Origin of the sequence: Sulfurovum sp. UBA12169, from assembly GCA_002742845.1 — a bacterium.
Classification (GTDB): domain Bacteria; phylum Campylobacterota; class Campylobacteria; order Campylobacterales; family Sulfurovaceae; genus Sulfurovum.
Genome location: DLUH01000005.1, coordinates 678224 through 735894 on the forward strand (window position 1 = coordinate 678224; position 57671 = coordinate 735894).

Annotated in this window: 63 protein-coding genes, 1 tRNA gene and 1 riboswitch (2 of these 65 running past the window's edge); of the genes, 55 read left to right on the forward strand and 9 right to left on the reverse strand. The window is 42.0% G+C overall.

Translation table 11 applies throughout. The annotated features are described in order from the left end of the window. From CFH81_08455 to CFH81_08530, 16 genes are all read left to right on the forward strand, one after another. A protein-coding gene (locus CFH81_08455; GenBank protein DAB40219.1) for a leucine--tRNA ligase crosses the window boundary here: on the forward strand, nt 1-611 show its final stretch. It extends 1837 nt beyond the left edge of the window; the window shows 611 of its 2448 coding nt (coding positions 1838-2448); its start codon lies off the left edge, out of view; the stop codon is at nt 609-611. 71 nt (nt 612-682) lie between these two features. Then, nucleotides 683-1240 (forward strand): hypothetical protein, encoded by a 558-nt coding sequence (locus CFH81_08460; GenBank protein ID DAB40220.1) that lies wholly within the window; start codon nt 683-685, stop codon nt 1238-1240. Further along, nucleotides 1200-2417, forward strand: coding sequence for a bifunctional folylpolyglutamate synthase/dihydrofolate synthase (locus CFH81_08465; GenBank protein ID DAB40464.1), 1218 nt, complete (start codon nt 1200-1202; stop codon nt 2415-2417). The genes CFH81_08460 and CFH81_08465 overlap by 41 nt, the downstream gene beginning before the upstream one ends. Continuing rightward, nucleotides 2404-5382 (forward strand): transcription-repair coupling factor, encoded by a 2979-nt coding sequence (gene mfd / locus CFH81_08470; protein ID DAB40221.1) that lies wholly within the window; start codon nt 2404-2406, stop codon nt 5380-5382. The genes CFH81_08465 and mfd overlap by 14 nt, the downstream gene beginning before the upstream one ends. Before the next feature lie 228 nt (nt 5383-5610). After that, nucleotides 5611-5686, forward strand: a riboswitch (cyclic di-GMP riboswitch). Between the two features lie 50 nt (nt 5687-5736). Continuing rightward, nucleotides 5737-6243, forward strand: coding sequence for a hypothetical protein (locus CFH81_08475; GenBank protein DAB40222.1), 507 nt, complete (start codon nt 5737-5739; stop codon nt 6241-6243). Between the two features lie 12 nt (nt 6244-6255). Further along, nucleotides 6256-8463 carry a hypothetical protein gene (locus CFH81_08480; GenBank protein DAB40223.1) on the forward strand — a complete coding sequence of 736 codons (2208 nt, stop codon included), beginning with the start codon at nt 6256-6258 and terminating at the stop codon, nt 8461-8463. A gap of 244 nt (nt 8464-8707) precedes the next feature. Next, a complete protein-coding gene (locus CFH81_08485) occupies nt 8708-10024 on the forward strand; it encodes a hypothetical protein (GenBank protein ID DAB40224.1) in 1317 nt (438 codons plus the stop codon). Further along, nucleotides 10024-12138 carry a type I secretion system permease/ATPase gene (locus tag CFH81_08490; protein DAB40225.1) on the forward strand — a complete coding sequence of 705 codons (2115 nt, stop codon included), beginning with the start codon at nt 10024-10026 and terminating at the stop codon, nt 12136-12138. The genes CFH81_08485 and CFH81_08490 overlap by 1 nt, the downstream gene beginning before the upstream one ends. Then, complete coding sequence (locus CFH81_08495; protein DAB40226.1) at nt 12138-13307, forward strand: secretion protein; 1170 nt, start codon at nt 12138-12140, stop codon at nt 13305-13307. Before CFH81_08490 ends, CFH81_08495 begins: the two co-directional genes overlap by 1 nt. 441 nt (nt 13308-13748) lie before the next feature. After that, nucleotides 13749-14696: an ATPase gene (locus tag CFH81_08500; GenBank protein DAB40227.1), complete on the forward strand. Its 948-nt coding sequence runs from the start codon at nt 13749-13751 to the stop codon at nt 14694-14696. Nucleotides 14697-14762: 66 nt separating this feature from the next. Next, nucleotides 14763-15596, forward strand: coding sequence for a DUF58 domain-containing protein (locus tag CFH81_08505; GenBank protein DAB40228.1), 834 nt, complete (start codon nt 14763-14765; stop codon nt 15594-15596). 134 nt (nt 15597-15730) lie between these two features. Then, on the forward strand, nt 15731-16153 hold the full coding sequence (locus CFH81_08510) for a hypothetical protein (GenBank protein ID DAB40465.1): 423 nt from the start codon (nt 15731-15733) through the stop codon (nt 16151-16153). Next, entirely contained in the window at nt 16140-17057 is a 918-nt protein-coding gene (locus CFH81_08515) for a VWA domain-containing protein (GenBank protein DAB40229.1), read from the forward strand. Before CFH81_08510 ends, CFH81_08515 begins: the two co-directional genes overlap by 14 nt. Continuing rightward, nucleotides 17058-18065, forward strand: coding sequence for a VWA domain-containing protein (locus tag CFH81_08520; protein DAB40230.1), 1008 nt, complete (start codon nt 17058-17060; stop codon nt 18063-18065). It begins immediately after the preceding gene. Beyond that, nucleotides 18062-18910 (forward strand): hypothetical protein, encoded by an 849-nt coding sequence (locus CFH81_08525; protein ID DAB40231.1) that lies wholly within the window; start codon nt 18062-18064, stop codon nt 18908-18910. Before CFH81_08520 ends, CFH81_08525 begins: the two co-directional genes overlap by 4 nt. Beyond that, entirely contained in the window at nt 18894-20390 is a 1497-nt protein-coding gene (locus CFH81_08530; GenBank protein ID DAB40232.1) for a hypothetical protein, read from the forward strand. The genes CFH81_08525 and CFH81_08530 overlap by 17 nt, the downstream gene beginning before the upstream one ends. Nucleotides 20391-20413: 23 nt before the next feature. Here the strand turns inward: CFH81_08530 and CFH81_08535 are convergent, their stop codons facing one another. Next, a complete protein-coding gene (locus tag CFH81_08535; protein DAB40233.1) occupies nt 20414-21256 on the reverse strand; it encodes a prephenate dehydrogenase in 843 nt (280 codons plus the stop codon). 106 nt (nt 21257-21362) lie between these two features. On the opposite strand from CFH81_08535, the gene bamA reads away from it, so the two are divergent. After that, the gene (gene bamA / locus CFH81_08540; GenBank protein ID DAB40234.1) at nt 21363-23663 is read left to right on the forward strand and encodes an outer membrane protein assembly factor BamA; all 2301 of its coding nucleotides are present in this window, start codon (nt 21363-21365) and stop codon (nt 23661-23663) included. Between the two features lie 230 nt (nt 23664-23893). On the opposite strand, the gene CFH81_08545 is transcribed toward bamA, so the two are convergent. From CFH81_08545 to CFH81_08565, 5 genes are all read right to left on the reverse strand, one after another. Continuing rightward, entirely contained in the window at nt 23894-25420 is a 1527-nt protein-coding gene (locus CFH81_08545; GenBank protein DAB40235.1) for a guanosine polyphosphate pyrophosphohydrolase, read from the reverse strand. Nucleotides 25421-25428: 8 nt separating this feature from the next. Next, entirely contained in the window at nt 25429-25680 is a 252-nt protein-coding gene (locus CFH81_08550; protein DAB40236.1) for a ferredoxin, read from the reverse strand. 150 nt (nt 25681-25830) lie between these two features. Continuing rightward, on the reverse strand, nt 25831-26505 hold the full coding sequence (locus CFH81_08555; GenBank protein ID DAB40237.1) for a DNA-binding response regulator: 675 nt from the start codon (nt 26503-26505) through the stop codon (nt 25831-25833). Nucleotides 26506-26589: 84 nt separating this feature from the next. Next, nucleotides 26590-26928 carry a dihydroneopterin aldolase gene (locus tag CFH81_08560; protein DAB40238.1) on the reverse strand — a complete coding sequence of 113 codons (339 nt, stop codon included), beginning with the start codon at nt 26926-26928 and terminating at the stop codon, nt 26590-26592. Between the two features lie 2 nt (nt 26929-26930). After that, complete coding sequence (locus CFH81_08565; protein ID DAB40239.1) at nt 26931-27554, reverse strand: acyl-phosphate--glycerol-3-phosphate O-acyltransferase; 624 nt, start codon at nt 27552-27554, stop codon at nt 26931-26933. Nucleotides 27555-27753: 199 nt separating this feature from the next. On the opposite strand from CFH81_08565, the gene CFH81_08570 reads away from it, so the two are divergent. The 14 genes from CFH81_08570 (at nt 27754) to CFH81_08635 (ending at nt 41115) form a co-directional block, all read left to right on the forward strand. Then, nucleotides 27754-28749, forward strand: a complete 996-nt coding sequence (locus CFH81_08570) for a quinolinate synthase (protein DAB40240.1) — start codon at nt 27754-27756, stop codon at nt 28747-28749. Nucleotides 28750-28753: 4 nt separating this feature from the next. Beyond that, nucleotides 28754-29572, forward strand: coding sequence for a nicotinate-nucleotide diphosphorylase (carboxylating) (locus tag CFH81_08575; GenBank protein DAB40241.1), 819 nt, complete (start codon nt 28754-28756; stop codon nt 29570-29572). A gap of 35 nt (nt 29573-29607) precedes the next feature. Beyond that, nucleotides 29608-30564 (forward strand): phosphoesterase, encoded by a 957-nt coding sequence (locus tag CFH81_08580; GenBank protein DAB40466.1) that lies wholly within the window; start codon nt 29608-29610, stop codon nt 30562-30564. Further along, a complete protein-coding gene (locus CFH81_08585) occupies nt 30536-31930 on the forward strand; it encodes a peptidase M24 (protein ID DAB40242.1) in 1395 nt (464 codons plus the stop codon). The genes CFH81_08580 and CFH81_08585 overlap by 29 nt, the downstream gene beginning before the upstream one ends. Nucleotides 31931-32052: 122 nt before the next feature. Further along, nucleotides 32053-32937 carry a UDP-3-O-[3-hydroxymyristoyl] N-acetylglucosamine deacetylase gene (locus tag CFH81_08590; protein ID DAB40243.1) on the forward strand — a complete coding sequence of 295 codons (885 nt, stop codon included), beginning with the start codon at nt 32053-32055 and terminating at the stop codon, nt 32935-32937. A 17-nt stretch (nt 32938-32954) separates the two neighbouring features. Beyond that, nucleotides 32955-33419, forward strand: coding sequence for a hypothetical protein (locus CFH81_08595; protein DAB40244.1), 465 nt, complete (start codon nt 32955-32957; stop codon nt 33417-33419). A 75-nt stretch (nt 33420-33494) separates the two neighbouring features. Next, on the forward strand, nt 33495-34376 hold the full coding sequence (locus tag CFH81_08600; protein DAB40245.1) for a homoserine kinase: 882 nt from the start codon (nt 33495-33497) through the stop codon (nt 34374-34376). Nucleotides 34377-34411: 35 nt separating this feature from the next. After that, the gene (locus CFH81_08605; protein ID DAB40246.1) at nt 34412-34654 is read left to right on the forward strand and encodes a hypothetical protein; all 243 of its coding nucleotides are present in this window, start codon (nt 34412-34414) and stop codon (nt 34652-34654) included. Further along, the gene (locus CFH81_08610) at nt 34647-37286 is read left to right on the forward strand and encodes a translation initiation factor IF-2 (protein ID DAB40247.1); all 2640 of its coding nucleotides are present in this window, start codon (nt 34647-34649) and stop codon (nt 37284-37286) included. Before CFH81_08605 ends, CFH81_08610 begins: the two co-directional genes overlap by 8 nt. Then, nucleotides 37283-37669 (forward strand): ribosome-binding factor A, encoded by a 387-nt coding sequence (locus tag CFH81_08615; protein DAB40248.1) that lies wholly within the window; start codon nt 37283-37285, stop codon nt 37667-37669. The genes CFH81_08610 and CFH81_08615 overlap by 4 nt, the downstream gene beginning before the upstream one ends. Continuing rightward, nucleotides 37659-38093 (forward strand): ribosome maturation factor RimP, encoded by a 435-nt coding sequence (locus CFH81_08620; protein DAB40249.1) that lies wholly within the window; start codon nt 37659-37661, stop codon nt 38091-38093. Before CFH81_08615 ends, CFH81_08620 begins: the two co-directional genes overlap by 11 nt. A 41-nt stretch (nt 38094-38134) precedes the next feature. Further along, nucleotides 38135-39127 carry a riboflavin biosynthesis protein RibD gene (gene ribD, locus CFH81_08625; GenBank protein ID DAB40250.1) on the forward strand — a complete coding sequence of 331 codons (993 nt, stop codon included), beginning with the start codon at nt 38135-38137 and terminating at the stop codon, nt 39125-39127. Continuing rightward, the gene (locus tag CFH81_08630; GenBank protein DAB40251.1) at nt 39120-39842 is read left to right on the forward strand and encodes a bifunctional demethylmenaquinone methyltransferase/2-methoxy-6-polyprenyl-1,4-benzoquinol methylase UbiE; all 723 of its coding nucleotides are present in this window, start codon (nt 39120-39122) and stop codon (nt 39840-39842) included. Before ribD ends, CFH81_08630 begins: the two co-directional genes overlap by 8 nt. A gap of 22 nt (nt 39843-39864) precedes the next feature. Continuing rightward, nucleotides 39865-41115 (forward strand): exodeoxyribonuclease VII large subunit, encoded by a 1251-nt coding sequence (locus CFH81_08635; protein ID DAB40467.1) that lies wholly within the window; start codon nt 39865-39867, stop codon nt 41113-41115. Between the two features lie 99 nt (nt 41116-41214). Here CFH81_08635 and groL read toward each other — a convergent pair whose 3' ends face one another. After that, nucleotides 41215-42843: a chaperonin GroEL gene (groL, locus tag CFH81_08640; GenBank protein DAB40252.1), complete on the reverse strand. Its 1629-nt coding sequence runs from the start codon at nt 42841-42843 to the stop codon at nt 41215-41217. A 33-nt stretch (nt 42844-42876) separates the two neighbouring features. Next, a complete protein-coding gene (locus tag CFH81_08645) occupies nt 42877-43143 on the reverse strand; it encodes a co-chaperone GroES (protein DAB40253.1) in 267 nt (88 codons plus the stop codon). A gap of 211 nt (nt 43144-43354) precedes the next feature. Here CFH81_08645 and CFH81_08650 point away from each other — a divergent pair. The 9 genes from CFH81_08650 to CFH81_08690 all read left to right on the forward strand — a co-directional run bounded on the left by CFH81_08650 (nt 43355) and on the right by CFH81_08690 (nt 48438). After that, nucleotides 43355-43431, forward strand: a tRNA-Met gene (locus CFH81_08650). A 429-nt stretch (nt 43432-43860) separates the two neighbouring features. After that, entirely contained in the window at nt 43861-44256 is a 396-nt protein-coding gene (locus tag CFH81_08655) for a hypothetical protein (protein DAB40254.1), read from the forward strand. Nucleotides 44257-44296: 40 nt separating this feature from the next. After that, the gene (locus CFH81_08660; protein ID DAB40255.1) at nt 44297-44605 is read left to right on the forward strand and encodes a hypothetical protein; all 309 of its coding nucleotides are present in this window, start codon (nt 44297-44299) and stop codon (nt 44603-44605) included. Beyond that, nucleotides 44596-46188 (forward strand): DNA primase, encoded by a 1593-nt coding sequence (dnaG, locus tag CFH81_08665; GenBank protein DAB40256.1) that lies wholly within the window; start codon nt 44596-44598, stop codon nt 46186-46188. Before CFH81_08660 ends, dnaG begins: the two co-directional genes overlap by 10 nt. A 32-nt stretch (nt 46189-46220) precedes the next feature. Then, nucleotides 46221-46472: a hypothetical protein gene (locus tag CFH81_08670; protein DAB40257.1), complete on the forward strand. Its 252-nt coding sequence runs from the start codon at nt 46221-46223 to the stop codon at nt 46470-46472. An 18-nt stretch (nt 46473-46490) separates the two neighbouring features. Further along, nucleotides 46491-47009 (forward strand): hypothetical protein, encoded by a 519-nt coding sequence (locus CFH81_08675; protein DAB40258.1) that lies wholly within the window; start codon nt 46491-46493, stop codon nt 47007-47009. 16 nt (nt 47010-47025) lie between these two features. Next, nucleotides 47026-47274: a transcriptional regulator gene (locus CFH81_08680; GenBank protein DAB40259.1), complete on the forward strand. Its 249-nt coding sequence runs from the start codon at nt 47026-47028 to the stop codon at nt 47272-47274. A 246-nt stretch (nt 47275-47520) separates the two neighbouring features. After that, nucleotides 47521-48246: a hypothetical protein gene (locus tag CFH81_08685; GenBank protein ID DAB40260.1), complete on the forward strand. Its 726-nt coding sequence runs from the start codon at nt 47521-47523 to the stop codon at nt 48244-48246. Between the two features lie 9 nt (nt 48247-48255). Next, nucleotides 48256-48438: a hypothetical protein gene (locus tag CFH81_08690; GenBank protein DAB40261.1), complete on the forward strand. Its 183-nt coding sequence runs from the start codon at nt 48256-48258 to the stop codon at nt 48436-48438. Nucleotides 48439-48609: 171 nt separating this feature from the next. Here the strand turns inward: CFH81_08690 and CFH81_08695 are convergent, their stop codons facing one another. After that, complete coding sequence (locus tag CFH81_08695) at nt 48610-48861, reverse strand: hypothetical protein (GenBank protein ID DAB40262.1); 252 nt, start codon at nt 48859-48861, stop codon at nt 48610-48612. A 182-nt stretch (nt 48862-49043) separates the two neighbouring features. Here CFH81_08695 and CFH81_08700 point away from each other — a divergent pair, with 182 nt between their 5' ends. The 15 genes from CFH81_08700 to CFH81_08770 form a co-directional block, all read left to right on the forward strand. Continuing rightward, entirely contained in the window at nt 49044-49286 is a 243-nt protein-coding gene (locus CFH81_08700; protein DAB40263.1) for a hypothetical protein, read from the forward strand. A gap of 94 nt (nt 49287-49380) precedes the next feature. Next, nucleotides 49381-49605: a hypothetical protein gene (locus CFH81_08705; GenBank protein ID DAB40264.1), complete on the forward strand. Its 225-nt coding sequence runs from the start codon at nt 49381-49383 to the stop codon at nt 49603-49605. Beyond that, on the forward strand, nt 49602-50558 hold the full coding sequence (locus CFH81_08710; GenBank protein ID DAB40265.1) for a hypothetical protein: 957 nt from the start codon (nt 49602-49604) through the stop codon (nt 50556-50558). Before CFH81_08705 ends, CFH81_08710 begins: the two co-directional genes overlap by 4 nt. After that, nucleotides 50555-50953: a hypothetical protein gene (locus tag CFH81_08715; protein DAB40266.1), complete on the forward strand. Its 399-nt coding sequence runs from the start codon at nt 50555-50557 to the stop codon at nt 50951-50953. Before CFH81_08710 ends, CFH81_08715 begins: the two co-directional genes overlap by 4 nt. Nucleotides 50954-51145: 192 nt before the next feature. Then, complete coding sequence (locus tag CFH81_08720; protein ID DAB40267.1) at nt 51146-51589, forward strand: hypothetical protein; 444 nt, start codon at nt 51146-51148, stop codon at nt 51587-51589. A gap of 160 nt (nt 51590-51749) precedes the next feature. Further along, nucleotides 51750-51971, forward strand: a complete 222-nt coding sequence (locus CFH81_08725; GenBank protein ID DAB40268.1) for a hypothetical protein — start codon at nt 51750-51752, stop codon at nt 51969-51971. A gap of 163 nt (nt 51972-52134) precedes the next feature. Continuing rightward, a complete protein-coding gene (locus CFH81_08730; GenBank protein ID DAB40269.1) occupies nt 52135-52329 on the forward strand; it encodes a hypothetical protein in 195 nt (64 codons plus the stop codon). Further along, a complete protein-coding gene (locus tag CFH81_08735) occupies nt 52298-52525 on the forward strand; it encodes a hypothetical protein (protein ID DAB40270.1) in 228 nt (75 codons plus the stop codon). The genes CFH81_08730 and CFH81_08735 overlap by 32 nt, the downstream gene beginning before the upstream one ends. Then, on the forward strand, nt 52522-52923 hold the full coding sequence (locus CFH81_08740) for a hypothetical protein (GenBank protein DAB40271.1): 402 nt from the start codon (nt 52522-52524) through the stop codon (nt 52921-52923). The genes CFH81_08735 and CFH81_08740 overlap by 4 nt, the downstream gene beginning before the upstream one ends. After that, nucleotides 52923-53291, forward strand: coding sequence for a hypothetical protein (locus tag CFH81_08745; GenBank protein DAB40272.1), 369 nt, complete (start codon nt 52923-52925; stop codon nt 53289-53291). Before CFH81_08740 ends, CFH81_08745 begins: the two co-directional genes overlap by 1 nt. Before the next feature lie 22 nt (nt 53292-53313). Beyond that, on the forward strand, nt 53314-53772 hold the full coding sequence (locus CFH81_08750) for a single-stranded DNA-binding protein (GenBank protein ID DAB40273.1): 459 nt from the start codon (nt 53314-53316) through the stop codon (nt 53770-53772). Between the two features lie 20 nt (nt 53773-53792). Beyond that, on the forward strand, nt 53793-55151 hold the full coding sequence (locus CFH81_08755) for a hypothetical protein (GenBank protein DAB40274.1): 1359 nt from the start codon (nt 53793-53795) through the stop codon (nt 55149-55151). A gap of 11 nt (nt 55152-55162) precedes the next feature. Further along, on the forward strand, nt 55163-56746 hold the full coding sequence (locus tag CFH81_08760; GenBank protein DAB40275.1) for a hypothetical protein: 1584 nt from the start codon (nt 55163-55165) through the stop codon (nt 56744-56746). A gap of 16 nt (nt 56747-56762) precedes the next feature. Next, nucleotides 56763-57374, forward strand: a complete 612-nt coding sequence (locus CFH81_08765) for a hypothetical protein (GenBank protein ID DAB40276.1) — start codon at nt 56763-56765, stop codon at nt 57372-57374. After that, nucleotides 57371-57671 carry the 5' portion of a hypothetical protein gene (locus tag CFH81_08770; protein ID DAB40277.1) on the forward strand. It continues 131 nt past the right edge of the window, so 301 of the gene's 432 nt are visible here — the first part of the coding sequence; the start codon lies at nt 57371-57373; the stop codon falls past the right edge of the window. The genes CFH81_08765 and CFH81_08770 overlap by 4 nt, the downstream gene beginning before the upstream one ends.

Genomic DNA, 57671 nt, shown 5'->3' on the forward strand with positions numbered 1-57671 from the left:
CTCCCCAAAAAGAACTTGAATGGAATGATTCTGCGGTGGAGGGTGCATTTAGGTTTATCAAAAAACTTTATGACAGAAAAGAAAAAGTTACACATAATGCGCTTCGGGACATAGATCAAAAGGCCCTGGGAAAGGAAACTAAAGCCGCAAGAGCAAAAGTATATGAAGCTTTACAAAAATCTACGGATGTCTATGAAAAAACGTTTGCATTCAACACCCTTATTGCGGCATGCATGGAAGCACTTAATGCGCTGGACAAACAAGACAATGCGGAGGTGTGGAGTGAAGGAATGTATATTATGCTTAATCTTTTGGAGCCGATCATTCCGCATGTTGCAACAGAGTTAAGCGATGTTTTGTTTGATCGCAAAAATCTCCAGTCCATTCTTGAAGTTAAAAGCGAGGTTTTTGTGCAGGATGTGATCGTGTATGTCGTGATGATCGGAGGTAAAAAGCGTACCGAGATTGAAGCGGATCCAAATATGGGCCAAGAAGAGATTCTCTCTTTGGCTAAAGAGGCCGGCAGCAAATGGCTCGAGGGAATGAGTATCATCAAAGAAGTTGTGGTTCCGGGCAAGCTGGTGAATCTTGCTGTGAAGCCGGCTTCTTAGTGAATAAATAATAATAAATAGTGAATGTATGCGGCATGGTGGCCGCTTTTATAAAAAAGGAGAGTGCGAGAATGGAAATCAAAGGTTTTTTGCTAAAATACAAACCAAAACTTTTCACTTTTCACTTTTCGCTTTTCGCTCTGTTGCTGCTTATAGCAGTAACGGGTTGCGGTTATAAACCTTCTTCTCATGCGATAGAAAATATATTTTCCGACACCGTGTATGTGGAAGTATATGTTGACAGGGCCGAGCCGGAAAATGCACCGTTTATTAAAGATGAAATGAATCGGATGGTCTATACGCGCTTTAAGGGTAAAATAGTATCTAAAAAGCAAGCCCAAAGCCAGATTATTGTTTCGTATGCCGGAACGACATTTACTCCTTTGGCCTACAAAAACGGATATGTAACGCGTTATCGTGCCGATGTTCGTGTCACTTTTGATATGATTACCAAGCAAGGCAAACTTAAAAAGACTATTACTGCGATACAAGAAGGAGATATCCAAGCCAGCTCCCTTCTCTCCTCTACGCTGAGAATCCAAGCGATTCGCAGAGGACTGGAAAAAGCTATGAATGAGTTTTTGGCTTATGCAAGCGCCAAAGGAACGAAAGTGGGCAGCAGTGAATAGCACCGCCGCACCCTCTTTTACAAGTTTTTTAGCCAATAAACCTCTTTATTATAAAGAGATAGACCACAGCAGGATATTTGCAGCATATGAAAAACTAAAGCCGCATCTCAAGCATCCTCAAACCGTTCATATCGTAGGAACAAACGGCAAAGGTTCAACCGGCAGGATTATTGCTCATTTGGCTCATAAAAGCGGCCACAAGACGGGACATTTTTCCTCTCCACACATCATAAAATTCAATGAACGCATATGGATCAATGGGGCGGATGTGCAAGATGCAGTACTTCAAGCGGCACATGAAAGACTTTTTGGTATCTTGGGAAAAACTGTATGTGAAAACTTGAGCTATTTTGAATACACTACGCTTTTGGCTTTGGTTGTTTTTGAAAATCTTGATTTGATCGTTTTGGAAGCCGGGCTTGGCGGAGAGCATGATGCAACCAATGTATGCGATAAAGCACTGAGCGTCATCACACCCATAGGCATAGACCACCAGGTTTTTTTAGGCGATACCGTTGAAGAGATCGCAAGCACAAAAATACGAAGCATTCAAAGGCGGGTTTTGCTGGCGCCTCAACCTTTTAAAGAAGTGGTTGATGTGGCTCAAAAGATTGCCAAGCAAAAAGGGGCGGAACTTTTTTTGAACCGGGATATATGCATAGATGACAGACGGATAAAACTAAAAGAGATTGCCAAACAAAAAGCCTGGGGCAACTATCTTATAGACAATGCTTTAGTTTCTTTGCAGGCGCTGGATATTTTGGGCATCTCTTACAATGTGGATGATTTAAGATCTCTTGAACTCTTTGGGCGTTTTTATCTTTGGAGAGAAAATGTTCGGATTGATGTGGGCCATAATCCTTTAGCTGCAAGCGTTATAGAAAAAGCTTTAAATAAAAAGACGGTGCTTATTTACAACAGCTTGAATGATAAAGATTACGAAGAGGTTTTGCGTGTACTTAAGCCCAAAGTGAAACGGGTAGAGATAATTCCGATTCATTCCGAGCGCGCTGCAGTCCTTGGACAGATAGAGGGAGCACTCAAAAAAACGGGACTGGAGTACACTTATTTTAATGGAAAGATCAACAAAGAGGAAAACTATCTTGTATTCGGATCATTTCATGTAGTCGAAGCATTTCTTAAAAAAATGGACAAAAATAAATATGTATCAAAGTAATATCTACGAATATCTGGAAAACTTAAAAGAAAATAAACTTCTTATTTGTAAAGACGACAAAGAAGCTGTAAAGATACGCGATGTAGCGTATTTATTGGGATATGACACTTTTGTGCTGCCTGATTTGCGTATAAATGTCGGAGAAGATTTACGCACCTATAATGATGATATTCAACAATTTTTTGTCCAACTTTCAAGATACCATGAAAGTCAAAATAAAAAAATAATTGTCTCACCGATAAGAACCTTGCTTATTCCTTTTCCTAAACCGCAGTGGTTTGCTTCCAAGACGGTCGCGTTTGGAGATACCCTTGATTTACATTCATTGAAAGATACCCTATATCACTGGGGATATCACTTTACAGATATTGCAGCAAGCAGGGGAGAGGTTTCTTTTCGCGGAGACATAGTAGATATTTTTCCTATTCACGCACCAAATCCTTATCGTATCTCATTGTTTGACGAAGAGATAGAAGCTATTCATCCTTATGATGAAGGAACGCAAAAAAGGCTGAGCGAAGAGTTGGAGTCTCTAACGATACTTCCGGCATTTTTAGCCCTGCCTCAAAAAGAATATGAAGCACTCCGGCATAGAGTAGAGCAGAGCAGCTATGATACTTTTGTTAAAGATATTGACTCCCTTGGGCTTTGGCATCTTGCAGAGTTGGGCGAAAGTGCATTTGAACAGTTTTCTGCAATCTGTACCGGGAATTTAGATGAAGAGCTCAAGGAGATCTACGAGCTAAGCGAGCCGCTTATTCCCTATGAGTCTTTTTTGCTTCCTGTTATTTCTCAGCAAAGCAGATACCGTGATCTCGAAGTGATTGATCCCAATAAGCTCCTGCATGCACACAAAGATAAGCAGATCACTGTTATTGCCAAAAACGAGAGCATTGTGCGCGGTTCACAATTGGATTCTTTTGAAAATATCACTTTTGTTTATCAAGAAGGAATAGTGAATCTTCTTGGCCCGGACAAGCTTATCCTCTCTCTTAACAAGCCGCTTAAATCCAAACGTGTTAAAAAAGCGACTTTGATCCTTGATGAGCTTAAGCAGGGTGACTATGTCGTGCATGAGAATCATGGAGTAGGAATTTTTAAGGGCATTGAAAAAAGAGATGTGCTGGGCGCCACAAGCGAATTTGTGGTCATGCAATACCAAAATGAAGATACACTCCTCATCCCTGTTTCAAATCTTGAGGTGATAGACCGATATGTGGCCGAAGGAGGCGCGCTGCCTGTTCTTGACAAACTTGGAAAGGCAAGTTTTAGAAGTCTGAAAGCCAAAGTGCGCGAAAAGCTCTTTGCCATTGCTTCCCAAATCATTAACCTTTCTGCCCAGCGTCATCTAAAAAAAGGGATAATTTTAAGATCGGACATGGAAGAGCATAGTCTTTTTATGGCAAAAGCAGGTTTTATGCATACCGAAGATCAGGAAAAGGCTATTCATGAGCTTCTCATCGATATGGGCAGCGGACGCATGATGGATAGGCTTCTGAGCGCAGACGTAGGATTTGGAAAAACCGAAGTGGCAATGAACGGGATATTCGTTGCGGTCAAAAACGGTTACCAAGCCATGATGATAGCCCCTACTACTTTGCTGAGTTCTCAACACTATAAAAGCCTTAAAGAACGTTTTTACGAATTTGGCATCAAGACGGCTAAGCTCGACAGGTTTACTTCCGCCAAAGAAAAAAGTGCTATACAAAAAGGGCTTATGGAGGGGACGATCAATGTGGTCGTGGGAACGCACGCATTGCTTAAGGCTAAGTTTAAAAACCTGGCCTTGGTGGTGATCGATGAGGAACACAAGTTCGGGGTCAAACAAAAAGAAGCGCTTAAAGAGATGGCTATTGATGTGCATCTTTTGAGTATGAGTGCAACGCCGATACCAAGAAGTCTCAATCTCGCCCTCTCTCAGATCAAAAGCTTTTCAGAGATACTTACGCCGCCGATTGAGAGAAAAGGGGTGCGCACGTTTGTAAAAAGCTATGACGAGAAGATCATTAAAGAAGCTATTGTGCGTGAACGTCGTCGGGGAGGACAGATTTTTTATGTCTTCAATTCTATTGCGGGCATTGATGAGAAGAAAAAAGAGTTGCTGCACATCCTTCCGGGTATACGTATAGCGGTGCTTCATTCTAAAATTTCAGCCAAAGAGACCGAAGATGAAATGATGAAATTTGAAGAAGGAGAGTATGATGTACTGCTTTCTACCTCCATTGTTGAATCGGGTATCCATATGCCTCACGCCAACACGATGATCGTTGACGGGGCAGACAGCTTTGGCATCGCTGATCTTCACCAGCTTAGAGGACGTGTAGGACGCGGCGGCAAAGAAGGGTACTGCTACTTTATGGTCGCAGACAAAGAGCGTCTTACTGACAATGCCAAACGAAGGCTGCTTGCGCTGGAATCCCACTCCGATCTTGGCAGCGGGGCAGTGCTTGCTTTTCATGATCTTGAGATCCGCGGAGGAGGCAATATTATAGGGGAAGCACAAAGCGGGCACATCAAACAGATCGGCTATTCGCTTTATCTGCGCATGCTTGAAGATGCGATACGTGAACTAAGCGGAGAACACAAAGAAGCAGAACAGCATGTGGATATGAAACTGTCAGTAGATGCTTATCTGAGTGCAGAGCTTATTGAAGAAGACAGGTTGCGGTTGGAACTTTACCGTCGGCTCTCTCTTTGTGAAACTGCAGGCGAAGTGTATGAGATTGAATCCGAGATTGCAGATCGTTTTGGCAAACTTGACAGGATCACAAGACAGTTTATCGATATCATGGTCATGAAGGTGCTTGCAAAAGAAAAAGGCATTGCCAAAGTCTCTTCGTATGGCGAAAATGTTTTTATCGAGTTTAAAGATGAACGCAAAGCGCGTGCGGTTTTGAAGTCATCAAGCAAAGATGATGATGACATTATAGCAACAGCGATGACCTATTTGAAAGCATCTTTATAAGCGAATCAAATAAAACTATACAATTGAATACTCCGATTAGATTATAAGCTAGATTGAGGATTATGCCTGCAATGACGAAAATCACGCTATCTTAAACTAGATTAGGGATCTAAAACGATCATTATCCAGAGAGCCCAATTTCATCTTAATGCATTTTAAGCAACATTGCACTATGATAGTTCATAATTTTTCCTTATCTGGGAGAGAGTGGAAAAATTCGGATCAAACGCGCGTTAAAGCCAAACTACCCGCGAGAGTAGGACGGAAAACTACGGGTCTCTAGCTAGATTGCCGAGTTGCATTGTTAATTGTATTGTTGATTTTTTCAGCAACCAAAAACCTAAAGGATGACGAATGAAGCCTAAATGGATACAACAAATTTTAGGATTTTTTGTATTGTTAGCAACAATTTCTACAAGCAGTATGGCCGATAAAACAGGCTATTTTATCCCAAGAGTACAAAAAATCATGCTCAATACCACTATTAGTTTAAATACGGATGCGCTCTTTGAATTCAACGAAACAGAGCTAAAAGGAGAGGGCAAACGATGTTTAAATCAATTCATATCCAATATCAAAGCGAATAAACTGAATGTAGCCTCCTTTGATATCACCGGATATACCGATAGAATCGGCAGTCGTAACAAAAATTTAAATCTTTCTCAAAGAAGAGCGGATTCTGTAGCTGCTTATCTCAAGTCACAAGGTGTTCAAAGTGTTTTTAATGTTCAAGGCAAAGGAGAAGCAAAACCTGTAACTAGAGGCTGCAGTGATAAAATGAAACGATCAGCTCTTATAGCATGCCTGGCTCCAGACAGAAGAGTTGAGATCATACTTCATGGTAAACAAAACTTAAAATAAGAGGATTCCAATATGTCACAAATTAAAATTATAGAACATCTTGGCACTAAGGTTGTAGGTCAGCAAGCCGTTTCTTCTTCCGCTTCAAATCCAATAGTGATACAAGCGCAAAAAGGTGTCAAGTATGAGCTAAAAGATATGACTACAAACACAGCACCGATAAAAATGATGGTTAAAAAAGTTGGTAAAAATCTAGAAGTAAATCTAGATGGAGACCACAATGGCGCACCTGACCTTATTTTAGAAAACTTTTTTGATACTTCGGATACTGATATGATTGGCATAGACGAAACGGGTACATATTATTCGTATGTTGCTCAATCTGAGGGCGACATAGTGAGTTTGAATCAAATAGTTTCAGGGCAAGAGGATCTCTCCATGCTTGGAGTTCCTGGTGAAAAAGATGCTATGCCGATATGGGCATATCTCGCAGGCGCAGGCGCATTGATTGGCATAGCTGCCGCCGCTGGTGGCGGAGGCGGAGATGGAGAAGAAGATGGAGGTGGAGACGAAGTTGGCGGCGTAGACGATGCGGGAAGCGTGACGATCGAAGGATCGGCGGTTGTCGGTCAAACCCTGACGACAGATCTTGTCGATCCTGACGGAATCAGCGGTACGCCAACGTACACATGGTCAGTGGACGGAACAGCGGTTACCAATCCAAACCTCGATCAAAGCACCTTTACCCTGACTCCGGCAGAAGAGGGAAAAACGGTCAGTGTATCCGTAACGTATAACGATCCGTTCGGAAGCCATACTGTTACTGATGCGATTGATGCGGGCAATAACGGCGGCACAACCGTTGGCGCTGACACTACGCCACCGCCAACGGCCGCATCTGTCGAGATCGCACTGGATATCAATAATGATGGTACCATCGATGGGACAGAAAAAGGAGGAGCTACTACGACGGATGTCACGGTAGGTATTCCATCAGATGCACAGATAGGCGATGTTGTCACAGTTACGAATAATCTGACCGGATCGGTAATTGCAACTTATACCGTGGACGGTACGGCTGTGGCTGCTGGTTCTACCCAGACAATATCCGGTGTTGCGCTTCCAGCAGGTGTTCAAGTTCTAACGATTACCACGGCTATCCAAGATGCCTCAGGAAATGTTGGGCCAAGCTCCAGTGATAGTGCAATTGTCAACCAGGCACCTGTGGTGAGTGCCAATAACTCTACATTATTAGGGCTTGTCGGCGTGGAGGCGTTGGGTGTGCTTGATATTTCAAATCAAGCAGTATTTGCGATGGATGCCAACAATAATATTAAAACGGTTACGGTGAAATACACAACATTGCTCAATGTGAGTACGTACCAGCTCACGGCTTCCAGTGCGTTGGCGGCAGAGTTGGGATTGACTATATCGATTGTCAATAGTCCTGGATTGCTGGGATTGTTGGCAGCTTCATCGACGATTACTATCACGGCTACTGATGGCGGTCCAATCGATAATATGAAACTAAATGAGTTGTTAACAACAATACATTCCGATAACACAATACTTGACGTAGGTTTATTGGATACGTTGAGCATTACCGCAACCGATATGAACGGGTTATCAGATACGGATAGCAGTAGTGATCTGCTTAATATTGGGCTACTTGCAGAGCAAGGGACAAACTCCGGTATCCAAGAAGGTACTTCCGGAAATGACGGTCTAAACGGTACAGCAAGCAGTGATCGACTTTATGGTTATGCGGGTAATGATACATTATCGGGCGCAGCAGGGAACGATCTGCTTCGTGGCGGTGATGGTGATGATAGACTAAATGGAGGAGATGGGAATGATATTCTCATTGGAGGAAATGGTATTGATATGCTGTATGGGGATGCCGGAAATGATATACTTGTATATGATGCTATGGATTCCATTATTGATGGAGGAGCAGGTGTTGATATGCTTTTAATTCAAGGCAGCAATGTTACCCTTGATCTGGCAGGTGTTGCCGGTACCCAAATAGTGGGGATTGAAAAAATTGATATTACCGGAGATGGTGATAATGCTTTGGTGATAAATTATAACGATCTTCTTGCATTGAGTGATAGCAGTGATACGCTTTATATAACAGGGAATGGAGGTGACACAGTGACGCTTTCTAATGAAACATTTATAGGATCAGCCACTGTTAACGGAGTTATCTACAATGCCTATGATATGGGCGGAACAAGTGCCGCTGATATTTGGATACAACAAGATATTCGGGTATTGTAAGCATCGTTTTGGAGGCGGTCAGATGTTTTCACTGTCTGACCAATCCTTATCATGTATGACCGTAAGGATTATTTTTGTTTTTTTTAAGAGTGAATAAGCCTTATCTGCATTAAAACGAACAATATCCTATAACATAATAATTATAGTTCAAACGGAAATGAAGACCCTCGAATATAAAACACCCGTCGAAGTTTTTATGGTAGAATTTTAGGATTAGAGGATTTAGTTTGGGTGTATTGCAATAGTGAGCTTAATTCAGCTCTTTAAAATAGTTTACGAAGGCAGAAGTTTGAGGTATCAGCGTTTATGGATCGTTTATGTCTTGTGTATAGTGTATGCAAAGGCTGAGTTTATTACTATTGATAGCCAGGTCGGAGAAGGGCGTTCGTGTGTCAAGCAGATTTCTTCTTTGCTTCAAGATGCTTATGGACATTATCCAAGCATAGAGGTTTCAAAAAAGATGATTATGGATGCTGATGCGCAGAGGCAGAGTGCGAAATGGAACTACTTTCCGACGCCGTCTATGGAGATCTCGCAAAGGGCGGGACGACGAGGAACAACCTTGCGGCTTGATCAGCCTTTGTGGACAGGGGGGAAGCTTGACGCGATCAGCGACCTGGCGTCGGCGCGTGAAGATGAAGCGGAATATACGTTGGGTGAGACCAGTTATGCATTGGCTCAAAAAGTTTTGAGTGTTTTGCAATACTATATCCAAGCAGACGGCGAGATAAAAGGTTTTAGCGAAGGCAAACAGCAGCTTGAAAGTTTGGCCAAGATGCTGGAAAGGCGTATCGAGGCAGGTGTTTCTTCTGAATCGGACCGAGAGCTTCTCCATGCACGTATCGCACAGATCGATGCGGATCTGATGTTGGCGCAGTCGAAGTATGATATGGCGCTTTCCCAGCTTGAACTGCTTACCGGCAATTCCGAACCATGCGCCATCAGTTTTGCAAAAGACCGTATTGTGAGATACAAAATATCTCTTAAAAAAATGGAAGAAGAGCTTTTGCAAACACATCCTGCACTTAAAAAACTGACAGCCAAAATCGCAATGGCAAATGCTGAAAAAAAAGGTGCGGATGCAGTTATGATGCCAAATATATCGTTACGGGCAGAACATCAAAAGGGAACGATCTACGATATTGAGGCGCAAGATGATACGGTCGCGTATGTCGCAGTTTCATTTAGCCCGGGCGCCGGACTCTCGGCGATATCCAATATAGAAAGTGCTAAATACAGAGTACTTCAGGCACAAGATGAACTCAAGGTCAAAGAGCAGGAACTTAAAGAGAGTTTAGTCGTGGACTATGCGGATTTTATCGCGGCAGCTGCCCGCACAGAGAGCATACGCCAAACTATCGAAGCATCCCAAAGAGTCCTCGAGTCGTACACGCGTCTTTTTATCGCAGGAAAACGCCAGTGGCTTGATCTTGTCAATACTTCACGCGAGGTAACACAAAATAAGATCGCTTTGGCAACACTCAAAGCAGTATGGATCACATCTGCATACAGGCTGGCGTTACAAACAGGAAAAATCGAGTTTGGAAATGAAGGAAAATAATGTTCTATCAAGATATTGAAAGCGCAAAGCGTGATGTAGCGTGGCTTACGCAAGCATGTGCACTTCCGCCGTTTTCTGTTTTGAGGTTGACTTCTTATGAGCTTGAGATACTAGAACAAACACTGGAGAATACTGAAGAGAACACTATCCTTTCTTTATATGATCACCTGTTTGAGAATCTTGGGCTGAAAAGTACACAATGGAGCAAAAGTATCTCACATGCCCATCTTCCCGTTTTGGCATTGATTCCGGGTGAGGGGATACGCATCGTTATAGAAAAAGAAGCCGAAGGAAGTTGGAAAAGCGAAGGAAGAGATGGGCTAAGGAGTTGTAGGACATTTCCTAAAGGTACATGGTTTACCTCCATCAAATCCGAACGTAAAAGTATTGATAAATTGTCCGCCAAAGAGATGTTTAAAACTATCGCATTAGAGCAAAAGCCGATTATTTGGTATGCAGCAATCGCATCATTGAGTATCAATATTCTAGCGTTGGCGACATCATTTTTCAGTATGCAGGTTTATGATCGGGTGATTCCGACGCAGGGGCTATCAACTCTTGCGGCTCTGAGCGTAGGAGTATTTATCGCTATTTTTTTGGAGATGATTCTCAAGCTTTCCCGTTCGTATATTCTTGATCGGGCTGCTACGAGTATGGATATGGCCTATTCCCACCATATTTTTGATCGTTTTTTAAAAATACGTCTGGATGCATTGCCAAGAAGCATCGGAACACTTTCAGGACAATTGCAAGGCTATGCAACGGTGCGGGCTTTTATCTCTGCAGTTGCGCTGTATGTGTTTATTGATTTTCCTTTCTCAATGATTTTTTTGGCGGTCATCATCATGCTTGCGGGATGGATGATAGGAGCGATTGTTCTGGGGTTTTTGATCATCGCTGTTTTTGTCGGTATGATTTTTCGCAAGAAGATAGAGGAGCTTTCGAGAACCTCTACCTTGGCATTGCATCAGAAGCTTGGACTGCTTGTGGAGAGTGTTGAAAATGCAGAAAATGTGAAGGCGAGCGGAGCCGGATGGAAACTGTTGAGTCGATGGAATGCATTGAGTGAAGATGCCATTCATGATGATATACGGATTCGCCATTATAGTGAAATGTCCAGCTATGTCTCAGGGTTTTTGCAGCAGTTGAGCTATATCTCTTTGGTAGCGATGGGAGCATATCTGGTGAGTACGACGGAAAATTTGACTATGGGAGGATTGATCGCGACGACGATCCTTTCAGGCAGGGCACTTTCTCCTATTGCTATGTTGCCAAACTTGCTTGTTCAATGGGGAAAAACCAAAATGGCGGTTGAGGATCTAGACAGAGTTTATGCATTGGAGCGTGACAATGAAGGTGTGGAGCGTCCGCTTTCTCCTGGTGTGATAGCACCGCATTTTCGACTTGAAAATGCTCAGTTTAGCTATGGAGAAAATGCGCCGTCGGTTAATATGGGGGGAATAACTATTGCACCCGGAGAGCGTGTAGCCATTTTGGGCATGATCGGTTCAGGAAAATCTACGTTGCTTAAGATGCTGGCCGGACTCTATAGGCCGAAACAAGGAAAAGTGTTTATCGGCGGTATGGATATGCAGCATATTTCACGAAACCGTTTAAATGAAATGATCGGATATTTACCTCAAAATGTAAAATTGATCTCAGGGACACTTCGGGATAACATTTTGCTCGGTCTTGCTGGGATCAACGATGAAATGGTACTAGATGCTGCCAAGCAGACGGGGCTGATCCATCTGATCAATGTCTTGGCGCAAGGCCTTGATGCACCTGTGCCCGAAGGAGGAGAAAGCGTCTCGGGCGGACAGAAACAGATGATTGCATTGACACGTTTGATTCTTATGAAGCCTAAGGCATGGCTTTTAGATGAACCGACTGCCAATATGGATGAGCGAACGGAACGACAGATGCTCGAAGCGATAGATCGAAGATTAAGCCCTGAAAGTACGCTAGTGGTTGTGACACATAAGCCGGCATTGCTTGGATTGGTCAACCGTGTGATAGTAGTAAGGCCCCAAGGGGTCGTGATGGATGGACCAAAAGAGGTGATTTTGGCTAAATTAAATCCGACAGCTCAGGTCAAAAAACAAGGAGCGTAATGAAGCAAACAAAACATCCGTATCAAACAAGGATTGATCCTCTGTGGATTATTTTTGGCAGTTTGGGAATAGTGATTGTACCATTTTTTATCTGGGCATCTTATGCCAGGATCGATCAGATTTCTCATGCCAGAGGGCAAGTGATTGCCGCAGCCAAAACACAGGAGATCCAGTCGGCGATAGACGGAGTCGTTGAAAAGATATTTGTACGAGAAGGCGATCATGTCAAAAAAGATGATCATTTGATCGTCTTGGAAAAATCACAGGCTCAAGCGGCATACGAAGATAGCAAAGCAAAAGTTGCAGCACTTAAGGCGGCTTTGGGGAGATTGAAAGCCGAAGTCTATGAAAAACCGCTTGTTTTTGATGACTCACTTAAAGAATATCCCGAATTTGTGGAAAACCAAAAAGCACTATTCCAAAGACGTCAGCGTGCACTCAATGATGATATCACTGCGCTCAATGAATCGTTGGCTTTGGCAAAAGAAGAACTAAGCCTGAACCTCCCTCTGCTCAAAAGCGGAGATATCGGAGCTACCGAGATTATCAGGCTTAAGCGGCAGATAGCAGATCTTAAAGGTAAAATTTCAAATACAAGAAATAAGTATTTTCAAGATTCACAGGCAGAGATGACGAAAGCCGAAGAGGAGCTCTCAACCAAGAAGCAAGAGCTGGTGAATAGAACGATTACACTGGAGCGCACAACGATCTCTTCACCGATGAATGCGGTCGTTAAAAATATTCTTGTTACCACACAGGGCGCGAGAGTCCGTCCCGGAGATGTTATCATGGAGCTTGTACCATCGGGTGACGAACTGATCATTGAAGCGAAGATCAGCCCTTCGGATATCTCGTTTGTTAAAAGAGATCAGCCCGCAGCGGTGAAGCTCGATGCGTATGATTATAGTATTTACGGCATTTTCCACGGAACCGTCAAATACATCAGTCCCGATGCACTCGTAGAGCAGAGCCAGGAGGGTGAAAAATATTACTTTAGGGTTTTGATAACAATGAAGCAAATCGAACTTTTGGCAAAGAACGACAGAACAATCGAATTGACACCCGGGATGACTGCGCAGGTTGATATTATAACGGGAAATAGAAGCGTTTTAACCTATCTTTCTAAACCGATTATTAAAACATTTTCTGAGGCATTGCATGAACGATAATTATGTTCATTGAAAGGAAAAAAGAAACAAATATTTATGGATTGATTAGGATATGAAACAACGCTTTTGGCGTATGATACGCGTGTTTGTTTAACATGACTTATAAAGAAAATAGATTTAGTTTTGGGGCCGACATCAAGTATGATCTAAAAGATGAAAAGCGTCAGGTAAATGCGATAGAAGTTTTGATACTCAGGCCAATCAAGGAAATGGGTGTGGAGATCGTTTGTGGATTATCAAAATCTGCTACATAAAAAAGGACCGTATGATGCACAATTCTGCATTGTTAAATTTGAAACAGTCTACGATTTTTAAACGAATATTTCTCAAGAGATTTTCCTTTTTATTTTCGTTTGTCCTGTCTTGCATTTATTTACTTTCAATTAACTTCGCTAAAGTATACTTTAGACATCAATACACCCGAATAGACAGGAGAAAAACGTGAGTTATATTATCAATGATATCAAATCTGAAATATCCAAAGTTTTGGTTGGGCAGGAGAAGATGATCGAAGGATTGCTTGCGGGTTTGTTATGTCGCGGCCATATTTTGCTGGAGGGAGTTCCGGGATTAGCCAAGACGACAGCAGTCAATGCTTTGGCAAAGAGCCTGGGACTCAATTTTAAACGTATTCAGTTTACCCCCGACCTTCTTCCTTCTGATATTATAGGAACAGAGATCTATGATCCTACCAGCAACTCGTTTAAGATCAAAAAAGGACCGGTTTTTACCAATCTGCTGCTTGCCGATGAGATTAACCGTGCCCCTGCAAAGGTTCAGTCAGCATTGCTGGAGGTGATGCAGGAGCGTCAGGTAACGATAGGAGATGAAAGTTTCAAGATCGATCCTCCTTTTTTAGTTATGGCGACCCAGAATCCGGTCGAACAAGAAGGAGCCTACGAACTGCCTGAAGCACAGCTTGATCGGTTTATGATGAAAGTGGTTGTGGGATATAATACTAAAGAAGAAGAGCTTGAAATCGCGCGCCGTGTAGCCAACAATAGCTTTGAAAGCATAGCACAAGTGGCAACAGTTGAAGATTTAAATCGTATTGCAGATGAAGTGATGCAGGTGCATCTTGATCCTGAGATAGAAGCTTATATCGTTGAACTGGTTACAGCTACACGCGATCCAAAAGCCTATGGACTTGAAGAGATTGCTCCCTATATAGAGTTTGGCGCCAGCCCCAGGGCGAGTATTGATATGTATAAAGCTTCGCGGGCAATTGCTTATCTTAAAGGAAAAGACTATGTTTCTCCTATAGAGATAGCTTATATTGCCAAAGAGATATTGCGTCATCGTGTGATTCTCTCTTATGAAGCACAGGCAGAAGATGTTACGCAAGATCAGATCATAGAGAAGATATTGGCCGCAGTACCGATACCTTAGAAATTAATAATTAAGTGTTGGTTTGTATGCGTCGGAGTGTTTGTATCAGCGTAAGAGGGACATGGTTTGAATAAAACAGCAAAAAAGATAATCCTCAAAACTAAAAAACAAGTTTATGGAGAGATGCTTGGCAATAATGCTTCTCTTTTTCAGGGTGAGGGATTTGAATTTTCAGAACTTCGCGAGTATGTGTATGGAGATGATGTACGCAAAATAGACTGGAAAACCACTGCTAAGCTCGGTAAACCCTATGTTAAGGTTTACAAAGAAGAGAGAGAGCTCAATGTCGTGGTGGTTTCGATGCTCGGCGGATCTGTTTATTTTGGGACCGTTAGACAAAAATCTGATGTGATAGCAGAAGTGGTTGCCATACTTGGATTTTCTGCCGTAAAAAATAGTGATCTCTTTTCTCATTTTGTGTTCGCAGATGATTTATATAGTGTCGGCAAACCAAGTAAAAAACATTTTGCTATCCATCAGGCAGTAGAAGAAGTTGTCCGTTTTGAGCCATTAGGCAAAGAAGCCAATTATGCTGCCTTGGTCGAGATGCTGGTTAAGCGGATAAAAAAGAAAGCCCTTCTTTTTATCCTATCGGATTTTGTAGGAGATATAGATCTTAAATTTCTTAGCAAAAAACATGATCTGTTTGCCGTGATTGTGCGTGATAGGTTTGAAGAAAATCCTGACCAATTAGGCTATTTGAGACTCATAGATATGGAAAATCAAAAAAGTTTTGAAGGAGATATAGATGTACAGACACTTAAGCACTATAAAAAAGCACTTCATGAGAATGATGAAAAGCTCTACAGGCAGTTCAAAAAGCGAGGGATCCGGTTTACTAAAATCTATACCGATGAAGAGCCGTTATTGAAGCTCATGAGACAGATGAGGAGGGCATAGGAATGAGAAAGGGGAGATCAGGAATCAGGAGTGCCGGTATCCTTTTCTTTGAAAAGCGTTTATTGCACAGAGGTACTGCAACGCAGTGCACTCTAAAGCCCTTTACCCTTTACGCTTCGCTTCTCATTGTTTTGATGACTGCAGCGCAGGCAGAAGAACAGAATTTAACGGCGCAACTTCGCGATATCAAACCGCTTTTGGAGATACCTGACAGCAGTTTTTATTTTTATTGGGGTCTGCTCGGTTTTGGTCTGCTGTTGGTCGGGGGGATTCTTTTTTTTGCGATTAAAAAGATTTTGGAGAACCGAAAGGTCAATCTTGCCAAAAAGTATCTTGCAGCCCTTAAAGCGATCGATTGGAACGATTCCAAAAAATCAGCCTATCAGGCAACGCAGTATGCAAGGCTTTTAGCGACAGATGCACGCAAAAAAGAGTTGTTTTTTCAGCTTGAAACGATGCTGGAAAAATATAAATACAAAAAAGAAGTAGAGGCGCTAGATGATGAGACGCGTAATCAATTCAATCTTTTTGTGCAGGTAGCCGATGAATCAATTTAGTTTTGAGTATCCGTTTTTACTTTTGGCTATTTTATTTTTTGTCATCTGTGCCCGATGGTGCAAACAAAGATCGCGTGCGATTTTTTTCCCTCATGTCGAACGATTGATCGTGCAAAACTCCCCTAAAAACTCTTTGCTTGAATGGCTCAAGTGGATAGGTATCGTTTCAGCAGTGGTCGCTTTTGCTTCACCTGTCATCACCAAAAGCTATACGAGCAGCAAAAAAGAGGGGCGCGATATCGTATTGATTCTTGATGCGAGTGATTCGATGCGTCAAGGCGGATTTGATGCAAGCGATCCTTGGAAAAATAAATTTGATGTTACCAAAGAGGTGGTCAGTGCATTTGTGGCAAAACGAATAAATGACCGCATAGGGATGGTGACATTCGCAGATGTTGCATTTATCTCTTCTCCTTTGACTTTTGAAAAAGATTTTTTGCAAAATATCATCCAAATGCAGCAGCTTGGTATGGCGGGTAAGCGCACAGCGATCAATGATGCAATTGTGCAAAGCTACAGCATACTCTCTCGAAGTAAAGCCAAATCCAAAATTGCTATTTTGCTAACCGACGGCATAGAAAATATAAGTAAAGTATCTTTTGAAGAGCTTTTAAAAATGATACAGAAACATGATATTAAACTCTACACCATCGGCATAGGCGGTCAACATGATTACGACAGGCGTTATTTGCACGCTTTGGCTAACGCGGGCAAAGGTCAGGCTTATGGTGCGGGCAATGCAGCCATGCTCTCAAAGATCTACGAAGAGATAGACAAACTTGAAGTAACCAAAATGGATAACAAAAAGACAGCAGAATATACATATCTTTATGTTTACCCTCTTTTTTTGGGGATTTTGAGTTTGCTGTTCTTTATCTATTTTAGAAATGCCAAAGGAGTATAGATGAGTTTTGTCTATCCCTATCTGTTTTGGGTACTGGTTGTTCCTTTTGCTCTTTTTGCTGTATTGATCTTGACGAACAAAGAGAGGCTCTCTCGTGTTTTTGACGAGAAGGTGCTCGAAAGACTTAGTGCAACAAAAGGAAGTGTTCCTCTTGCGGTGCGTCATATGTTGATGTTTGTTGCACTATTTTTTATGATAGTAGCGATGGCAAGACCCGTGATAGAAAAAGGAGATAAGCTTGTATCGGTGGAAGGTTTGCACTTGCTCGTAGGGCTTGATATTTCAGGCTCCATGCGAAGCCAAGACCAATACCCCAATCGCTTAGAGTTTGCCAAGAAAAAAATAGAATCGCTTTTTGATGCCATGCCAAGTGATGAGATAGGCGTGTTAGCCTTTGCGCACTCTTCTTTTATGGTGGCGCCGTTTACTGCTGATAAAGAAACGCTCAAAGAGATGATAAAAGGGGTTGATGAAAATTATATCAATATGAGTTCGACTGATTTTGAAAGTCTAGCGGCGCTGTCTGTGCAACTTTTGGAGCATAAATCTCCTAAGATTTTGATCGTGTTTACTGATGGCGGAGACAAGGAGGCTCTTGGAGAATTTGCAGAGATTCTTAAGTCAAATGATGTCGATCTCTATGCAGTGCTTTTGGGCACTGCAAAAGGGGCACCTGTCATCGATGAAAAAGGTAAACCGTTAACACAACAAGACGGTTCAATCGCTATTACACAGAGAAATGATGCACTTTTGGAAGTTGCCAAAAACAGCGAAGGCATGGGCGTGATAGCGAGCAACTCAAAAGAAGACATAGAAAAACTTGTTACTAAGATACGAAGTAAATATAAAAATCAACAACAAGGTGAAGTAAAAATCAAAGAGCGTTCAGAATTGTTTTATTATCCCTTGGGGCTTGGTTTACTGCTGCTGCTGATTGCATTAAGTTCGATACCCGGAAAAACAGCAAACAGCAAACCGCCGGAAACGGGCAACGGAGGCAAAAAATGAAAAAAATAATAAAAGTATTTTCTGTTTTAAATATAGGATGTTTTGTATTTTTGAGTGCAGGTTTGACAGATTTTAAAACTATTCAAGAGGCAAAAGAAGCGTATGAAGCAAAAGAGTACGGCAAAAGCGCAGCTTTGCTCAATAATTTGGATGCCAAATCACCTCAAAAAACGTATAATATAGGCAACGCTTACTATAAAGCAAAGAAATATGACGAGGCGATAAAAGCATATGAGCAAGCGCAAGGCATAGACGAAGCTGTAAGGCTGCACAATATAGGCAACAGCTATTTTCAAAAAAATGATCCGGACAAAGCGATAGACTTCTACGAGAAAGCTTTAAAAATAAAAGAGGATCAAGATACCCGCTTTAATTTGGAGCTGGTGAAAGAAAAAAAGAAACAGCAAGAAAATGAGAAATCCCGGCAAAACGATCAAAAAAATAAAGACAAGCAAGAACAAGAAAAAAACGAACCAAACAAGGATCAAAACCATCAAGAGCAAAACTTAGACAAAAACAAACAAAACGATCAGCAAAAGCAAGACCGCCAAAATAAAAATCAAGAGCAAAATAATCAGCAAAAGCAAGATAAAGACTCACAAGATAAAAACCAAAAAAAAGAAGAGACATCCGAGAAAGAGCAAGCACACCAAGAGAACAATAAAAAAGAAGAGACCTCTTCTGAGCAAACCAAAACTTCGGCACCTTTGAGTCAAGAAGAGAAGCTTAAGGCCGAAGAACTCAAAAGATTGCTTAAAAAAACAGGAGACCAAAAGATGCCCACCTTGATGTACCGGATGGATAATCAAAAAAAACAAAGGAGTGAAGATGCAAAACCTTGGTAAACTCATTTTACTTAGTATCGCTATAGTTCAGTTTGCATGGAGCGCAAGTGTTGAAGCGACAGTTTCGAACTCCCAGGTAGTCCAAGGCAACCCCGTTCAGCTGAAAATAACTGCGACAGGAGATCAGACCGTGTTTCCTGATATCCAAAAGATAGGGGATGCGCGTATTTTGGGACAATCAAGATCTAGCAGTACTTCAATTACATCGGTCAACGGAAAAAGCAGCCGACAAAATCGTACTACACTGCTGTTGAGCTTTATTCCAGAGCAAAATATGACCATCCCTTCTTATGCTGTTGTGGTAGACGGTACAACCCATCAGACAAAACCCATCAAGATCGCAGTAGTGCAGTCAACTGCCCCAAAAATGCAAAATAATGCAAAATTTTCGCTCCAAATCCATGCCGAGAAAAGCGAAGTAACTGTGGGTGAATCTTTTGTGGCAACGGTTTATTTTTTATTTGCAGACGGATTGAGATTGGTTGACAATCCAAGATATGAAAAGCCGGCTTTTGAAGGTTTTTTTGTCAAAGAGATACAGGAGCCAAAAACGTATAGAAAAGACAATCAAAACGTACAAGAGATTCGTTACATATTGACTGCAAAACAGGAAGGCAATTACACGATAGGCCCGGCCAGGGTAGACATTCCGGAGCAAGACAGCAACACAAAAGATCCTTTTGGGATATTCATGAATGCAGAATGGACAAAAGTGACGTCAAATATGATCCCCATCAAAGTGATGGCCGCCCCACAATCAAGCGACTTGATAGGGGCATTCACATTGCAAAGCAGTGCAGATACGCACGAAGTAAAGGCCAATAAACCTGTTAATCTTACGATAAAAATAGAAGGTGAAGGAAGCCTTGAGACCTTTGAAATGCCACCTTATGATATTGATGATGTTACCGTATACAGTAATGACGCAAACGTGCAGACCGATGTGGCAAACCATAGTATCAAGAGTAGCTATACCAAAAGTTTTGCTTTTATCGGCGATCATGATTTTACTATACCTTCTCGCGAGTTTTCTGTGTATAATCCAAAAACAAAACGTTTAGAGAAACTGCAAATACCTTCCTATGAGATTAAAGTCAAAAGTGTCAAGCCGCCGCAAACACCAAAAGAAAACACTATTTTGGATGCCGGAGCGCAAAAAGAGAATAGCATTGGCGATAAAACTCAGATTAAGCATAAGGATCAAAATGAATTTATCGTCTCCTGGTGGATGCTCATTGTCTCTTTTGTCTTCGGGCTGGCAGTCATGTATGTACTTTCGGCGGGATTGCCAAAATGGAAGTATGCTGCCGGCAAAAATAGCCTCAAAACTTCCGAGGCACTAAAAATACTTTATCCGCATATAAGCAAATCTGCCGAAGTGGAAGAAATGGTTCGAAAGTTGTATGCAAAGAAAAATGGAGATAAAAATATTCAAATAGATAGAAAAGTACTCAAAGAAATGATGGAGCAATTTATATAGCTTAAAAGAGAAAAGAAGAGCCCCTAACTCAAAATATGATGAAGCCTATTGGCCTCTTGCATCCATTTGTTGAGAGTGTCCCACTCTTCATTTTCAACCATTGTGCGGCATTTATCCAACTCTGTTTCAAACGCTCCAATAGCTTGGAGTAAATTGGTTTTGTTTTGTCTGAAGATATCTTCCCACATAGTTGGAGAAGATTTGGCAATCCGGCTCATGTCTCTAAAGCCTCCCCCCGCAAGAGCAATGATGTTATTTCTGTCCTCTTGCTGCATCACACTGTTTGCTAAAGAAAAACTTAATGCGTGAGGCATATGAGAAATAAATGCTGCATGCCTGTCATGCTCTTTGGAGCCCATAAAAACAAGCTTCATGCCTATTTGCTTGAAGAGTCTTTTGGCTGCTTCTTGTTGATAGGCGCCACTCATTTCCATATCGCACAGCACAACCACTTTGTCGGTATAGAGACCTTCTATCGCAGCAGTTGGCCCAAATTTTTCAGTCCCTGTCATGGGGTGCGCTGTTACAAAATTTTTGCGCAAATGAGAAGGGATCGCGTGCGATATCTTCTCTTTCGTGCTTCCTAGGTCAATGACCGTACAAGCTTCATCTAAACTTTTCATCTGCTGTGCTACAGCGATAATGCTATCTACGGGAATGGTTAAAAAGATAACATCGCAAGCAGTGATCTCTTCCATGCTATTTGCAACGATATCGGCCAAATGTAACTCTAGGGCTTGCGCGGCGTGAGAAGCATTGTGGTCAAATCCGACAATCTTCAGATGAGGCGAAATTTTTTTAAGCGCAAGACCCAAAGAACCTCCCATCAAACCAAGACCGACGATGCCGATAGTTTTTTCTCTCATGCGATTCCTTTGTGATGTGGCGGAAATTATAGCATGATTTTATGAACCTCTTATTGAAAAAAAGATAAACTATTGACAAAATACATACATTAACTAAAGGTTGACAATGAAGATGAAAAAAATTGTTTTTTCGTGGATATTGATAGGATCATTGCTTTTGGCACAAAAAGTAACGCAGATCAAGTTTGAAGGTCTCTCCCATCTGTCCCCGAGTGTTGCGATGGAAATTGCCGGTATCCATGTGGGCGATGAGATGAGCGCGGTAAAGATAAACGAATCGATTAAAAACTTTTTTTCACAAGGGTATTTCAAAGATGTATGGGTAGATCAAAATGGCGGTACGCTTGTATATCATTTTAAAGAAAAATTAGCTATTGCCAATCTGGAAATCAAAGGATACGGAAGCGGCGATGACGCAGATAAACTTTCGCAGAGCATTGGACTCAAAAAAGGTGATTTGTATGATGAGACGCGTGTTAAAAAAGCAAAACAGGAGATTATTTCAAAACTTGAAAGCGAAGGCTACTATGATACTGTCGTTGAAGTGACAACCGCAGCTGTGGGCGAAAGCAGTGTATCTGTTGTCTTTGATGTCAACAAAGGCGAAAAAATAAAAATCAAAAAAATGAATTTTGTGGGAGCCTTGGAGGTGGACCAAAGCGATCTTGAATTGCCGCTTGCAAACAAAGAGGAAGATTTTCTCGGTTGGATGCCTTGGAGAAATGACGGTGTTGCAAAAGTCGATCAGCTGGAGTATGATGCCTACAGAGTTAAAGATGTGTATATGAAACACGGATATTTAGACGCGTATGTCAGCAAACCATTGATGCGTGTAGATTTTGGTTCTTACAATGCAAAAGTAGACTATAAGGTTGCCGAAGGTGCACAATATCGGGTAGGAAAAATTAGTATAGCACAAAACGTGGAAGGACTTGAGAGCGAAGAACTTTTAAGCAATCTTACACTAAAAGAAGGCAAAATCTTCAATATAGACCGCATGAGAAAAGATATGAAATACTTGGAGGAGGCCGTGGGAAATCTTGGATATGCCTATGCTAAAGTTTCTCCGCAAATGAACAAAAATGCTGAAGAAAAAATGATCAACCTTCAATATGTGATTCAGCCGGGCGAGAAGGTAATCATCAATGACGTATTAATCTCTGGAAACGACAGCACAAAAGACAGGGTAATCCGTAGATACATCTATCTTGCTCCGGGAGATCTTTATAATGCCGAAGATTTAAAAGATTCTAAAAATGCTTTAGGCAGAACAGGATTTTTTGAAAGTGTAGAGATCGAAAATCAAAGAGTCTCTGAAGACAAGATCAATCTCCTTGTTAAAGTCAAAGAGACGGCAACAGGAAGTATTTCTGCAGGAGGGGGCTATGGAAGTTATGAAGGCCTGATGTTTAACACAAGTGTATCTGATAGAAATATTTTTGGATCAGGGATTGATGCAAGTGCAGGATTTGAAATCTCAGAGATTTCCACCAGCTACAACCTCTCTTTTACCAACCCAAAAATTTGGGACAGCCAATACAGCTTAGGACTCAATCTCTATAAAAAAGATTATGAGTACATCGACTATACGCAAGACCAGATCGGCGGAACGTTGATGCTGGGCAGACAGTTTCTTAGAAATTTCCACGGCTCCGTGGGCGTAGGATATGTCGATAATCAATCTGAATTTGCAGACAATAACAATTCGCTGTATTCGTCTTATTTGGACGATGTTTATAAGGAGCTTTATAACGATAAATACAAAAAAAGTTCGGTATATTTCAGTCTCTCCTATGACAATACCGACGATTTTTATACTCCAAGAGAGGGAATGCTTGCCGCAGTAACGACGGAACTGGCCAATGTAAGTGGAGACGATGTGAATCTTACAGCTTATCCTGGCGGATATGGAAATTTTGTCAAAACAAGCGGTAAAGTAGGGTTTTACTATGGGTTGGAAGATTGGATAGACTATGATATGATCCTGCGCCTCAAAGGAAGAATGAGTGCAGTTAGCGCAGGAGACGGTGAAAAAATTCCTACGGCTGAAAAACTTTTCCTGGGCGGGTTGGGAAGCGTGAGAGGCTATAGCCCATATTCTATTTCACCGCTTTATGACCCGAATGATCCTTATTCTAGACGTATGGGAGGAAAATACAGTGCCTCATCATCAGTGGAAGCCAGCATTCCGCTTTCCGAAGCGGCCAAGATGCGTTTGGCATTCTTCTATGACTACGGGATGATCGGTGAAGATAGCTTTGATGAGATCAAGCGCAGTTCAACCGGTGCCGTGGTAGAGTGGCAATCCATGTTCGGTCCCATCAATCTCGTCTTTGCAAAAGCACTTGACGATGAACCGGGAGATGATACGGCCAGTTTTGAGTTCTCTATGGGATCCAAGTTCTAACATCGGTCCAAAAGGTCGTTACTATTCAGGAGGGTATCCTCCTGAAATAAAAAATAGTGCCCTAACCTTAGGCTTAATTTAGAGCCTAAAAAATTTATGTATTTATTAAATCCTCAATTGTAAAATACTTCTGCAAAATACCTCAAGAATTTGCAATTTTAAGTGCGGCAAACAAAGCGTATATTACGCGTTTGCCTGTCGCGGATTTACCTCTAAAACAAAAATAATTTTTAGACTATATTAAGTGCTTTATTTTTTGGTATATGATCCTCGTCTTTGACAATAATGGCAAAAGGTACAGGTTTCTCTAACGCTTTAATTTTTTCTTTGGCCAGATAGAGCGGCTTATCCGAGGCGATTGTGAGCACTTTGTTGGCATAATGAAATTCTATAGCCGCATCGTTAGAGGCTTCATGCAAGAGTATCGTTAGCGTATAGATAAAACTCAGCCAAAGCAGGGTCTCTTTGGAAGGAAGCAGCATTTTAAAATCCTGATAAAGAGGCTTAAGGAGCAGCTCTTTGCCGTGCATACGCAACAACAGTGAGATAAGTGTTATTTGTTCGTGTGTAAAACAATAGCTTAATTCTTGCATGGCGATATAAAAAGCATGCTGATGGGATTTGTATATCGTAAGTGTATTTCCTATACTTGAAAGCTCAAGTGCATAAAGCAGTTCAGTGAGATGATTATCGTTTTGATCAAAATTACTGTTGAGCGTATCGAAAAGTTTTGAGCCAAGCTTGAGAATGCTTTTCCTTTTTCTTGCTGATAGGACAAAAGGTTGAAATCTATCCAAAATAGATACGATACTTGGGTTGAGTGTGCTTGGAAATTTAAAATGATCATTTTTTAGTAAATGTTCCAAGAAAACCCCTTCTCTGACACCTACGCCGCTGGATATGACAGAATTTGCCTCGATAGCGTAAAGAATTTCCTTAAATATCAGGGTGCCTTCCCTGATGGTGTCATACCGATTTTTGTCAAGCATAAAACGTTTAAGATTTTTGGCGCTGCTTAGAGGAATCGCTTCAAGGTAAGTACGATGATCATCAACAGCATAGGTGAAGGCATGCAGTTTATCCAATGGATGAGAGGATCGTTTCATGATCGCTTTGCTTAATGTCCTGGCTGTTCCTCCTATGCCTATGGCAAAAGCATGCTTAAAATGTTTAGGAAGTTTTTGCAACTCTTTTTGTATGTATTCTTTTGCTTGCTGATTGATGATTTCTGCGGGTATTGGTTTGTCAAAAAAAAGTTCTTTTAGCCTCACGGTACCCAAATTCAATGAATAGGTATCGAGAATTTTTCCTTCTTTTATCAAAGCCATATCGGATGAGCCTCCGCCTATATCTATAGTGATTCCTTCCTGCAGAGGAAGCAGATTGCTCGCGGCTATAGCACCGTATTGTGCCTCTTTTTTCCCGTCTATAATTTTTATAGAAAGTCCCAGCTCTTTTTTAATCCACGAGATAAATAGGTTTCCGTTAGGGGCGTCCCTGATTGCAGAAGTGGCAACGCAGACTATTTTGTGAGTTTGGTATTTTTGGACAGTATTGAGAAAAGATTTTAAAGCCAGATAGGCCCTTTTGAGACCTATGGGTTGAAGAAATCCCTCTTTTTCATAGGCTCCTTCGCCTATGCGAACTTTGGATTTCTGTTCACAAACGATAAAGAAACCGTAACGGCTTGTTCTTTCAAAAATAACAAGCCTTGCAGAATTTGAACCGATATCTATAATTGCGGTTCGTTTTGCCATACTGTTTGTTAATCTTCTTCTTGAAGCTGACGGAACTTAAACATAAGCTCTTCAACGCTCTCAACATTGTCCGGATCGGGAACAATACAATCCACAGGGCAAACCCCGATACATTGAGGTTCGTCAAAATGCCCTACGCATTCTGTGCACCGGTCAGGGTCTATAATATAAATAGGATCATTCTCTTCAATTGCTTCATTGGGACACTCTTCCCTGCACGCATCGCATGCTATACATTCATCTGTTATTATCAGTGCCATTTTTTCCTCTGTTTTGATATTATTTATAGGAGTTATAACCGAAGAAAGCTTATGCTTTATTTAAAATATGATTTTGTATCTTTATATTGAAGGGAGTGTTGAAAATACTATAGAATATCGTGGCAGCAAAGACCACAATATTATCTTGGATTAGGATATTTTTTTTGGAAAACAAAATCTATAACCGCGTCTTCTGACAGTTTCTATCGTCGTGATGTCTAAAGGCTTATCCATTTTCTGACGAATTTGGTTAATGGCCACTTCGATTACATTGGGTGTCACCAATTCAGGTTCTTCCCAAATGGCATCCAAAAGTTGCTCCTTGGAAACGATTTGATCTTTATGCATCGCCAGGTGTGTCAATACCTCAAACGGTTTACCTTTCAGCTCGATTTCATTTCCCTGATAAATAATTTTTTCTTCTTCGGGATTGATGATAAGATCTTCAATCTCAATAATATTTGAAGCCCCAAAACGTAATTTGGCTTCGATGCGGACAAATAAAATATCGAAATCAAGAGGTTTTCGTATAAAATCATCTGCACCCAGCTTGAGCGCTTTGATCTCGCTTTCTTTGTCTTTCTGTCCGGAAATAACAATAACAGATGATTTGTGAGAATTGCTTTTGATATCTTGAATAATATTCAAACGTGTTGTATCGGGACCTTCCCAACTCAAGAGTACAAGATCATAATTTCTGATATCAATATAATACCGCCCGTCTTCTAGATTTTCGGCAATATCATTTTGATATCCATGCTCTGTCAGCTTTTCTGAAAGCGTTTTACTTAAGGCCACTTCATCTTCAATAATCAATACCCTCATTTCACAAAGCCCTTCTATTTTTAAGATTTATTTAATAATTATAACATAGAAAGCAGAGTTTCTAAAAATTTTTTTAAAAAATTATTATTGTTCGGGAAGAAAAGACCAGTATTCACTTAAAGCAACGCTGCATTTTGGCAAAATATCCGGTTTTGAAATTTTCAATGAAAGCGTTTGAATATGAGGATAAGCGGAAGAGAGTATGTTTTTAATGCCAAATAGAGCCTCCTCAAGAAGCGTGTAGCGTTTTTCTTTGAGTTCTTTTTCGATAAGAAAAACCATATCGGCATAGTCGATAAAGTTTTCATTTTCATACAGATAGGAAGCCTCCAAATCAATACGTACACGCTGAGACCTATCTCTCTCAAAGTCCAGCAAACCTATAATCACATCGAGCATCAATGCTTCTATATGAATCGTCACGGCTAAATTTTCCCCTCTTCTTTTTTAATCAATCTTATGATGTTGGGTATATGTTTGTAAAAAATAATAAGTGCAATGATCCAAATGGGGGCATGCGACTCTATGCCCGGTACTTGAGGATAAAGCAAGTAAGAAGCAATGATAAATGAAACAAGACCAATTAAGGAAGAGAGAGAAGAAATCTTCAGTCCTTGACTTGCGATAAACCATATAGCTATGGCAATAAGTGCAGGTATGGGCATCATCACAAGCAGCACCCCAAATCCTGTAGCAACACCTTTACCTCCTTCAAAATTCAAAAAGACGGAAAAGCAATGGCCCGCAACACTCAGTACCGCAATGGTCCAAAGTACGCTTTCGGGTGCTTTTAGCACCATGGCAACAAGTATGACTGCAACACCCTTGATTGCATCTAAAAAAAGTGTTGCTGCGCCTAGCTTTTTGGCCAAAACAGGGTTTTTTTCTTTAACAACACGAAGGACATTGGTTGCACCGATATTGCCGCTTCCCGCATTTTTGATATCAACCCCGGCGAACTTTTTGGCCAAAAGATACCCAAAAGGTACACCTGAGATCAGATAAGCCGCAAGATAAAGTAAAATGTTTTGATTAAGTAGGATATCCATCATTGTTCCATTATTTTAAATTTATAAGAAATATGCAATTTTAACTGAATTTTGATAAAATAGCCAGATTGTAAGAGTTCAAAACAGCTTAGAGCGTTTTGTGGTGTAGATCTATTGCTTTGGCTTTAAAGTAACAAAGCGGTCAATAAAGAATCTTCCGAAACGGCTTAAGATGACTAAAAATGAGGGTAAATAAATTATGAATATAGACTACAAGGCTGAAATACAAAGACTGAAAAAAGAGCTTGACGTAACAGTGGTAGCCCACTATTATCAGCGCGATGAGGTTTTTGAAGTAGCTGATATTACCGGAGACAGTTTAGAGCTGGCTCGCAAGTGTAAAGCTGACAGCAATACCTGGGTGGTCTTTTGCGGCGTTGGATTTATGGGACAAAGCGTTAAGATTATCGCGCCTGAAAAACGTGTTTTGATGCCCAAGCTTGCCTGTTGTGCGATGGCGCGTATGATTGATAGCAGTTATTTTGACGACAGCGTCAAATATATGACAGACAGAGGAGTAGCCAAAGAGGATATTTTGCCTATTACCTACATCAACTCGGATGCTTCGGTCAAGGCCAAAGTGGGTGAAATGGGAGGAATGGTGTGCACATCGTCAAATGCCTTTAAGATTATTGAAAAGGGGCTGGCAAGCGGGAAAAAAATCCTTTTTGTTCCTGATCGATGTTTGGGACAAAATTTTGCAATACAAATGGGACTCAAATCCTGTGTCATTGGCGAAGGAGAATGTGATCCTAAAAAAGCAGATATTATTTGTTTTAACGGTTTTTGCTCTGTGCACCAGCTTTTTACTGTAGATGATATTGTGTTTTACAGAAGCAGGTACCCCGATATCAAGATAGCCGTACATCCCGAGTGTGATCCCAAAGTGGTATTGGCTGCAGATTTTTCCGGCTCAACATCACAATTGATCAAATATGTCAATGAGCTTGATCCGGAGCAAAAAGTGGCGGTTGGAACAGAATACAATTTGGTAAATCGAATGAGAAAGAAAAATACTTATGTTCTTTCTTCTACAAAGCCTGAATGTCCCACGATGAACGAAACAACACTTGAAGATCTTTATAGAACATTGAAGTCTATCGAAGACGATAAGCCGATCAATGAAGTTATTGTAGACCCTGATATCGCAAAATATGCCAATTTGGCTCTTGAGCGAATGCTGGCAGTAGAGTAATCCTATGATAAAAGATAAATTTATAGAAGCAATCGTGGCTGAGGATGTTGGAAGAGGGGATCTTTTTTCTCGTATCGGCCACAACAAACAGATACGTGCTTATATTCTTGCCAAGAGCGAAGGGGTTTTTTCCGGAAGGGAGTATCTTGAGGTATTCAGTAAAAAATACGATTTAAAGATGGAGTGGCATACAGATGATGGCAAGCCGTTTAAAAAAAGGGATATTCTTCTTTATCTTGAGGGGGACTCCAAAACATTGCTTTCGCTGGAGCGGTCTATTTTGAATATCGCATTGCACGCAAGCTCTATAGCAACGCTTACGTCTTTGTATGTAGCTAAAATCAAAGAAACGGGCGTTAAACTTTTAGATACGCGTAAAACCCGCCCGATGTTGCGTGATTTTGAAAAATATGCCGTACGTTGCGGAGGCGGCGTCAATCATCGAATGGGACTGGATGACTGTTTGATGCTCAAAGACACCCATTTGAAAACGATTGAGAATTTGGATATTTTTATGCAAGAGGTGCGTCAAAAAATTCCCTTTACTTCAAAAATAGAGATAGAATCTGAGAGTGTCGAGATGGCAAAAAAGGCGATGAAAGCAGGCGCTGATATTGTAATGTGCGATAATATGTCCTTAAAAGAGATCAAAGAGGTAGTGTCTTATCGAAACAGCCATTATCCTCATATACTGCTTGAGGCGAGCGGGAATGTGACGCTTGATACGATCAAAGAGATAGCGCTGACAGGTGTGGATGCTATAAGTTCCGGAAGCGTTATCCATCAGGCAAACTGGATTGATTTGTCCATGAAAGTAGAATAGTGAACGATCAAGATTTTCAAGATGCCGTAAAAAAGCTGAAATATCTTATCGACAATGCTTCTGCGATTACTATTTTGTCGCATATCAATCCTGATCCTGATGCTTTGGGTACAGCATTGGGAATATATGCCTTGCTGCGTCAAGATAAAAACAAAAAAATAGAAGTAGTAAATGCATCAAAAGAGCTGCCGCGTTTTCTTGATTTTTTACCCTATTTTAACCATATTAAACATAAAATGGATTATAATAAAAGTTTGGTGATCTCATGTGATTGCGGAAATGCAGACAGGCTTGGATTTGATGTTGGCGGGAGAGAAATACTTAACATAGACCATCATTATAGCAATACGCACTATGGAAGTGTTAATATAGTAATCCCTGAATATGCTTCAAGTTCGCAGGTGGCGTATGAGATATTTAAAACATACCGCACTATCATCCCTGAGGCCGCTACATGTTTTTATGCGGCATTGCTTTCAGATACACGATATTTTACAACAAGCAGTGTGAACCACAAAGTATTTGATGTGGCAAGCGAGTTGATCAAGGCAGGAGCTTGTGCTGCGGATATCTCTTCTCATTTTACACAGAGACGCCCATTGGCTTCTTTGCGTATTTTACAGAGAGCTCTGGATAGTCTGACATTATACCAAAATGCAACTATCGCATGCATGACGATCACTCAAGATGAGGTATATGCTTCAGGTGCAACGATGCCCGATATGGATGGAGTGGTTGATTATGCAAGATCTTTGGCGACTGTTGAGATAGCGATATGTGCAATACAGACAGAGGACAGTATTCGGATCTCTTTGCGCAGTAAAAATGCAGATGTTTCCAAGATCGCATTGGCGTTTGGCGGAGGCGGGCATAAATTGGCTGCAGGATTTACGCTTAAGCAAAGCGGATTACAGCAAGCCGTAAATGCAATTTTAGAAAAAATAAAAATATTAGGACTAACAGATGAGAAAAGCAGCCAAAAGGACAAATAAAACAAGCGGTATAAAAATTATGGCAGGGTTATTGTTGGTGGCGGGAAGTATGGGCACAGGTTATATATATACGGCGCCGCAATTTGAGCGCCAAGCCCCCCAGATAGAGATACAGGAAAATCTGTTTTGGAACCGAAAAAACCCTTTACAAATCAAATTGACCGATAATGTTGCCTTAAAAGATTTTGAACTTATTCTAAACGACGGCAAAACAAGTCTTATTGTAGGCAAAGGGGAATTTGGCGAAGCGACGAATGAGCAGATTTTACAAGTTGGTTATCCAAAAAGCAACACGCTTGATTCCAAAGCAACACGCTTAAAGCTTCAAATTTCTGTCAATGATGACAGTTTATGGAATTTTTTAAAAGGAAATCACGCACAAAAAACGATTGATATCCATATAGACTATAAAAGCCCCGATGTAAATATATTAGCCAACACACGCACTATTACACAGGGAGGAAGTGCGTTGGTGGTTTTCCAGGCGGAAGATGAAAATCTAGATACGCTTCATATTAGGGCGGCAGGCGAGACTTTTAAGGCGGTGCCTTATAAAAAAGAGGGATATTATGCTGCTTTGATCGCGTGGCCTTTTCTGTATCAAGACAATTTTAAAGCAGAAGTTGTTGCTACGGATCTGGCCGGCAACACACGCGTAGTTCATGTCCCATTGTATATCAAAACCCATCAATATAAGGTTTCGTGGATTCAGGCTACGGATAATTTTATTGATGGAAAGATTACAGATTTAATCTCAAGCGATCCCGAATATGCAGCCATAGAAGATAAATTAGAAAAATTTCGTGCAGTCAATGAAACTATGCGTTTGAAAAATGAAGATAAAATTCATACCTTGGGACGTAAAATTTCAGATGCAATGATTCAAAATTGGCAAATTAAAAAGTTTTATCCTTTAAGAAACGGACAAAAAGTTGCCGGTTTTGGTGACACAAGACATTATTATTACGACAATAAAGAACAGGAAGTATCACGCTCTTATCATTTGGGGCATGATTTTGCGAGTACAAAAATGGCAACAATCAAAACATCAAATCCCGGAGTAGTGGTTTATGCCGGAGATAACGGTATCTATGGCAATATGCCGATGATCGATCATGGTTTGGGGCTTTATACGCTTTATGGGCATTGCTCTCAAGTACTGGTTAAAGAAGGCGACAAGGTACAAGAAGGGCAGGATATTGGAAAAACCGGCACAACAGGATTGGCATTGGGAGATCACCTCCATTTTGGCGTTTTGGTACAGGGGGTGGAGGTGCAGCCTATGGAGTGGTATGATGCGAGTTGGATTAAAATTAATATCGATGATATTTTTAAAGCAGCAAACAAGATAATAGAGGGAAAATAAATTTCACAACCAATTCACACAAACAATCTATACTTCCTTTAAAAAGAGAAAGATTATACTATAATTGCAGATTGGAAAAAGGGAGTGCTGTATGTATTGTTTTTGCATGAAAGGAAAAAGGTATGCAACAAAGAACGATTAAAAAGCCTGTAGAAGTAATAGGCATCGGTTTACATAAAGGTGAGCCGGTCAGGCTTCGGCTTGAGCCTCTTGATGCAAATTCGGGTATTGTTTTTTATCGCGAAGATTTGGCAATAAGCATACCGCTTTGCCCTTCAAGTGTTATTGATACACGTATGGCTACGGTTATTGGAAACGAAAAGGGATTTATTTCCACTATCGAACATTTTTTATCAGCGGTTTATGCGTACGGTATCGATAATTTGCGGGTAATTGTAGACGGAAATGAAATGCCCATTATGGACGGTTCTGCTATCTCTTTTTGTCTTTTATTGGATGAGGCGGGCATCCAGATGCAGGATGTGCCAAAAAAAATAATTCGCGTCAAAGAGGTGATTGAGGCAAGAGAAGGTGACAAGTTTGTACGTCTTGTGCCGCATGAGTATGCAGTATTTGATTTTAGTATCAAATTTGATCACCCTGCTATAGGAGAGCAAAGCGAATATTTTAAGTTTAGCACAAGCGGTTTTGTTGAAGAGATAGCCAGAGCTAGAACTTTTGGATTTGCCAAAGATATTCAGTACTTAAAAAGTCAAAATCTTGCATTGGGCGCAACTCTTCAAAATGCAATCGGGCTTGATGAATACAAAATCCTAAATCCGGAAGGTTTGCGTTTTGATAATGAATTTGCCAGACACAAGATACTTGACGCGATGGGCGATATGATGGTTGCAGGACACAACATTTTGGCAAAATATGAATCTTTTGCCGGAAGTCACAAGCTCAATTTTGAACTTACATCCAAGCTGCTTTCTGAGAGTAAAAATTATGAATTTGCAACAGTTGAAACGCTACAAAGCAAAGCATTTGCCAAAAGCTTTGCTTAAGTATTTGTGAGATAAAAATTGTGACAGACCACAAGTATGAACTTTTAATTGTATCTATTGCCTCGCCCCTTTTGGTGGGTGTTTATAAAGATGGTGTACTTATCGAAACGATTTCAAACCAAAAGCAAACATCACAAATACTTTTACCTATTGTCGATAGATGTATGCAAACATATAATATCTCTCATATTATCTATACACGTGGACCGGGAAGCTATATGGCGATAAAATTGACCTATATCATGCTTAAAACAATAGAAATTATTAAAGGTATAAAGTGTTCAGGATGCAGCGGTTTTGAGTTAAATCAGCGAGAACCTATAAAAGCTGTCGGGAATCTCTATTTTATCAAGGAAAAAGAGACTATAATTACAAAAAAAATTGAACAGCCAATCCTATCTCAATTTGTTTTGCCGCAGTATTTACAAGATATTGTTTTAGATGAAGAATCAGTCCCAGAGTATGTTTTGCCCGCTGTTTAAAGCACCATATAGAGTTAATAAATTATTGTTTATTCTATAATATGTATATATGTTAGGTTAAAAAGAAGGAATAGAATGCTTGTAAGTGTACCTGCCACCAGCGCAAATCTAGGACCGGGTTTTGATACTCTGGGTCTTGCCGTAGATTTAAAAAACGAAATCATTATCAAGCCCTCAAAGTTTTTAAGCATCTCTACTCACGGTGAAGGGGCAGATAATCCAAAAATTAAAAAAAATACGCTTTTTTTAAATATTTTTAACGAAAACTATAAACGGTTGACCGGCAAAGAAGACAATTTTAGATTTGAATTTTATAACAATATTCCTATCTCTAGAGGATTAGGAAGTTCATCTGCTGTAATTGTTGCCTCGTTGACTGCTGCATACACAGCAGCAGGCGTTAAGTCAAATAAACGAGAGATACTCAACCATGCGCTTCGCTATGAGCAGCATCCGGACAATATCACACCGGCGGTGATGGGTGGTTTTAACGTGGCTTGTGTGGAAGGAGATCGGGTGTATAGCAAAAAACGCCGTATGCCCGATCATCTTAGAGCAGTTGTTGTAATCCCAAACCGTACTATTTCTACGGCCCAATCCCGTACGATTTTGCCTAAAATGTATAAAAAAGAAGAAACGGTCTATTCTCTTTCCAGGGCTGCCTACATGACGGCTTTGTTTATGAGTGAATCTTGGGATTTGCTGCGTATCGCGTCTAAAGACAAGCTGCACCAATCTAGACGTATGAAGATGATGCCTGAACTTTTTGATGTGCAAAAACTTGCACTTAAACATGGGGCACTCATGAGTACGCTTTCGGGCTCAGGATCCACTTTTTTTAATCTATGTTATGATAAAGATGCAGATAAAATGGCACAAGCATTACAGGCGCGCTTCCCGCAATTTAGGGTTTTGACTCTCGCTTTGGATAACCATGGCGTTACAACCAAGCACTAAGAAGTGCTCTTAATCTCTTTTTAGGTATAATATCCATGAAAAAGTCACAGCCTATACGAATGTGTATCGCTTGTCGCAGCAGATTTCCTCAAAAAGACTTGATTAGACTTAAGCAAGCGGAAGAAGGATTTGTTGCATATGACAATGAAGGAAGAAGTTTTTATCTGTGTGATGAGTGTAGTGTAAATGAAAAAAAAATCAAAGGCTTAATTAAACGTTTTAAACAAGAGGAAGAACGGTTTATTAAGCTTTTAAAGGAGTTAATCAAGAATGGATAAAGTTAAAATCCAAGAAATAGCAGCAGAAGCAGGATTGTCAAATGGAGATTTATTGGCAAAAGCCAAAGAGCTTGGCTTTGATGTGAAAGCTGCTAACAGTACCATCAGCATGGAAGATGCTGGTATTTTAGTCGATTATGCGATCAGTGGGACATTGCCAAAAGAGTTTGCACAACCAAAAGTCAAATCAAAAATGACTGTAGTGAAAAAACCGACTCTTAAAACGGACCAAGAGCATAAGGCAGAAGAAAGAGTATCAGAAGACATTTTGGTCAAAGAAGAGGTGCTTCAACAAGAAAAAGCGGAGTCAGTAACCGTAGAGGTTTCTGCTGAAAAAAAACTTACCCCTGTATCAAGCGTGCCAAAAAAACGTAAAGGGATTTCAGTTGTAAGTAAAAAAGAGGAACCAGATGCTGCGGAGGAAATTGAAAAAATTTCTGATGTGCAGCCTCAAAGAAAAACACTTTCTCGTGCCGGAATTAAAATTGTAAGAAAAGCAAAACCTGCACCGGTAAGAACTGCCGCGAAAATCTCGATGGAAGATCAGACATCTTATGCCTCCAAAAAGAAGCCTAAAAAAGTAGCCGAAGCAAGAAGCGGAGGAGAGAAGCTTGATATTTTCAGCCATACAAGTCTTGACGGCGAAATTAGCAGTGTCTTTGATGATGAAGAAGTAGTGCTTTTAGATTTTTCTGATAAAAATATTTATGAAGAGATGATGAGGCAAGAGCAAAAACGCAAAGAAGAAGCCAAAAAAAGAGAAGCAATCCAAGGAGGAGCGGGCGGCAAACATGTTTTTCAAGGACAGCAGAATCGTTCCATCAGACGCGGAGGAAAACGTAAAAGATATATCAAAGAGGAAAGTAAGGAAGCAGTAACTTCTGTTGAGATTCCTGAAAACGTAAGAGTTTACGAGTTTGCCGAAAAGGTTAACAAGAGTGTCGGCGAAGTGGTAAAAGTACTTTTTGCATTGGGTATGATGGTAACTAAAAACGACTTCTTGGGAAAAGACGAGATAGAGATTCTTTCTGAAGAGTTTGGTGTAGAGGTAACAACCGTCAACCCTCTTGATGAGTTGGATTATGCAGGCGCTTATGATGCGGTTGAAGATACGCATCTCAAAGAAAGACCTCCGGTTATTACTATTATGGGCCACGTTGATCATGGTAAAACGTCATTGCTGGATAAAATACGAGCATCTAAGGTTGCAGACAAAGAAGCAGGCGGAATTACGCAGCATGTGGGTGCCTATCAGGTTGAAAAAAATGGCAAAAAAATTACTTTTGTCGATACTCCCGGTCACGAAGCTTTTACAGAGATGCGTTCTCGGGGAGCGCAAGCGACGGACATTGTTATTATTGTTGTTGCCGCTGATGATGGAGTGATGCCTCAGACTAAAGAGGCCGTCGCGCATGCAAAAGCCGCCGGAGTACCTATTATTGTGGCAATCAATAAAATGGACAAAGAGAGTGCAAATCCTGACAATGTTAAATCTCAGCTGTCTGAATTGGGAATTATGCCGGTAGATTGGGGCGGAGAGCACGAATTTGTTCCTGTATCCGCTCATACAGGCATGGGAATAGATGAATTGCTTGAAACAATCCTGCTTCAAGCAGAACTGATGGAGCTTAAAGCTGATCCGACAAGGGATGCAAAAGCAGTGGTTGTAGAGAGTTCATTGGAAAAAGGATTTGGACCGGTTGCCAATGTAATCATTAAAAATGGTACCCTGCGAGTGGGAGACAATGTGATTGCCGGCAAAACATACGGACGTATCAAGGCGATTAGACTTGATGACGGTTCTAATGCAAAAGAGATCGGACCAAGTACGCCAGCAGCAATTGTGGGACTCAATGATGTGCCAGATGCCGGAGATACGCTTGTTGTAATGAAAACAGATAAAGAGGTGCGTGAACTTGCAGAAAAAAGAGCAGAATATGACAGAGCAAAGACTCTTTCTAAAAGTACGAAAGCTTCATTGGACGATCTTTCTTCTTTGATCGCAGAAGGACAGCTTAAAGCGTTGCCTGTGATTATCAAAGCGGATGTTCAAGGTTCGCTTGAAGCAATCAAGGGCAGTCTGGAAAGACTAAGAAATGAAGAGGTAAAAGTTAACATCATTCATGAGGGTGTGGGTGGTGTGACAGAGAGTGATGTAACGCTGGCATCTGCAAGCGAACATACTGTTGTTCTTGGATTTAATGTGCGTCCGACAGGAGCAGTAAAGAAAAAAGCCAAAGAGCTCGGTGTAGAAATCAAGTCTTATTCAATTATCTATGACTTGATTGATGATGTTAGAGCACTTCTTGGAGGCATGATGAGTCCTGTGATTAAAGAAGAGGTGACGGGGCAAGCAGATGTACGTGAAACATTTGTAGTGGCAAAAGTGGGTACGATTGCAGGATGTAAAGTTTCTGAAGGCGTGATTACCAGAGGAAGCAAAGCCAGACTCATTCGTGACGGTGTTGTCATACATGAAAGCACCATTTCTTCATTGAAACGCTTTACAGAGGATGCTAGAGAAGTAAAAAGCGGATATGAATGCGGTATCATGCTTGCAAACTTTAATGATATGAAGCCGGGCGATGTGATCGAAACATTCAAAAATGTTGAGGAACAAGTGACGCTATGACGCATGAAGAGATCAAGCGGCATCGTGTAGAATCAGTGCTAAAAGAGATTATTCCAGAAGCACTTGCCACGCTGGACGATGAACGCATTAATGCATTACTGGTAACTGACGTAGTATGTTCGAAAGGCAGAAGCGACGCAAAAGTCTATCTTGAACCTTCATTTTTAAATGAAAAAGAACAAAATGAAGCCTTAAAGCAGTTGCGTATTGTTGCAGGCTATATTCAAAACCACTGCAAGCAAAGCGAGGGCTGGTTTAAGGCCCCGCGTTTAACTTTTGAATTTGATGATCAGCTAGAAAAAGCAACACGCATTGAAAAGCTTTTTGAACAGATCGCAAGTTTAAAAAGTAAAGAAAACGAGGAACAACAAGATGAATCTTGAATCTCAAATAGCAAAAATTATAGAAGCTAACGGTGCGGCACTCTATGACACAGAAGTGGTGACAGAATTTGATGAGACTGTTTTTCGTATTTATGTGACAAAAATAGGCGGCGTGAGCCTTGATTTGTGTGCCGCTATCTCAAACGAACTTTCTCCCTTTTTTGATGTTCATCCTCCTGTGAGCGGACAATACCGTTTGGAAGTAAGCTCTCCCGGAATTGAAAGAAAGTTAACCAAGCCTATACATTTCAAAAATGCAATAGGCGAAAAGGTAAAAGTAAAGATACCGGGTCGAGAACGTTTTAAAGGCACCCTTAAAAGCGCAGATGATCATGGTATCACAGTAGAGACAAAAGAGGGCGATACCTGTTTGACCTATGCACAGCTAGGAAGCGTTAAAACCTATTTTGACTGGAACAATTAGGCGTCAATATTGGGCCGTTTGACAGAAAGGGGGATGTGTCTATGGATTTAGATGCATTGTGTATGCGGCTTGCGCTTGATGAAGCATGGAAGTACCAAGGATTAACCTATCCTAATCCTGCGGTGGGTGCAGTGATCACTGCAGGCGGCAAGGTGATTGCTGTTGAGGCTCACCAAAAAGCCGGAACATCGCATGCTGAAGTGTTAGCACTTTTGCGTGCCTATGAAAGCATAAGTCAAACGCCTATTGAAATTGATCCTTTTGACGCACATGGGGCACATGCTTTTCTTTTAAATCTTCCTTCCGGTTTTTTTAACCATTGTACTATCTATGTTACGCTGGAGCCTTGTTCCCATGAAGGAAAAACACCATCCTGCGCAAGCTTGCTTTATGCTTTGGGTCTCCAGCGCATTGTTGTGGCAACCTATGATCCCATACAAGAGCATAGCGGGGGGCTGCGCAAGCTCAAGAATGTATGCTTTGGAGTACTCCAAAAAGAAGCAGAGGTCCTTCTTGAGCCTTTTGTAATTTGGCAAAAAAGAGCCTTTGTGCTGTTTAAGATCGCACAAACAAGCAATGGAAAAATCGGCGGCGGATATTTAAGCTCAAAGGCATCTTTAAAGCACGTGCATCATTTAAGAAACGTTTGCTCCGAATTGCTTATAGGAGGCAATACTGTACGTATAGACAGGCCGACATTAGATTGCCGTTTTATTGCCAAAAAAGCCCCCGATGTGATAATTTATTCCAAAAAAGACAGTTTTGACAAAACAATTCCTTTGTTTGATATTCCGGGCAGAAAAGTGGAGATCAGCAGTGATTTGTATTTTTTGGATCGACCTTCTTTTGTACTCGTCGAGGGGGGAGAAGGGATGCTCTGTGCCCTTAAGAAAAAAATAGATTGGGTTTTAATCTACCAAACGCCTAAGCTCTCTACCAATAATTTAACCTATAATATCAATATGAATTTAAATTTTCTGCATCAAGCCAAAAAAGATGTAGATTTGCTGATATGGAGTAAAAGAATTGACTGAAAAACAACAAAAACAACAAAACATAGTTCACATGTTTAATGATATCGCTTCGACATATGACCTGGCCAACAGAGTACTAAGCTTTGGTATTGATAAGCAATGGCGCAAAAAAGGGTGTGATAAAGCTTATGAGCTTTTGGGAAAAAAAGAGTTGACACAAATAACAGATGTAGCCACCGGGACGGGCGATTTATTACTTTATTGGCGCGACAGGGCATCAAAGCATGGCATAAAGGTGAACAAATATATAGGTGTGGACCCGTCGGTAGGAATGCTTGAAGTTGCTAAAGAAAAAGTTGACTTTGCTGATTTTGTTGAGGGAAAAGCACAAGCGCTCCCCATTGAGAATGAGAGCACGGATATTATCTCCATATCGTACGGCATACGTAATGTTATAGACAGGGCAGAGGCACTTCAGGAGTTCAATCGTGCCCTAAAAACCGGCGGGATGGTTGTTATTTTGGAGTTTACCAAGCAGGAGAAAAGCGGATATATTTCCAAGACGGTGGATTTTTATATGAAAAAAATTCTTCCTGCCATAGGGGGATTTGTCTCTAAAAATTATGCTGCCTATCGTTATTTGCCAAACTCTATCGAAGGGTTTTTAACAACTCAAATGCTAGAAAAAGAGCTTCGTGAGGCAGGATTTGAGATGAAGTATACAAAATCTTTTTCTTTGGGAATTTCAACTCTTTTGGTTGCACAAAAAATATAAGAGATGATTGATGTTTTCATCTATGATGAGCGTAACCTCCCTCAATACTAAAATAAAATCTCTTTTAGAGGCCACATTTATGCATATCCTTGTAGAAGGAGAAGTGGCTTCTGTAACCTACCATACTTCAGGACATGTTTATTTTTCTATCAAAGATAAAGAAAGTGCTATTAAGTGTGTCATTTTCAAGTCAAATGCCAATAAGCTCAAATTTCGTATGGAAAATGGAATGCATATTGTGGTGGAAGGTTCAGTGGGAGTATATACTCCAAGAGGAGAGTATCAGTTTTATGCGGTGCATATAGAGCCTTATGGGCAGGGGGCTCTGGCTTTGGCCTATGAGCAGCTCAAAGAAAAACTTAAAGCCAAAGGGTATTTTGACAGTGCCCGGAAAAAACCGATCCCCAATACTATCCATAAAATCGCTTTGGTGACAGCCAAAGAAAGCGCGGCATTGTATGATATGCTTAAAATTATAGATAAACGGTGGGCGTTGGTTGAGGTGACGATAGTTGATACTTTGGTGCAGGGAGAATCCGCGGCTTCACAAATAGTAAGAGCCCTAAAATATGCCGATACACTAAATGTTGATGTGGTTATCCTCGGAAGGGGGGGCGGAAGCACAGAAGATCTTTGGTGTTTCAATAATGAAATTGTGGCTGATGCCCTCTACGGCATGAAAACCCCCGTTGTTAGTGCGGTAGGACACGAAGTAGATGTAATGATTAGCGATTTTGTGGCAGATTTGCGCGCACCCACCCCTAGTGCAGCGATTGAGATGATATTGCCCGATGCAAAAGAGATACTTTTTATGCTAGATGATTATGTTCAGCGATACAAACAGGCTCTTGAGCAAAAGTTGGAGCAAAAGAGACATTTGCTAAAGCATATTGAGGAAATGTTTCTGCGAAGTTCGCCTTCAAGATATCTGGGAGATTTCAGCGAAGATTTTAAGCGTCTTGAGAGAGAATTTTTTAGAGTGATATTATACAAAGTAGAGCGTGTCCAAAGCATGTTGCCTGAACTTAAAAAAAGTTTTATGCAGCATATGTATTTTGTTTTAAAGCAAAAAGAGCAACAGTATATCAGCCTGGGCAGGCAGTTAGAGATCAAAAATCCGACATTGCAGTGTAAAAAAGGGTGGGTGCAGCTTTCTCGTGAGGGAGAGCTGATTGAGCTTGAGAGTCTCATGGTCGATCAGCAATTCACTCTAGAAGATGCGAACGTCAAAATTGAAGCGGTATGTTTGAGTAAAAAGAAGTATCATTTGTAGGGCCGATACTAAATTTGAAAAATTTGCAGTTAGTTTTTGAAGGAATTTGAGTTGTGAAGATTTTACTTTTCAGAAGCATGATGCTTCTGAAAATGAAGGCTACATCATACCCGGCATTCCGCCCATATCAGGCATTGCAGGTCCGCGTGCAGGTTCCTCTTTGATATCAGAAACCGTTGCTTCAGTTGTAAGCAGTAAACTGGCTACGGAAGTAGCATTTTGAAGTGCAACGCGCGCTACTTTGAACGGATCAATGATCCCGGCTTCAAGCATATCGACATACTCGCCTGTTGCAGCATTGAATCCCAGATTGGCATCATTGCTGTTTGCGACTTTGTCTGCCACCACACCCGCATCAAATCCTGCATTTTGTGCAATTTGTTTCATAGGAGCAGATACTGCTCTAAGAATGATCTCGGCCCCTACTTGTTCGTCCCCTTCAAGAGAAAATTTAACTGCTTGACTTGCTTTGATAAAAGCAGCGCCGCCACCAATGACAATACCTTCTTCTACGGCTGCTTTAGTTGCAGAAAGTGCGTCATCCACTCTGTCTTTTTTCTCTTTCATTTCGGTTTCAGTAGCTGCACCCACCTTGATGACAGCTACACCCCCTGAAAGTTTTGCAAGTCTTTCTTGTAATTTTTCTTTATCATATTCGCTCGTCGTATTTGCGATTTGTATTTTAATCGCATTGACTCTTGCTTGAACAGCCTCTTTGTCACCTTTTCCGTCCACGATAACAGTATTATCTTTGTCGATAACCACTCTTGCGCAGTGACCAAGCTCTGCCAATGTTGCTTTATCAAGAGAAAGACCTAACTCTTCAGTAATAAGCGTTCCGCCTGTGAGCACCGCGATATCTTTAAGCATTTCTTTTTTTCTGTCTCCAAATCCCGGTGCTTTAACGGCAGCAATATTAAGTACACCCTTGAGTCTATTGAGTACCAATGTTGCAAGTGCTTCACCTTCAAGATCATCAGCGACAATCAGAAGAGGTCTTCCTGTTTGCTGAATTTTTTCAAGTACAGGGATAAGATCTTTAAGTGAAGTAACTTTTGTATCTGTGATCAAAAGAAGCGGATTTTCCATTTCACAAGTCATTTTGTCAGAGTTTGTCACAAAGTATGGCGAAAGATATCCTCTGTCAAACTGCATACCTTCAACCACTTCAAGATCGTCGTTGATGCCTTTTGCTTCTTCTACCGTGATAACGCCGTCTTTACCTACTTTATCCATAGCCTCAGCGATAAGATTTCCGATGGTTTTATCTGAATTTGCAGAGATAGTAGCTACTTGTGCAATCTCTTTTTTGTCTTTTACTTCTTTTGAAATCTTTTTGAGTTCTTCGATGATAGCAGCGCATGCTTTGTCCATCCCTCTTTTTACTTCGATAGGATTTGCACCTGCAGTAATGTTTCTTAGCCCTTCTTTAAAGATAGAATGCGCCAATACTGTAGCAGTCGTTGTGCCGTCACCTGCTTCATCTGCCGTGTTACTCGCAACCTCTTTAACCAATTGTGCACCCATGTTTTCAAGTGCATCTGAAAGTTCTATCTCTCTGGCTACACTCACTCCGTCTTTTGTAATATGCGGTGCACCGTAACTTTTTTGTATAAGTACATTTCGGCCTCTGGGCCCCATCGTTACCTTCACTGCGTCTGCGAGTTTACGCACTCCTTCATAAAGTCCGTTACGTGCTTTGTCTGAAAAAAATATCTCTTTTGCCATTTTTGTTCCTTTTATATTGTCTTAAATGTTTTTTTAGTTTAGGATTCCCAAGATATCGTCACTCTCCAAAATCAACAACTCTTGACCATCCATTGTGATTTCCGTGCCTTTAAATTTACCAAAAATGACTTTATCGCCTTCTTTGATTCCCTTTTTTGCAGCCTTTTCGGCTAGGGCAATGACTGTTCCCTGTAGAGGTTTCTCTTTTGCATTATCTGGGAGAATGATACCCGATGCCGTTGTTTTCTGTTCCTCTTCTCTTTTGATAAGAACACGTTTACCTAATGGTTTAAAGTTCATAAGTATCTCCTTTATAATAGTTTTATGAAGTGTATTCTAATGATTTTTAAAAAAAATGTCAACACCTTTTTTAAAATTATTTAAAATACTTTAGTCAATATGGCTAAAGTATTTTAATTAAAAATATATATTTTAATTTGTCGTAAAAAAATAGATAAAATAGTATTGACATTAAAGGTTAAATTTGATAGAATTTCGGCTCTTCATTAGTGGCAAGGTAGCTCAGCTGGTTAGAGCGCTGGTCTCATAAGCCGGAGGTCGGGGATTCGAGTTCCCCCCTTGCTACCATCTTTTTAAAAAACACAAAAACCTTTAAAATAGCGGTATATTGGGCTTTTAGTAGCTTGGCATATACATCATTTCTAACAAAATTTAATGGCGCTGCATCTCTTGCGCCTGTCAAAAAATCTTCATTTTTAACAAAAAATAACGACTTTTACTGCCGAGTTACTGCCGAGTTTTTAGAGCTAAAAACTTATTTTTTCCAGGCCTCTCCACTCCAATCATTTTTTAATAAATTTTCTGTTAAGCCCATACCAAAAAGCGTCTTTACTCCTTCTTTTATACAGGTGTGGGCTGACCAGAGTGTTTATATATTTAGAAGGGAGCATAAATGACAAAGATATTTTGTAAGATTTTTAGGCGGCGAGGAGTGATCGGCTCTGAAGTGAAAAGACCGGCACATTTAATCATCAGCCTAATGAGAGGAATCGGAAAATGAAACTGAAAATGCTTGAAAAGAAATTTACTTTTTCAGAGCTTGAAAAGGAATGTAAAAAGCAAGGATGGAGGATACCTTCGATCGAAGAACTCAAAGGAACTGTTAAACTGTCTACTTTTGTTTTTGTGAGTGACGATACAGGAGAAGAAAGCAGATGCTACATCTATGATGGTGAAAAAAAGCACAACGTAACAAAAGATATGCACTTGTATAGCAGCATTGTAATAAAAGAAAATTGTAAATGGCGCCAATCCGGCCCTGGGAAATTTCATGTGCAATGTGCCCACACCGTAATAAGTTATGCCGGCCAAAAAAATAATTATGCACCGCGTGATTTTAACTATTGCCCCTATTGCGGGAAAGAAATAGAGATTGTTTTGGTAGTGAAATAATTTATTTGGAAAATGAAAAATATAAGTAAAAGGATAAGTAATGAAACCAATCAAAGTGAGTGAAGCGAAAACAAAAATGTGCCCATTTATTTTAAATACTGGAGCCAATATTGACTGCAAATGTGGTGACTGTATGGCATGGGAATATACCAATACAGAAGATATAGCGGAATATCCTTATGCAAAACGAGGAGAAAGCAAAGAGGAGTACGATAAAAGGCTGGCAGACCTTGAGACAGAAATAAAGTCAAAGGGTTACACGATAACCAAAGATGATGCAGTAGGTCGTAAAGAATTGGATGAGGATGAAAAGTTAGGGTATTGTATAAGGCTAAAAACATGCCAATAACAAACGAGTCAAAAGAAGCACTAAAGAGCTCTGTAGATATCGTCGATGTGATAAGCGATTATATAGAGTTGAAAAAGAACGGGGCGAATTTTAAGGCGTGCTGTCCCTTTCATGGAGAAAAAACACCCTCTTTTGTGGTAAGTCCTTCCAAGCAGATCTACCACTGCTTTGGGTGCGGCGCCGGCGGCGATGTGTTCAAGTTCGTGCAGGAGATGGACAAGCTTGAGTTTACCGAGGCGGTAGAGAAGATCGCTTCGCGCTTCAACTTCACGCTGCACTATACCGACGACAACGGTGCGCGCAAGGACTACGACCGCACCATGGAGACTATGACGCGCTATTATGCGCAGCAGCTTCGCGAGGAGGATATGCGGTATCTTTCCGGCAGGGGCATGCACGCAAAAACGATGCGGGAGTGGGAGCTTGGCTATGCGCCTTCTACAAAAAAACAGATGCATGATCTCGGTGCGATGATGCTGCCGCCTGACGAGCTGCTGGAGCTTGGGATCACAGTGGAGAAGCAGGGGCGCATCAGCGCGAAATTCTGGGACCGCCTCATGTTCCCCATACGAGACCACCGGGGCAAGGCGGTGGGCTACAGCGGACGCACACTGCAACCAGGCGGCGTGCCAAAATACATGAACTCCCCGCAGACGCCGCTCTTTGACAAGTCGCGCATACTCTTTGGGTACGACAAGGCAAAAGAGCATATCTATGCAAAGAAGTTTGTCATCATCATGGAGGGGCAGCTGGACGTGATCCTCTCCCGTCAGTGCGGCATACAGACCGCCGTGGCGACGCAGGGAACGGCGCTGACGGAACACCACTTGCCGCTACTGTCAAAACCGAACGCAAAAGTGATACTCGCATACGACGGAGACAAAGCAGGGCGCGCTGCCGCGTTCAAGGCCGCTGTGATGCTGAGTACGAAAGGATTTGACGGTGGCGTGGTGTTGTTTCCTGAAGGAGAAGATGCTGCTTCCATGGTGGCGGCCGGAAAAGAAGAAGTTCTCAAACAGCTGCTCAAGAACAGAACAGACTTTGTGCGTTTCTGCCTTCAGTCGTATGCGTCCGGATACGATCTTGGAGAGCCGCACGGCAAAAGCCAGGCGCTAAAGGCATGCGTCGCATACCTAAAAAGTATCAAAAATGACATCATCGCGCAGGAGTATGTAGGGTTTCTTTCTTCGCTGCTGGGCATCGATAGGGTACACATCAGGATGGACGGCAGCGCAGCGCCTCCCGCATCTGTCTCTAGCGCAAAAGCAAGCGCAGAGGATCTGCTGCTGTACACGATGTATATGCGTCCGGGCATGGTGGATGCCGCTGTCGATGTAGCGGACGATGAAGTATGGAGTAACCAGACATGCTATCGTGCGCTGCTCTCAGGGGTACGAGACGAAGCGGTTTACGCGCCAGTCACTATGAAAGAGGGCTTGGCGGTGCTGGATGACAAACAGTTCTACGCGGTGCTGAGGGTGAAGCAGAAAAGCTACCTGCAAACGCTCAAAGCCAGACTACAGGCAAACGGAGCGGGTATCGATGAGATACTTGCGGTGAATGAGAGGATGAAAGGGTTGTGATATAATATTGTATCAAGAAGGAGGGCCAAAAAATGAAAAAGATTTTGATGATGATAGCGATAGCGACGGCAATACATGCAGAATATTTCAAGTTGATGGTGACAAGTTTCAATCCAAACCTGTACAGAACAGATGAAGGCATATACATAGAAACCAGAATGTGTGTGGTTGTAGGAAACGATATGGAAGCAGTATTAGACTATGAGTCGTACCGTGGCATATACGGCAATACGATAAGGTTTGTATCCGGCGAAGAGTGCGATGTCGTCAGAGTGTTTAGGTAGAGATGTTGGAGGTGACGGATGATAAGTGAAGCTTGTTTTTGGGAGAAGGTGACGGGGGCTGTAATGCTTCCGATTAAGATACTTTGGGCGTTGATCGTTTCCGGTCTAATCGTGGCAGGGTTTATACTTTGGTGGGGGTTTCTGTTTGGCTCGGTAATCGCCATAGTGCTTGTGCTAATATTTGATGCAAGCTTGCTGTTTCTTCCACTATATATTTCTGTGCTTTATGTCCCACTGATCCCCAGCGATAAAGAAAGTATTTGTGAAAAAGAGAAACGACTCAAAAGAAAAATCATTGTGAAAAATACAATCAAAGAAGAAGATGAAGCTTGGATGGAATTTTTACATTTTTTTTCAAAGCAAATAGACAAAACGCCATCTTCACTACAGGGGTCAATAGAACTGCTTAATTTTAATAAGGGAAAGTTCACCGTAGAGGTAAAGAATGAAGTTGGCGAGGAGATGGAAAACTCTCTATGTGAGGCGTTCTCAAAATATTTTACAGCCGATGCAACGCTGAAAATAGTTAGATTTTAAAAGAGAAAGGATTCAAATGAATGACAAGATTGAAGAACAAAAGCCGCCGTACGGCGGTAATATCGTCAAGGATACGGCTAAAGAGCTGGGGATGACGCAGAAGGAGTTGGCAGCATATATGGGAGTAGGGGAAAACACTATTGGAAATTGGTCAAGAGGTGTTGTGGATACTCCAGAATGGGCAATAAAGATGTTTAATCTTCTTAAAATAGAGAAAAAATTCAACACAATAAAACAAATAATTGGTGATGAACTTAACAAATAAACACCAATATTGTGTTTTTATCCTTGACAATAACACCAAAATTGTGTTAATATCCTTTTTAAGTCACCATGATGGTGATAACCTACTCAAAAGGATATACAATGTCAGTAAAACAACTCGCACAATTCGCACTAAGCCACGGCTTTAAAACAGCACTTTTCTCTACCTTTGTACTTGTATGGGATGCAGACGGTTCTTGTGTCGCTACAGATCTGCATGGCCTTAAAGCATGGATGGGGTACTAAGATGCATGAGATCGTACACATCAACAACACCGATGTGGTGTTTGAAGTCGTAAGCGGCAACGTCTTTGCAAACAGCCTGCAGATCGCGGACGTATTTGAAAAAAATCACAAAGAAGTCATGCGTGCCATGCGCAACCAGCCGGACGATGAATTTGCTCGGCGCAATTTTGCGCAGTCCTCCTATATCAATCAACAAAACAAACAACAACCGATGTATCAAATGACCCGCGACGGGTTTTCGCTCATTGTCATGGGCTTCACCGGGCAGAAAGCAAGAGAGTGGAAGATACAGTTCATCAAAGCGTTCAATCTCATGGAAGAGAAGCTTCGCAGCGGAGCATCTGCCGCGCTCCCGGACATGACAGAGATGAACAGGCGTATGCTCGACATTCAGGCACGGGTGCACCATCTGTACGAAGACCGGGAGACCCTGAGAGAGCAGCTCTCCAAAAACGATAGCAGGCTGCAAAGATCAGATATCCTTATGAACCGCATGGCGGAGAAGCTCGGCGATATGCCTATGGGTTTTGGCGATATGAAGTACGTGCGGGAGATGATACAGAAGCACGGCAGGAAACTGGCTGACAGGTACGGGGTAGGCATGGAAACTACGGTCCCGGCAATCTATATAGCGATACGCAAGCGTTTTGCAGTGGAGAGCTACCACGAAGTGCCTCACAGCAGCTTCTTTGAGCTGCTTGGTTTTATCGAAACTATTACATTATAGGAGAAAAGTATGAAAGAAGAACTACAACAAAATATCGACGCTATCGTCAATTCCGTGCAGTATCTAAAAGATGTTAACGACCTTTTTATCAAAGAGCATGTCAATGTCGCCTTATACGACATCCTCGCGCCGATGCTTGAGAATATAGACCACTGCACACATAATTTACAGGCCATGATACGTTCTGCGTAAGCCCGCGCCAATCAGGCGCTGCTCGCAGGCAATGCATCGTTATACTGCTCCAAAATAACTTCTGCAATACAAAACAAGCCATAAATGCCAAAATAAGCGCGAAATACATCTTTGCCTTGCCCCGTGATATGGATGAATCGTTTTAACGCTTAATTTTCGATGCCACACTACTCAGATAGCTAGCAATCCAATTACAAAACTACCCAAACCATCCTTCAGCCCTACCGCCCCTTTTCGCGATTTTTTAAGCCTATCGGCTTGATTTCTATCTTTTGTGTTAGAGATCTTGTTTTTTAGTATTGTTTTTGGGGGGATGCCTTGAATTTTTGGGAATTGGGAAATATGCGGCGCAGGCGCGTGCAGGTGTGAACAAGTGGAGTGCAGCGTCAGATATTCACATATGCCAATTTGTCGGGATCGCAAAAAAGCGAAGCTTCCTTACTGTCTCGGCTGATTATCGGCGCCAAATTTTAGGACGCAGGCTGAACAAGCCGGCACGCTTTAGGCTTAAACACACGTGTATATCGATGTTTTCTTATTTCTGTTATTGTCGGTCGGCAGTATTTCGGCAGTATTTCACTAAAAAACAGGGGACATCACAATGCATGCCGGCGCCATGGATGCATCTGTTTGCTCCTGGAGTACGGGCAAATCAGCAGACTTATTTTGAGGGGGGGGTGAGTCCCAGTCAGGCGGCAGATCACGGAGGGACAGCCGTGCAAATACAGGTTGCTGCACTGTTTTTGGCAATGCTTTTTTATCCTCTTCCTGCCATGGCCGGCATGCCTAAACCTATAAAAAATCGCGAAGGGGGGGGTCGGCTTGGCGGCGCAATAAAAACTATATAAAATCACTCAAAAAAAATAAAAAATACTTCAAAAACCTTGACAAACACTTCAAAACAAAGTAGAATTAAGCTATCATTTTACGAAAGGAGAGGCCATGGAAAAAACACCGTTTGATCGTATCGAAGAAGAGTTTGCTGCGGGCAGCCTTCCAAAATTATGCGAAGATCATCTTCATGTTCCGCTCAGGACCTATGAGAACTGGAAATATCGGGGGGAAATCAGCAAAAAAGGGATCAAGGCGATCTCTGAAAATACAGGCTTGAGCGCTGCATGGATCGAATACGGCATCGGCGAAAAGTATATAAAGGAAGCAGTATGAGCCGGGATGAAACCAAACCAAGGCCGTATATTATACTCCCGCATTTTATCTACTCGTCAAACATGGGATGTGTGGGGCAGCGAATCTGCGGAATCATCTACGGACTTTCATCAGAATATGGGTTCTGCACCGCAAAGGATGAATATATCGGCAGTCTGCTATGTATGAGTCCAGGTGCTGTAAGACGGCAGATACAGCAACTGACCAAAGACTTATATATCAGAAATATAGGAAGTGTCCAGCACAGAAAACTTGTTCTAAACTACATAGATAATGCGGACACAAAAGAACTTATGGAGTGTTCGACCCAAACACGAAAAAATTTCGCGAAAGTGTCTGAAATACGAAAAAATTTCGCGCAAACACGAAAAAATTTCGCGTATCTACCTATTATATATAAAATTAATAATAATATTGGTCATTTTAAGACAAATGACCTGAATGCTATCGATGAAAAACAAGCTTTTCAGATGCTATTTGATCTCTTCTGGGATATGTACGGCAACAAACAAAAAAAAGCAGAGACACAAACTGTTTTCAAAAAGCTCAGCGAAGAGGATATCGTTGCTTTGATCGCCTCCCTCCCTTACGTCAATGAATTTCACGACAAGACAAACAAAACCGCTTTCGTACCCCAAAAGCCTCATCCTACTACTTTTTTACGCGGCAGACGTTGGGAAGACGAATGCTATGCTTTAAAAAAAATCGAAAAAAAGGGGGCCGCGGATGCAGTAACGGCAGACGAAGGATCTCTGGCGGAGAGCTTGGAAAGATTTAGGAAAATCAGCGACGGTGAAGCGGTGACGCTTGAAGATGCAGATATATCTGTTTTGGCAGCATTGGGCATCTCTGTATCCAGCGCGGCTGAAGAGATCAACATCGACGGCATGAAAGTGTTTGCAAGCAGAGTGCGCGCCGTGTGGGATGCTATCGGGAAGGGTGAAAAAAAATGAAACAGAAAGAAACTTTCCTTTCTTTGGGTGAAGTCGCGCGACAGTACGGCTTCAGCAAAGACTATTTTGCAAGAATGAAGCACACAAATCCAAAAAAATATGCATATATCGCCTCTTTGGATGATGATTTTTTTATCGCGTTTGGGAAATTCAAACACGAATATGAATCGCTCTTTTACGCGCTGGAAAAAATGTTTTTTGATCTGGAACAAAAAAGAAAAATCTATCAATTTTCTCAGATCTTGCACAAAAAAGGATTTTTCAAGCACACAAATTCATATGTTACCGGTGTGCAAAAATTGGTTTTCAAGGCTGATCAAAAGTTTAACTTTGGTGTGTTTGTGAAATATAAAAATATTTTAAATGTGTTTGAGGAAGTGAAAAATGAGATTTGAGACTGTTTTGGCCGGTTTGTATGCGGCAGCGATGCTTTATGTGCTGTACGGCAGTGCCGTAGTGATTTTAAACTAAAGGAGTGATGGATGGAAAAAATGAAGAATACGAGAATGATGTACCGCGCGATGGCTGCAGGATGCAAGACGGCTGCGGATCTTGCGCGATACATCAATCGATAGGGAGGAAAGGCGATGCAGGTGTGGGACAACCAAAAAAGCGCAAAAGATAATTTTGATGCGCTGAAACGTCTTGAGGGGATAACGGCAAAAGATATTGCCGCAGCCGCAGACACGAGCACAAATGCAGTGAATGTGTATGTGGCCAACGGGTTTTTGTCCCGTTCAGGGAATGAAACAGAAGATGCAAAAAAAATCAAAGCGGCTCTTGCGCAGTATTTTATGGGCGGCATACCAAAAAACTTGGGCTTAAAAAAAGAAAGCGTTGACCTTTTTGATCTCTACGGCTGCAGAGGGTGCAACTACAGGATGCGCAGCGAGCCTGGATGCGCAAAATTTTCTCTCACAAAAGAGGAGATCAACGGCGGCGCATACATAGAGACGCTCACGGAAGGATCCTTTGAATTGAGCGCAAAACAGCGCTGTCCGTATGCAGTCAAAAAAAGAGACGAAACATGAAAGGTATCAATAAAAAAAGTTTCTGGGGAGACCATGCGCGCCCATACCGCCCTGCAACAATGACGTTGCGAATTAATAAGGCAAACAAGAATAGGCCAAGAGGCACGGTCCGCGAGATTGTGTACCTGGATAGAGTTGAAATAGCAGTGTGGAGATGAGAATGAAGGTGATGAGCAAAGAGGAAGTTGTGGCAAAAATCAAGAAAATAGCGTATATGAGCAAAGAGGATGTTTTGGCCTACAGAGTAAAGGTGTCGGTAGCGAATATCGATGCCAAGGCAAAAAAGTTTTTGTTTAGGGCGTGCGATGCGGCGGCCGCTTCTTATGCAAAATGTGATGCCATGGTGCAAAATGGGGAGATTGATATGGGAGAAATACAATGATCGAGGAACAATGTGTGTACTGTAAACACAGTGATGTCATCATCGGCGATGACGGAGAGTTTGATGATGATTTTTTGTGGTGCAAAAAGATAAACATTTGTGTTCGCGATATTGATCGCTGCGACCACTTTTGTGAAAATAAACAAGTGGCAAAGGAGGCGAAATGGTAAACGGCCCGCTTAATATAATTTTGCACCAACGCTATATCAACCATGCAGAAAAAAGAGAAGAGACTCTCATGGAGGTGTATGGCGCTATGGTGATAACGGATTTCGGTATGGTCAATATGGACTATTTTCGTTCTAACTATACGATCAAGGGATATGATGATGCAAAGCAAAAAACACAGTCATTTTGAGGTCATAGCCAACAGTGCGCTTGGCATCGTGATAGGATGGTGCCTTGTGTACTTTGCGTTTCCGTACATCGGCATAAAAACGACTGTGTCCCAGGCTTCCGCTTCGTCAGTGATTTTTTTTGTTGCTTCTTATGTGCGGTCGTACTATGTGAGACGTACGTTTGTATGGATGTATGCAAGAGGGCGGTTGAGATGAAGGAGCAGTGGATCGGAGCGAAAGAGTTTGCATCAATCACGGGATGCAGCGTGTCTGCCGTGTATAGCCGCATCAGTCTTACTCAAAATACAGACCCGTACTATAACAAAAAATATAAAAAAGACGGCGGCCGAAGGCTTGTAAATCTCGCATATTTCCGCCGGCGAGAGCAAGCTGCTGATGAGATGCAGGGCAGATTTGAATCGGCATATTTTGCATTGCTTGAAAAGTACGGCAATGAGCACGCGCTGGCAAGAGCTGTTGCAGATGATCTAGGCATGACGGCCAATGCGGTGAATATGTATTTTAAAACCTGTTTTGTTGTTACGCGTTTGGGTGCGGTAAAGAAAAGGCTGAAATATATCGAAGCAATGGAAAAAATATTGGAGGAGAAATAATGAGTTGGGCAGTAGGGTTTGATGAGCATTGGGGCAGAGATGTAGGATATGGCGTTCCTGCTATATGTGACCATCCAGATTGCAAAAAGAAGATAGATAGAGGATTGAGTTATGTTTGCGGCGGAGATCCTTACGGCGGAGAGCATGGATGTGGTTTGTTTTTCTGTGAAGAGCATTTCCATATCGTCGCAACATCAGATTCGTCAAAATTTGTATGCGAAAGATGTGCTAAAAATGAACAACCATTTTTCCCAAAACATGATACTAAAGAGTGGATAAAATGGAAACTTGAAGATTTGAGCTGGAAAAAATGGAGAGATGAAAACCCAGAAAAAGTTGAGAAAATGAAGAATTATTTGTCGAAGTAACGACAAAATCAAAAGGACGAACATGTACAACAAAGTTATTTTGGCAGGAAACCTTACCAGAGATATAGAGATCAGGTACACCCAAGGCGGTTCGGTTATTGGAAGTACGGGCATTGCAGTCAGTAGAAAATTCAAATCGCAAACGGGAGAACAAAAAGAAGAGACAACCTTTGTTGATCTTACCTTTTTCGGAAGAACTGCCGAAATAGCCAACCAGTATCTGCATAAGGGAGGCAAAGTTTTAGTAGATGGAAGATTAAAGCTTGACCAGTGGACAGCACAGGACGGCACAAAAAGAAGCAAACACTCCGTGATCGTAGAAAACCTGCAAATGATTGGCTGCAGAGACGATACGCAGACCAATAGCGGATACGGAAATGCAAAGGCGGAAGAACAGTATGATGCGGAAAGCCGGTTAGCCACTGCTCCCAACGGTGCGCCTGTGGTGTTGGATGAGCCTAATGATGAGATACCGTTTTAGAGAGAAAGGAAGGAATCAGTATGAGTAAATCGCAGTATGATATCAATGCGCTTGCCGATATAGACACGGAGCGTTCTTTGCTTCGCGCGCTGATGGAGTTTGACACGGATGAGACGGTTATGGCCCTTGTGAAGCTGAAAGAGCAGCATTTTTTTGATGAGAATCATGGGCGTATTTTCGCCTGTCTTAAAGAGCTTGAAAGCAGGGGGTATAATCTTGAACCTCAGACGGTCCATGCCGAGTTGATGCGAGAACATACGCTGCTGGTTGAGACGCTAAAGCTCATCATGCTTTCAGAGCCTGTTGCAGCAGTGCTGTTTGCCGTGGACGCACTTGAGGAGTGGAGTAAAAAAAGAGAGCTGCATCGCGGGTTTCTGCTAGGCCTTCAAGGGCTTCACGGCGGAGACAGTTCGCTGCTGTGTGCTAACAGCATAGCCAAGGTTGCCGACGAGGTGAGTATCTCAAGCGTGGACAGTTTTACTTCGTATGCAGCGCTCAAGGCAAAGATAGAAAAAGAGCCGCCTGTCCCGAAGATACCGACCGGAATACCGCTTATCGATGTCAAACTAAAAGGCGGCATAGAGTACGGGCAGCTGATCGGAATCATGGGTGATCCTGAGGCAGGCAAGACGGTCATTATGACGCAGATACTCAAGCATATCTCTTCGATGGGGCATGAGACGCTGTTCTTTAACTTTGAGTTTCACTACAGAAGCTTCGTAGAGCAAAACCGTCTCAACGAAGACCGTTTCAGCGTTGAAAAGTTTTTGATGGAAATGGACAATAACGACATTTTGGACCTTGAAGCAAAAATCAAGATCTTTGCGAAGCGCGGCGGCCGTGTCGTGGGGATAGACTCTCAGATGATGATCACGAATATCCGCAATAACGGCACAAGCTCGGAGCGAGAGACGGAAAAATTTTTTCTCCTTCAAAGGCTGGCGATCAAGTACGGCCTCATCATCATGCTGATCGCTCAACAGGGCAAAGAAGACAGCAGAAGCAGCACAGTAACGCCGATGGGAAGCAAAAACGCCGCGCACGCGCTGCATCAAATCTGGTACATTAAAAAGCCCAAGCTTGAGTTTGACGATGACGGAAACGACGAAAGAAAAGGTTCCAGGGAAATCGTGTGTTACAAAAACAAACAGACGGGGGTACACTTTAGCAAGCCCATCCAGCTGGACCCTCGCAGACTTGAGTTTAGAGGGGTGCAGTTTGATGAAGATGACCACAGAAGCAACAGAAGTGTTGGAAGCGGCAGGCCGAAGAAAAACGCCGATGAATTTGACGTGCAATATGTAGAGTATGTGATGGAGGATGCCAAAGGTGTGCAAACCGGCTTTGATCCGTCTCAACTAGATATGCCTTTGCTCTAAAAGGAAAGAAGATGAGCATCACAAAAACAGCCGGCAAAGAGCTGCAGCGCAGAAACATACGCAATGAGATCATCCGCAGAGGTGAGAACGGAGAGTCGTTTTTGCTGTACATGGAGACGGTATTTGAATTTCACTATAAAAAAACGTATGTGAGAACCTGGTGGGACGAGCAGCTGGCTCAAGCACTCATGGATGTGTTTCACGGTGTGATAGACAGGCTTGTCGTCTCCATGCCGCCGCGGCACGGAAAAACAGAAAGGGTCGTTCGGATGTTCGGTTCGTATATCCAAGGGCTTCGTTCCTCCCTTAAAATACAGTACGGTACCTATTCGGGTACGCTTTCTGTGTTGACTGCGGTGGATACGAAAGACATCATGGAAAGCGAGATCTACCGCGAAATTTTCCCTGAAGTGGCTTTTAACCCTAAGCTCAATCTCAAAGAGCATTGGAAGCTTACTGCGGGCGGAGAATTTCTCGCCACTTCCGTAGGAGGTTCCAATACCGGTATCGGTGCGGATATATTTTTCGGCGATGACCTTTTAAAAGCTGCGGATGCAGACTCTAAGGCACGCCGCGATGAAGCGTACAACTTTTACAACTCTTCAGTGCTTACAAGGCTTGAGGGGCTCAAAGCGGTGATACTTATCATGCAGAGGCTGCATGAAGACGATCCGGCCGGGCGCGTCATCAAGCTTGGGGGACTTGCTGAGCATGGCGGGCTTTGGCATGAGCTTAGGTACCCTATCATCAACGAAAAACGTGAGGTGTACAAGTACCGAAACACGCAGGTGATACGCGAACCGTTTACGCCTCTTGACCCTGTCAGGTACGGGCTTGACTTTATCGAACAGCAAAAAAAAGAGATGAGCAAAGTAGAGTTTAAGCGGCAATATATGCAAGATGCCGAAGTGAGCGAAGCGGGGCATTTTAAGAGGGAGGACTTTGTCTATGTGTCTGATGCAGATCTTCCTGAGATGTACCGATATATCCTTGTGGACCCCGCAGAGAGCGAAGAAGCAAGCGCGGATGACCGCGGCATCCCGGTAGTGGGGAAATGGACGGATGCCAGCGAGATCGTCAAAACCGTCGTGCTGGACGGCAAATACGGAAAATGGGATGTATACGGAACGGCAGAGCAGATCATCAGCTTGATGCTGAAGTATCCTGATGCGCCTGTGCTGATCGAGGGGGCCGGCGGGGGACTGTCTTTGGTAAAGGTGCTAAGAAGAGAGATGCTTGTCTATAACGCCAAAGCTCAGGCGCAAGGAAAACCGCAGGTGTCTAATGGCATTACCGTGTTTAAGCCGGACAATCAGTCAAGCAAAAATGAGGGCATCAAGCTGATGACAGCGCCGATGGAACATCATACGCTTGTATTTTACAAGTTTATGGATACGGCGTTTATGGAACAGATGGAAAAAGAGTTTCTTAAATTTAATCCAGAACGTAAAAGCAATACAGACAACATCATAGACCCGATCAGCAAATCCTACATACTGCCGCAGTGTACGGCTAAAAAAAACCTTCCGCTAAAGCCTGAACAGGTGCAGCGCCGCAAGAAAAAAGGCAAAAACGGCGGGTGGAGCAAAATCTAAAAAAGGAGGCAAGGCAATGGCAATAGGCGACGATATGGAAATACGTGTGAGGATGTACTATGAGACGCATGATCTCTCTACGGCTAAGGTCGAGGAGTATTTTACCTCGATAGGGCATGCGCAGATAAAGAGAAAAACGATGGAGTCCTGGATGCAGCGGGATAAAAAAGCGGGCATACCTTGGATAAAGAACAGGTACGCTACCTTGGATGAGGCTTTTGAGTCGCTTGTTGATATCGGAGTGCTGGGGAGCGTAGAGGATAAGGCCAAAGGCATCCTGAAAGAGTCATTGACAAAAGAGCATGGCGCTGTGCTTAATGCGGACGTGATAGAGGATATGGCGCAAGAGGGTGCCAGGCAGATGGTGTATCGTACGCTGAACAAATATTCGCTGGGAGAGAAAATGGCTAAAAACCTTGAGAGGGCAGAGACTATCGTCCTTAGAGCGACAACGATGGGCAATGTCGCCACGTTTCACAGGATGCTGATCGATACGCATCAGGCGGTGCACGGCAAGACAACCAATATAGGGCTGCAAAACCCTAACAGCCAATCGCTCAGCGAAGAGGAGATAAAAACAAAAAGCACTGAAGAGCTGAGATCGATGCTTGAGGAGGGATTGAGATGATACGAAAAGCAAAAAGATGGGGCGCAACCAGATGCCTAAGGGATATCGACCATAAGTTTTGGAGGGACGACAATGAGCACAAGCGCGTCTATGTGCCGGAATTTAACATGCTTAAAAGCGATCTTGCTTATCTGCACGGGCTTGCAAGACGAAAAAAAACAAGCCATAGCGCTGTGATAGAACAGATGATCGATCGCCGGCTGCTCATCGGATGGGATATCATGCGGTGCTATACTTTATGCGGCCGCCCTAGAAAACACAGTACGATATTGCTGTGTGATCAGAAAGTTTCACGAA

Bases quoted from the DNA above. Each gene is read 5' to 3' on its own strand.
- CFH81_08620 (DAB40249.1), top strand. From the start codon at position 37,659: ATGAATCTTGAATCTCAAATAGCAAAAATTATAGAAGCTAACGGTGCG.
- CFH81_08615 (DAB40248.1), top strand. From the start codon at position 37,283: ATGACGCATGAAGAGATCAAGCGGCATCGTGTAGAATCAGTGCTAAAA.
- CFH81_08490 (DAB40225.1), top strand. From the start codon at position 10,024: ATGTTCTATCAAGATATTGAAAGCGCAAAGCGTGATGTAGCGTGGCTT.
- CFH81_08750 (DAB40273.1), top strand. From the start codon at position 53,314: ATGTACAACAAAGTTATTTTGGCAGGAAACCTTACCAGAGATATAGAG.
- CFH81_08510 (DAB40465.1), top strand. From the start codon at position 15,731: ATGACTGCAGCGCAGGCAGAAGAACAGAATTTAACGGCGCAACTTCGC.
- dnaG (DAB40256.1), top strand. From the start codon at position 44,596: ATGCCAATAACAAACGAGTCAAAAGAAGCACTAAAGAGCTCTGTAGAT.
- CFH81_08610 (DAB40247.1), top strand. From the start codon at position 34,647: ATGGATAAAGTTAAAATCCAAGAAATAGCAGCAGAAGCAGGATTGTCA.
- CFH81_08755 (DAB40274.1), top strand. From the start codon at position 53,793: ATGAGTAAATCGCAGTATGATATCAATGCGCTTGCCGATATAGACACG.
- CFH81_08685 (DAB40260.1), top strand. From the start codon at position 47,521: ATGCATGAGATCGTACACATCAACAACACCGATGTGGTGTTTGAAGTC.
- CFH81_08635 (DAB40467.1), top strand. From the start codon at position 39,865: ATGATGAGCGTAACCTCCCTCAATACTAAAATAAAATCTCTTTTAGAG.
- CFH81_08760 (DAB40275.1), top strand. From the start codon at position 55,163: ATGAGCATCACAAAAACAGCCGGCAAAGAGCTGCAGCGCAGAAACATA.
- CFH81_08660 (DAB40255.1), top strand. From the start codon at position 44,297: ATGAAACCAATCAAAGTGAGTGAAGCGAAAACAAAAATGTGCCCATTT.
- CFH81_08645 (DAB40253.1), bottom strand. From the start codon at position 43,143: ATGAACTTTAAACCATTAGGTAAACGTGTTCTTATCAAAAGAGAAGAG.
- CFH81_08525 (DAB40231.1), top strand. From the start codon at position 18,062: ATGAAAAAAATAATAAAAGTATTTTCTGTTTTAAATATAGGATGTTTT.
- CFH81_08715 (DAB40266.1), top strand. From the start codon at position 50,555: ATGAAACAGAAAGAAACTTTCCTTTCTTTGGGTGAAGTCGCGCGACAG.
- bamA (DAB40234.1), top strand. From the start codon at position 21,363: ATGAAGATGAAAAAAATTGTTTTTTCGTGGATATTGATAGGATCATTG.
- CFH81_08550 (DAB40236.1), bottom strand. From the start codon at position 25,680: ATGGCACTGATAATAACAGATGAATGTATAGCATGCGATGCGTGCAGG.
- groL (DAB40252.1), bottom strand. From the start codon at position 42,843: ATGGCAAAAGAGATATTTTTTTCAGACAAAGCACGTAACGGACTTTAT.
- CFH81_08720 (DAB40267.1), top strand. From the start codon at position 51,146: ATGCAGGTGTGGGACAACCAAAAAAGCGCAAAAGATAATTTTGATGCG.
- CFH81_08730 (DAB40269.1), top strand. From the start codon at position 52,135: ATGGTAAACGGCCCGCTTAATATAATTTTGCACCAACGCTATATCAAC.
- CFH81_08690 (DAB40261.1), top strand. From the start codon at position 48,256: ATGAAAGAAGAACTACAACAAAATATCGACGCTATCGTCAATTCCGTG.
- CFH81_08520 (DAB40230.1), top strand. From the start codon at position 17,058: ATGAGTTTTGTCTATCCCTATCTGTTTTGGGTACTGGTTGTTCCTTTT.
- CFH81_08575 (DAB40241.1), top strand. From the start codon at position 28,754: ATGATAAAAGATAAATTTATAGAAGCAATCGTGGCTGAGGATGTTGGA.
- CFH81_08735 (DAB40270.1), top strand. From the start codon at position 52,298: ATGATGCAAAGCAAAAAACACAGTCATTTTGAGGTCATAGCCAACAGT.
- CFH81_08765 (DAB40276.1), top strand. From the start codon at position 56,763: ATGGCAATAGGCGACGATATGGAAATACGTGTGAGGATGTACTATGAG.
- CFH81_08570 (DAB40240.1), top strand. From the start codon at position 27,754: ATGAATATAGACTACAAGGCTGAAATACAAAGACTGAAAAAAGAGCTT.
- CFH81_08585 (DAB40242.1), top strand. From the start codon at position 30,536: ATGAGAAAAGCAGCCAAAAGGACAAATAAAACAAGCGGTATAAAAATT.
- CFH81_08600 (DAB40245.1), top strand. From the start codon at position 33,495: ATGCTTGTAAGTGTACCTGCCACCAGCGCAAATCTAGGACCGGGTTTT.
- CFH81_08710 (DAB40265.1), top strand. From the start codon at position 49,602: ATGAGCCGGGATGAAACCAAACCAAGGCCGTATATTATACTCCCGCAT.
- CFH81_08655 (DAB40254.1), top strand. From the start codon at position 43,861: ATGAAACTGAAAATGCTTGAAAAGAAATTTACTTTTTCAGAGCTTGAA.
- CFH81_08535 (DAB40233.1), bottom strand. From the start codon at position 21,256: ATGAGAGAAAAAACTATCGGCATCGTCGGTCTTGGTTTGATGGGAGGT.
- CFH81_08565 (DAB40239.1), bottom strand. From the start codon at position 27,554: ATGGATATCCTACTTAATCAAAACATTTTACTTTATCTTGCGGCTTAT.
- mfd (DAB40221.1), top strand. From the start codon at position 2,404: ATGTATCAAAGTAATATCTACGAATATCTGGAAAACTTAAAAGAAAAT.
- CFH81_08700 (DAB40263.1), top strand. From the start codon at position 49,044: ATGCCGGCGCCATGGATGCATCTGTTTGCTCCTGGAGTACGGGCAAAT.
- CFH81_08705 (DAB40264.1), top strand. From the start codon at position 49,381: ATGGAAAAAACACCGTTTGATCGTATCGAAGAAGAGTTTGCTGCGGGC.
- CFH81_08475 (DAB40222.1), top strand. From the start codon at position 5,737: ATGAAGCCTAAATGGATACAACAAATTTTAGGATTTTTTGTATTGTTA.
- CFH81_08590 (DAB40243.1), top strand. From the start codon at position 32,053: ATGCAACAAAGAACGATTAAAAAGCCTGTAGAAGTAATAGGCATCGGT.
- CFH81_08530 (DAB40232.1), top strand. From the start codon at position 18,894: ATGCAAAACCTTGGTAAACTCATTTTACTTAGTATCGCTATAGTTCAG.
- CFH81_08515 (DAB40229.1), top strand. From the start codon at position 16,140: ATGAATCAATTTAGTTTTGAGTATCCGTTTTTACTTTTGGCTATTTTA.
- CFH81_08725 (DAB40268.1), top strand. From the start codon at position 51,750: ATGAAGGTGATGAGCAAAGAGGAAGTTGTGGCAAAAATCAAGAAAATA.
- CFH81_08670 (DAB40257.1), top strand. From the start codon at position 46,221: ATGAAAAAGATTTTGATGATGATAGCGATAGCGACGGCAATACATGCA.
- CFH81_08460 (DAB40220.1), top strand. From the start codon at position 683: ATGGAAATCAAAGGTTTTTTGCTAAAATACAAACCAAAACTTTTCACT.
- CFH81_08740 (DAB40271.1), top strand. From the start codon at position 52,522: ATGAAGGAGCAGTGGATCGGAGCGAAAGAGTTTGCATCAATCACGGGA.
- CFH81_08745 (DAB40272.1), top strand. From the start codon at position 52,923: ATGAGTTGGGCAGTAGGGTTTGATGAGCATTGGGGCAGAGATGTAGGA.
- CFH81_08605 (DAB40246.1), top strand. From the start codon at position 34,412: ATGAAAAAGTCACAGCCTATACGAATGTGTATCGCTTGTCGCAGCAGA.
- CFH81_08675 (DAB40258.1), top strand. From the start codon at position 46,491: ATGATAAGTGAAGCTTGTTTTTGGGAGAAGGTGACGGGGGCTGTAATG.
- CFH81_08555 (DAB40237.1), bottom strand. From the start codon at position 26,505: ATGAGGGTATTGATTATTGAAGATGAAGTGGCCTTAAGTAAAACGCTT.
- ribD (DAB40250.1), top strand. From the start codon at position 38,135: ATGGATTTAGATGCATTGTGTATGCGGCTTGCGCTTGATGAAGCATGG.
- CFH81_08545 (DAB40235.1), bottom strand. From the start codon at position 25,420: ATGGCAAAACGAACCGCAATTATAGATATCGGTTCAAATTCTGCAAGG.
- CFH81_08465 (DAB40464.1), top strand. From the start codon at position 1,200: ATGCAAGCGCCAAAGGAACGAAAGTGGGCAGCAGTGAATAGCACCGCC.
- CFH81_08680 (DAB40259.1), top strand. From the start codon at position 47,026: ATGAATGACAAGATTGAAGAACAAAAGCCGCCGTACGGCGGTAATATC.
- CFH81_08480 (DAB40223.1), top strand. From the start codon at position 6,256: ATGTCACAAATTAAAATTATAGAACATCTTGGCACTAAGGTTGTAGGT.
- CFH81_08495 (DAB40226.1), top strand. From the start codon at position 12,138: ATGAAGCAAACAAAACATCCGTATCAAACAAGGATTGATCCTCTGTGG.